The sequence below is a fragment of the Pseudomonas sp. GW456-L12 genome (assembly GCF_059424045.1).
Map to the genome: position 1 here is coordinate 57087 of NZ_JBWKZA010000012.1, position 57102 is coordinate 114188.

The 57102-nt window shown below is 63.9% G+C and carries 49 protein-coding genes (2 of these 49 running past the window's edge); 28 read left to right on the forward strand and 21 right to left on the reverse strand.

Going from position 1 to position 57102, the window contains the following annotated elements; all coding sequences use genetic code 11:
- Positions 1-203 carry the beginning of a glycine betaine monooxygenase oxygenase subunit gene (gene gbca / locus AC07Y9_RS16870; RefSeq protein WP_102679144.1) on the reverse strand. The gene continues 1093 nt to the left of window position 1, outside the view, so only the first 203 of its 1296 coding nucleotides appear in the window; the start codon lies at positions 201-203; its stop codon lies off the left edge, out of view.
- 330 nt (positions 204-533) lie between these two features.
- Here gbca and gbcB point away from each other — a divergent pair, with 330 nt between their 5' ends.
- Entirely contained in the window at positions 534-1634 is a 1101-nt protein-coding gene (gene gbcB, locus AC07Y9_RS16875) for a glycine betaine monooxygenase reductase subunit (protein ID WP_007926368.1), read from the forward strand.
- A 176-nt stretch (positions 1635-1810) separates the two neighbouring features.
- Here gbcB and AC07Y9_RS16880 read toward each other — a convergent pair whose 3' ends face one another.
- The 4 genes from AC07Y9_RS16880 to AC07Y9_RS16895 form a co-directional block, all read right to left on the reverse strand.
- Positions 1811-2635 (reverse strand): SDR family oxidoreductase, encoded by an 825-nt coding sequence (locus AC07Y9_RS16880; RefSeq protein WP_007926369.1) that lies wholly within the window; start codon positions 2633-2635, stop codon positions 1811-1813.
- Positions 2636-2772: 137 nt separating this feature from the next.
- Entirely contained in the window at positions 2773-3597 is an 825-nt protein-coding gene (locus AC07Y9_RS16885) for a nitrilase-related carbon-nitrogen hydrolase (RefSeq protein ID WP_102679145.1), read from the reverse strand.
- A complete protein-coding gene (locus AC07Y9_RS16890; protein WP_102679146.1) occupies positions 3594-5039 on the reverse strand; it encodes a purine-cytosine permease family protein in 1446 nt (481 codons plus the stop codon). The genes AC07Y9_RS16885 and AC07Y9_RS16890 overlap by 4 nt, the downstream gene beginning before the upstream one ends.
- Before the next feature lie 167 nt (positions 5040-5206).
- Positions 5207-6247 (reverse strand): threonine aldolase family protein, encoded by a 1041-nt coding sequence (locus tag AC07Y9_RS16895; RefSeq protein WP_007926372.1) that lies wholly within the window; start codon positions 6245-6247, stop codon positions 5207-5209.
- Between the two features lie 224 nt (positions 6248-6471).
- On the opposite strand from AC07Y9_RS16895, the gene AC07Y9_RS16900 reads away from it, so the two are divergent.
- The 9 genes from AC07Y9_RS16900 (at position 6472) to AC07Y9_RS16940 (ending at position 17687) form a co-directional block, all read left to right on the forward strand.
- Complete coding sequence (locus AC07Y9_RS16900; protein ID WP_102679147.1) at positions 6472-7215, forward strand: TraX family protein; 744 nt, start codon at positions 6472-6474, stop codon at positions 7213-7215.
- A 446-nt stretch (positions 7216-7661) separates the two neighbouring features.
- Positions 7662-8915, forward strand: a complete 1254-nt coding sequence (gene glyA, locus AC07Y9_RS16905; protein WP_007926375.1) for a serine hydroxymethyltransferase — start codon at positions 7662-7664, stop codon at positions 8913-8915.
- 23 nt (positions 8916-8938) lie between these two features.
- Positions 8939-10189, forward strand: coding sequence for a sarcosine oxidase subunit beta family protein (locus tag AC07Y9_RS16910; protein ID WP_007926378.1), 1251 nt, complete (start codon positions 8939-8941; stop codon positions 10187-10189).
- Positions 10190-10203: 14 nt separating this feature from the next.
- Positions 10204-10533: a sarcosine oxidase subunit delta gene (locus AC07Y9_RS16915; RefSeq protein ID WP_007926380.1), complete on the forward strand. Its 330-nt coding sequence runs from the start codon at positions 10204-10206 to the stop codon at positions 10531-10533.
- Positions 10530-13547 carry a sarcosine oxidase subunit alpha gene (locus tag AC07Y9_RS16920; RefSeq protein WP_102679148.1) on the forward strand — a complete coding sequence of 1006 codons (3018 nt, stop codon included), beginning with the start codon at positions 10530-10532 and terminating at the stop codon, positions 13545-13547. Before AC07Y9_RS16915 ends, AC07Y9_RS16920 begins: the two co-directional genes overlap by 4 nt.
- A 176-nt stretch (positions 13548-13723) precedes the next feature.
- Positions 13724-14356 (forward strand): sarcosine oxidase subunit gamma, encoded by a 633-nt coding sequence (locus tag AC07Y9_RS16925; RefSeq protein WP_087089457.1) that lies wholly within the window; start codon positions 13724-13726, stop codon positions 14354-14356.
- Positions 14357-14512: 156 nt separating this feature from the next.
- Positions 14513-15370: a formyltetrahydrofolate deformylase gene (purU, locus tag AC07Y9_RS16930; RefSeq protein ID WP_007926386.1), complete on the forward strand. Its 858-nt coding sequence runs from the start codon at positions 14513-14515 to the stop codon at positions 15368-15370.
- A 222-nt stretch (positions 15371-15592) separates the two neighbouring features.
- Positions 15593-16792 carry a formaldehyde dehydrogenase, glutathione-independent gene (gene fdhA / locus AC07Y9_RS16935; RefSeq protein WP_053262918.1) on the forward strand — a complete coding sequence of 400 codons (1200 nt, stop codon included), beginning with the start codon at positions 15593-15595 and terminating at the stop codon, positions 16790-16792.
- A 322-nt stretch (positions 16793-17114) separates the two neighbouring features.
- On the forward strand, positions 17115-17687 hold the full coding sequence (locus tag AC07Y9_RS16940; RefSeq protein ID WP_053262917.1) for a DUF2780 domain-containing protein: 573 nt from the start codon (positions 17115-17117) through the stop codon (positions 17685-17687).
- Here AC07Y9_RS16940 and yihG read toward each other — a convergent pair whose 3' ends face one another.
- Positions 17688-18575 (reverse strand): 1-acylglycerol-3-phosphate O-acyltransferase, YihG family, encoded by an 888-nt coding sequence (gene yihG / locus AC07Y9_RS16945; RefSeq protein ID WP_102679149.1) that lies wholly within the window; start codon positions 18573-18575, stop codon positions 17688-17690.
- A gap of 212 nt (positions 18576-18787) precedes the next feature.
- Here yihG and rloA2 point away from each other — a divergent pair, with 212 nt between their 5' ends.
- The 4 genes from rloA2 (at position 18788) to creD (ending at position 23110) form a co-directional block, all read left to right on the forward strand.
- The gene (gene rloA2, locus AC07Y9_RS16950) at positions 18788-19288 is read left to right on the forward strand and encodes a retropepsin-like aspartic peptidase RloA2 (protein WP_038575213.1); all 501 of its coding nucleotides are present in this window, start codon (positions 18788-18790) and stop codon (positions 19286-19288) included.
- Positions 19289-19357: 69 nt separating this feature from the next.
- Positions 19358-20038: a two-component system response regulator CreB gene (creB, locus tag AC07Y9_RS16955; protein WP_102679150.1), complete on the forward strand. Its 681-nt coding sequence runs from the start codon at positions 19358-19360 to the stop codon at positions 20036-20038.
- The gene (gene creC, locus AC07Y9_RS16960) at positions 20038-21459 is read left to right on the forward strand and encodes a two-component system sensor histidine kinase CreC (RefSeq protein WP_102679151.1); all 1422 of its coding nucleotides are present in this window, start codon (positions 20038-20040) and stop codon (positions 21457-21459) included. The genes creB and creC overlap by 1 nt, the downstream gene beginning before the upstream one ends.
- A gap of 274 nt (positions 21460-21733) precedes the next feature.
- Positions 21734-23110: a cell envelope integrity protein CreD gene (gene creD, locus AC07Y9_RS16965; RefSeq protein WP_053262913.1), complete on the forward strand. Its 1377-nt coding sequence runs from the start codon at positions 21734-21736 to the stop codon at positions 23108-23110.
- 206 nt (positions 23111-23316) lie between these two features.
- On the opposite strand, the gene AC07Y9_RS16970 is transcribed toward creD, so the two are convergent.
- On the reverse strand, positions 23317-23946 hold the full coding sequence (locus tag AC07Y9_RS16970; RefSeq protein WP_102679153.1) for a glutathione S-transferase: 630 nt from the start codon (positions 23944-23946) through the stop codon (positions 23317-23319).
- Positions 23947-24057: 111 nt separating this feature from the next.
- Here AC07Y9_RS16970 and AC07Y9_RS16975 point away from each other — a divergent pair, with 111 nt between their 5' ends.
- Positions 24058-24480, forward strand: a complete 423-nt coding sequence (locus tag AC07Y9_RS16975; RefSeq protein ID WP_053262912.1) for a hypothetical protein — start codon at positions 24058-24060, stop codon at positions 24478-24480.
- On the opposite strand, the gene AC07Y9_RS16980 is transcribed toward AC07Y9_RS16975, so the two are convergent.
- The 7 genes from AC07Y9_RS16980 to AC07Y9_RS17010 all read right to left on the reverse strand — a co-directional run bounded on the left by AC07Y9_RS16980 (position 24458) and on the right by AC07Y9_RS17010 (position 32902).
- The gene (locus tag AC07Y9_RS16980) at positions 24458-24646 is read right to left on the reverse strand and encodes a hypothetical protein (protein WP_009045929.1); all 189 of its coding nucleotides are present in this window, start codon (positions 24644-24646) and stop codon (positions 24458-24460) included. The two genes, AC07Y9_RS16975 and AC07Y9_RS16980, sit on opposite strands and share 23 nt — an antisense overlap.
- A complete protein-coding gene (locus AC07Y9_RS16985; RefSeq protein WP_102679154.1) occupies positions 24643-25776 on the reverse strand; it encodes a PepSY-associated TM helix domain-containing protein in 1134 nt (377 codons plus the stop codon). Before AC07Y9_RS16985 ends, AC07Y9_RS16980 begins: the two co-directional genes overlap by 4 nt.
- A gap of 63 nt (positions 25777-25839) precedes the next feature.
- On the reverse strand, positions 25840-28269 hold the full coding sequence (locus AC07Y9_RS16990; RefSeq protein WP_102679155.1) for a TonB-dependent siderophore receptor: 2430 nt from the start codon (positions 28267-28269) through the stop codon (positions 25840-25842).
- A 221-nt stretch (positions 28270-28490) separates the two neighbouring features.
- The gene (locus AC07Y9_RS16995) at positions 28491-29477 is read right to left on the reverse strand and encodes a FecR domain-containing protein (RefSeq protein WP_102679156.1); all 987 of its coding nucleotides are present in this window, start codon (positions 29475-29477) and stop codon (positions 28491-28493) included.
- Positions 29474-29992 carry an RNA polymerase sigma factor gene (locus tag AC07Y9_RS17000; protein WP_102679157.1) on the reverse strand — a complete coding sequence of 173 codons (519 nt, stop codon included), beginning with the start codon at positions 29990-29992 and terminating at the stop codon, positions 29474-29476. Before AC07Y9_RS17000 ends, AC07Y9_RS16995 begins: the two co-directional genes overlap by 4 nt.
- Before the next feature lie 265 nt (positions 29993-30257).
- Positions 30258-30965, reverse strand: coding sequence for a 3'-5' exonuclease (locus AC07Y9_RS17005; protein WP_087089438.1), 708 nt, complete (start codon positions 30963-30965; stop codon positions 30258-30260).
- Positions 30962-32902: a putative nucleotidyltransferase substrate binding domain-containing protein gene (locus tag AC07Y9_RS17010; protein WP_037005035.1), complete on the reverse strand. Its 1941-nt coding sequence runs from the start codon at positions 32900-32902 to the stop codon at positions 30962-30964. Before AC07Y9_RS17010 ends, AC07Y9_RS17005 begins: the two co-directional genes overlap by 4 nt.
- Before the next feature lie 253 nt (positions 32903-33155).
- On the opposite strand from AC07Y9_RS17010, the gene AC07Y9_RS17015 reads away from it, so the two are divergent.
- Entirely contained in the window at positions 33156-33602 is a 447-nt protein-coding gene (locus AC07Y9_RS17015) for a response regulator (RefSeq protein ID WP_102679158.1), read from the forward strand.
- Between the two features lie 111 nt (positions 33603-33713).
- Here AC07Y9_RS17015 and AC07Y9_RS17020 read toward each other — a convergent pair whose 3' ends face one another.
- Positions 33714-35891: a malate synthase G gene (locus AC07Y9_RS17020; protein WP_102679159.1), complete on the reverse strand. Its 2178-nt coding sequence runs from the start codon at positions 35889-35891 to the stop codon at positions 33714-33716.
- Positions 35892-36441: 550 nt separating this feature from the next.
- Between AC07Y9_RS17020 and AC07Y9_RS17025 the strand changes: the two genes are divergently transcribed.
- The gene (locus AC07Y9_RS17025; protein ID WP_007926052.1) at positions 36442-36960 is read left to right on the forward strand and encodes a glycine cleavage system transcriptional repressor; all 519 of its coding nucleotides are present in this window, start codon (positions 36442-36444) and stop codon (positions 36958-36960) included.
- 225 nt (positions 36961-37185) lie between these two features.
- On the opposite strand, the gene rarD is transcribed toward AC07Y9_RS17025, so the two are convergent.
- The 5 genes from rarD to AC07Y9_RS17050 form a co-directional block, all read right to left on the reverse strand.
- Complete coding sequence (gene rarD / locus AC07Y9_RS17030) at positions 37186-38073, reverse strand: EamA family transporter RarD (RefSeq protein WP_087089433.1); 888 nt, start codon at positions 38071-38073, stop codon at positions 37186-37188.
- 221 nt (positions 38074-38294) lie between these two features.
- On the reverse strand, positions 38295-39269 hold the full coding sequence (locus tag AC07Y9_RS17035) for a serine/threonine protein kinase (protein ID WP_007926057.1): 975 nt from the start codon (positions 39267-39269) through the stop codon (positions 38295-38297).
- Between the two features lie 148 nt (positions 39270-39417).
- The gene (locus AC07Y9_RS17040) at positions 39418-41319 is read right to left on the reverse strand and encodes a PhoX family protein (RefSeq protein WP_085533098.1); all 1902 of its coding nucleotides are present in this window, start codon (positions 41317-41319) and stop codon (positions 39418-39420) included.
- 91 nt (positions 41320-41410) lie between these two features.
- The gene (locus tag AC07Y9_RS17045) at positions 41411-42175 is read right to left on the reverse strand and encodes a TOBE domain-containing protein (protein ID WP_053262902.1); all 765 of its coding nucleotides are present in this window, start codon (positions 42173-42175) and stop codon (positions 41411-41413) included.
- A 64-nt stretch (positions 42176-42239) separates the two neighbouring features.
- Positions 42240-42980 carry a ComFC family protein gene (locus tag AC07Y9_RS17050; protein WP_101339299.1) on the reverse strand — a complete coding sequence of 247 codons (741 nt, stop codon included), beginning with the start codon at positions 42978-42980 and terminating at the stop codon, positions 42240-42242.
- 91 nt (positions 42981-43071) lie between these two features.
- Here AC07Y9_RS17050 and bioB point away from each other — a divergent pair, with 91 nt between their 5' ends.
- The 10 genes from bioB (at position 43072) to AC07Y9_RS17100 (ending at position 55561) form a co-directional block, all read left to right on the forward strand.
- Positions 43072-44127 carry a biotin synthase BioB gene (gene bioB, locus AC07Y9_RS17055; RefSeq protein ID WP_007926062.1) on the forward strand — a complete coding sequence of 352 codons (1056 nt, stop codon included), beginning with the start codon at positions 43072-43074 and terminating at the stop codon, positions 44125-44127.
- Positions 44128-44286: 159 nt separating this feature from the next.
- The gene (bioF, locus tag AC07Y9_RS17060) at positions 44287-45465 is read left to right on the forward strand and encodes an 8-amino-7-oxononanoate synthase (RefSeq protein ID WP_102679161.1); all 1179 of its coding nucleotides are present in this window, start codon (positions 44287-44289) and stop codon (positions 45463-45465) included.
- Positions 45458-46189, forward strand: a complete 732-nt coding sequence (locus AC07Y9_RS17065) for an alpha/beta fold hydrolase (protein WP_009051196.1) — start codon at positions 45458-45460, stop codon at positions 46187-46189. Before bioF ends, AC07Y9_RS17065 begins: the two co-directional genes overlap by 8 nt.
- The gene (bioC, locus tag AC07Y9_RS17070; RefSeq protein ID WP_087089422.1) at positions 46182-46994 is read left to right on the forward strand and encodes a malonyl-ACP O-methyltransferase BioC; all 813 of its coding nucleotides are present in this window, start codon (positions 46182-46184) and stop codon (positions 46992-46994) included. Before AC07Y9_RS17065 ends, bioC begins: the two co-directional genes overlap by 8 nt.
- Entirely contained in the window at positions 46991-47671 is a 681-nt protein-coding gene (gene bioD / locus AC07Y9_RS17075) for a dethiobiotin synthase (RefSeq protein WP_062824413.1), read from the forward strand. Before bioC ends, bioD begins: the two co-directional genes overlap by 4 nt.
- A gap of 107 nt (positions 47672-47778) precedes the next feature.
- The gene (locus tag AC07Y9_RS17080) at positions 47779-48075 is read left to right on the forward strand and encodes a hypothetical protein (RefSeq protein WP_007926068.1); all 297 of its coding nucleotides are present in this window, start codon (positions 47779-47781) and stop codon (positions 48073-48075) included.
- Between the two features lie 302 nt (positions 48076-48377).
- Positions 48378-50183, forward strand: a complete 1806-nt coding sequence (locus tag AC07Y9_RS17085; protein ID WP_007926069.1) for a phenylacyl-CoA dehydrogenase — start codon at positions 48378-48380, stop codon at positions 50181-50183.
- Positions 50184-50401: 218 nt separating this feature from the next.
- Positions 50402-51694, forward strand: a complete 1293-nt coding sequence (locus AC07Y9_RS17090; RefSeq protein ID WP_009045908.1) for a GGDEF domain-containing protein — start codon at positions 50402-50404, stop codon at positions 51692-51694.
- A 90-nt stretch (positions 51695-51784) separates the two neighbouring features.
- Entirely contained in the window at positions 51785-53581 is a 1797-nt protein-coding gene (locus AC07Y9_RS17095; protein WP_102679162.1) for an acyl-CoA dehydrogenase C-terminal domain-containing protein, read from the forward strand.
- 201 nt (positions 53582-53782) lie between these two features.
- A complete protein-coding gene (locus tag AC07Y9_RS17100) occupies positions 53783-55561 on the forward strand; it encodes an acyl-CoA dehydrogenase C-terminal domain-containing protein (RefSeq protein ID WP_102679163.1) in 1779 nt (592 codons plus the stop codon).
- A 237-nt stretch (positions 55562-55798) separates the two neighbouring features.
- On the opposite strand, the gene AC07Y9_RS17105 is transcribed toward AC07Y9_RS17100, so the two are convergent.
- Positions 55799-56728: a LysR family transcriptional regulator gene (locus tag AC07Y9_RS17105; protein WP_007926075.1), complete on the reverse strand. Its 930-nt coding sequence runs from the start codon at positions 56726-56728 to the stop codon at positions 55799-55801.
- Positions 56729-56830: 102 nt separating this feature from the next.
- Between AC07Y9_RS17105 and AC07Y9_RS17110 the strand changes: the two genes are divergently transcribed.
- A protein-coding gene (locus tag AC07Y9_RS17110) for an MOSC domain-containing protein (RefSeq protein ID WP_102679164.1) crosses the window boundary here: on the forward strand, positions 56831-57102 show its start. The gene runs 427 nt beyond the window's last position; the window shows 272 of its 699 coding nt (coding positions 1-272); its start codon is at positions 56831-56833; its stop codon lies off the right edge, out of view.

Sequence of the window (57102 nt, forward strand, 5' to 3'; positions counted from 1 at the left end):
TTGGTCGGAATCTCGCAGGTCATGCCGGCGATCAGCCATTCCTTCTGGAAGATCTCCTGCATATCGATATCGAACAGGCGCTCGTCGCAGTAGAACGGCTGCGGCAGGGAAAAGGTCCGCTCGCGTTCTTGGAGCATTTGCGCGGTGGCCTTGCGTGCGGGTTCCATCGGATCGCCCAGGCTCAGGGTTGCGGTGACGTCCATCGTTTTGGTCCTCATGGCCATCTGTGTGGCCGGCGAAAGTGGCAGTGTGGCCGGTGTAACGGGCTTGCTCCGCACAAGCCCGTCACACCGGCCACGGTTACGACGCAAGGCTGAAAAATCAGCGGTTCTCAGTTGAGGCGAGTGTGGGGCCGGCGCGGCCCGGAACCTTATCCATGGGCGACATGGCCCAATCTGTTCCCGACGCGCAAGCCCCGGTGGTTGGGGGCTGGTCGCGATAAGTATGTGAATGTCGCAGATAGGTAAATGGGCGTTTATGGGCCTGCGCACAATCGCCACCATAAAGGCCGGCAGTCGGCCGTGGAGATCAGCATGTCCAACAACTTCCTGAACCCGGTAACCACCCAGACCTGGGCCAATGGCCGACACATCGTCCGTTGCGTCAAAGTCATCCAGGAAACCTGGGACGTGCGCACCTTCTGTTTCATGGCCGACCAGCCGATCATGTTCTTCTTCAAGCCGGGGCAGTTCGTCACCCTGGAGCTGGAGATCGAAGGTCAGCCGATCATGCGTTCCTACACCATTTCCAGCTCGCCCTCGGTGCCATACAGCTTCTCGGTGACCATCAAGCGCGTCCCGGGCGGCAAGGTCTCCAACTGGCTGCACGACACCCTGCACGAAGGCCAGGAGCTGGCGGTGCACGGGCCGGTGGGGCTGTTCAACGCCATCGACTTCCCAAGCCCGAAAGTCCTGTACCTCAGCGGCGGCGTCGGCATCACCCCGGTGATGTCCATGGCGCGCTGGTTCTACGACACCAACGGCAATGTCGATATGGTGTTCATCCACAGCGCCCGTTCGCCGAAGGACATCATCTATCACCGCGAGCTGGAGCACATGGCGTCGCGGATCGACAACTTCAGCCTGCACCTGATCTGCGAGAAACACGGCCTGGGCGAGCCCTGGGCCGGTTATCGCGGCTACCTGAACCACAAGATGCTGGAGCTGATGGCGCCGGACTTCCTCGAACGCGAGGTGTTCTGCTGCGGCCCGACGCCGTACATGAACGCGGTCAAGCGCCTGCTCGAAGCCAGCGGCTTCGACATGTCGCGCTACCACGAGGAATCCTTCGGCGCGACGCCGGCGGAAGCCCGTGCCGACGCCGTGGAACAGGCCGAGCAGGCCGCCGAGGCGCCGGAAATTGACGTCGCCGACCTGCACCAGGTGGAGTTCACCGCTTCCGGCAAGAGCATCCGCGTGGCGCCGGGCGAGACCGTCCACGCCGCCGCGGCCAAGCTCGGCCTGATGATCCCCAAGGCCTGCGGCATGGGCATCTGCGGCACCTGCAAGGTGCTCAAGCTGGGCGGTGAAGTGGAGATGGACCACAACGGTGGGATCACCGAGGAAGACGAAGCCGAAGGCTACATCCTGTCCTGCTGCAGCGTGCCGAAGGGGGATGTGCGGGTCGAGTATTGAGCGTCGGACCGGTAACCCGTAGCCGCTGCCGAAGAATGAGGCTGCGATCGGTTGCGTAGCAACCGTGAACCCGGAACTCTCGGTGCTTCTGACCTATCGAGGGGCTGGGTTTGCGACTGCTTTGCAGTCGATCGCAGCCTCGTACCTCGGCAGCGGCTACAGATTGATCCGCTCGCTCAATCGATAAACAGATCCGTCATCAGCGTTTCGCTGCTGTCGGGATCGAAGCGGTAATGGGCGAAGTCGCTCACCCCCTGTTCGCGCAGTATTTCTTCGTCGATCAGCAAGCGCCCGGTGATGCGGCGCTGGCTGCTGGAAAGGATCGCGTGGGCCGCATCGGCCATGATTGCCGGCGTGCGCGCATGCTTGAACGACTCGCGCGAACCCAGCTGGAACTCGATGGCGGCCGTGGCGATCATGGTCTGCGGCCACAGCGAGTTGACGCTGATGCCGTAGTTCTTGAATTCCTCGCTCATGCCCAGGGTCAGCATGCTCATGCCGTACTTGGTCACGGTGTAGGGGCTGTACTGGGCGAACCATTTGCTCGCCAGGTTCAGTGGCGGCGACAGGTTGAGGATGTGCCCACCGCTGGTTTTCAGGTAGGGCAGGGCCGCCTGGCTGCACAGCAGCACGGCGCGGGTGTTGATCTGGTGCATCAGGTCGAAGCGCTTGAGCTCGATGTGCTGCACCCCGGTCAGCTTGATCGCCCCGGCATTGTTGACCAGCGCATCGATGCCGCCGAACTGCTCGGCGGCCTTGGCCAGGGCCTGGCGCACCGTCTCTTCGTCACGCACGTCCACCTGCAACGCCAGGGCCTTGCCGCCCGCCGCCTCGACTTCGCGGGCCACGCTGAAGATGGTGCCGGGCAGCTTGGGATGGGGGTCGGCGCTTTTCGCCGCGATCACGATATTGGCCCCGTCCCGCGCCGCCCGCAGGGCGATTTCACGGCCGATGCCACGACTGGCGCCGGTGATGAACAGGGTCTTGCCTTGTAAGGACATGGATGCGCTCCTGATTATTGTCGTTATCCGAGCGGGTACAGCGGCTCGCCAGACAATCTAGTTCATGTCTGGCGGCGCGTGCGGATCAGGGGCGAAAAGGCGAAGGGCCGCGAGCGTTGCCCGCGGTCGGGGAGGGCTCAGTACAGCGCCGGGCGGCGGTCCAGATGCACGTGGTTGTGGGCGCTTATGTGCTTGTGCTGGGCGTCCGCCAGGGGCAGCTCCGCCAATAGCAGTTGCTGCTGGGGATGACGGGCGCTGCCGGCCAACGGATAACCGTCGGCGTCGACAATCAGTGAGCCACCGACCCAGGCCACGCCACGCTCGTCGCCGCAGCGGTCGCAGGCGGCGATGAACATGCGGTTGACCGCGGCGTTGGCCTGGACCCGGACCATTTCCGCCGGGCGTTCGCCCGCCGGACGCGGCCCGTCCGGCCAGTTGACCGGGGCGCAGAGCAGGGCGGCGCCGGCCAGCGCGGGCAGGCGCACCCATTCCGGGAACTCCAGGTCGTAGCAGATCAGCATCGCGATCGCGCCAAAGCGGGTCTCCACCACCGGCGGCGGTTGGTCGCCGACAGTGAACACAAGCTTTTCCCGGTCCCACAGATGGGCCTTGCGATACACCGTCACCCGCCCCTCGGGCTCGACCAGCGCGGCGCTGTTGGCCACTTGCCCGGCATTCAGGCGCTCGCAGAAACCGCCGACGATCACCACCTGCAGCTCTGCGGCCAGGGCCTTCCACAGGGTCAGCGTCGGCCCGTCGAGGGCCTCGGACAGTGCCAGCGCCTCCTGCCGATCGGTGAACACGTAACCGCTTTGCACCAGTTCCGGCAGCACCACTACCTGGGCGCCCTGGGCAGCGGCCTGGCGAATGGCCCGCTGGCCCAGCTCGCGGTTGTAGTCGAGCGCGCCCACCCGTGGGGCGATCTGCTGGCAGGCGACTTTCAGGGTATGCGGTCCAGTCATTGGCCGGCTCCTTCCAGTTGGCGTTCGCTGGCCTGGATCGCCAGGCGCTCGGCGTCCAGGTCCAGGCCACGGGTCAGCGCCCAGTAGGCCACGCCGGCCACGGCCAGGCCGATGACAAAGGCAATGTCCGCGCCCTCCAGCGACCGGGCCACCGGGCCCTGGTAGAAGCTCAGGGACATGAACGGAATCATCGCGACCAGGCCGAGGAAATAGGCGATGAGCCCGGGCATGGCCCAGCGGCCATAGATGCCGGCCGGGTTGAAGATGTCGCTGATGGCGTAGTGACCTTTGCGCACCACGTAGAAGTCCGCCAGGTTGACCGCGGTCCAGGGCACCAGGAAATATAGCATCAGCAGCACGAAGGTGTTGAAGCTCGCCAGGTAGCTGTCGGGAATGTTCATGGCGATCAGGAAGATCACCACCGCCACCAGGGCGATGCCCACCACCCGGCTCTTGAGGTTCGGCTGGATCTGCAGGAAGCCGTCGATGGCGCTGATGCCGGTGAGCATCGCGCCGTAGCAGTTGACCGCCATGATGCCGACCAGGGCGGGCACGGCGATCAGCACGGTAAAGGTGCCGAAGCCCGGGATCATCTGGTTGCCGACTTCGCGGACGCTGCCGATGGCGTCCGGCGACGGCAGGGCGGAGGCGAGGAAGGCGCCCAGGGACATCAGCCACAGCGCCGAGCCCGCGGCGCCCAGGTAGGTCCAGAAAATCACCTGGCGCGACGAGGTCTTGTGCGGCAGGTAGCGCGAATAGTCCGAGACATACACCGAGTAGCTGATCTGGTAGCCGGCGGCCGCCGACAGCTGGATCAGGAACGCCGACCAGGAGAAGTGCGCATCGGCCACGGCGGCGTCGGCCTGCAGGGTCATCAGCGCGCTGATGGTCAGCACGGTGAACACGCTGATCATGATGTAGGTCAGCCAGCGCTGCACGGCGTGCAGCAGGTCATGCCCGACCACGGCGATGATCACCGCGAGGATGATCATCAGGCTGTACCAGGGCGCCCGCGCGCCGGGCACCACGGTGTTGATGGCGTCGGTGGCGAGGATCACGTTGAACACGTTGAAGCCGATGTAGACGAAGACCACCGCGGTAAAGGGCACGATGGCCCCGCGCAGGCCGAATTGCGCCCGCGACTGGATCATCTGCGGCAGGCCCATGCGCGGGCCCTGGTTGGCGTGGAAGGCCATGCAGAAGGTGCCCAGGCACACGCCGATGACGATGGCCAGGATCGAATAGTGCAGGCTCAGGCCGAGGGCGGCGCCGGTGAAGCCGGTGACCATGGTGGTCAGGACGAAGTTGCCGGTGAACCAGAACGGACCCTGGTGCCAGACCTTGCCGTGGCGCTCGTGGCGCGGCACGTAGTCGATGGAGCGGGTTTCGATCTTGAGGCTGGGGGACGGGGCTTTTTCCGTTGCCGCGGGCAGGCTGGTCATGGGGCAGTGCCTTGTTTTTATAAATTGACCCCGGAGTCTCGGATATACGCCTGTGATGTTGAATCAGTGGAGGGAAATAATCAGTTCAGGAATTTGTGAACTGATGTCACGCAGCGCCGGCCCACCGCTCCCGATCTCGACAGGAGGCGGCAGGCCGACGAGGGCATTCAGCCGGCCATGACCTGGCGAATGTCCGCGGCCAGTTCGCGGACCCGCGCTTCTTCGGTGTCCCACGAGCACATGAAGCGCGCGCCGCCTTTACCGATGAAGGTGTAGAAGCGCCAGCCCTTGGCGGTCAGCGCGGCGATGGCCGGTTCCGAGAGTTGCAGGAACACGCCGTTGGCCTGCACCGGGAACATCAGTTCCACCCCTGGAATGTCCGCCACCAGCTCGGCCAGCAATTGCGCGCAATGGTTGGCGTGGCGGGCGTATTTGAGCCAGGCGTCGTTTTCCAGCAGGCCGACCCAGGGCGCCGACAGGAAGCGCATCTTCGAGGCCAGCTGGCCGGCCTGCTTGCAGCGGTAGTCGAAGTCTTCGGCCAGCTTGTGGTTGAAGAACAGAATCGCCTCGCCCACCGCCATGCCGTTTTTCGTGCCGCCGAAGCACAGCACGTCGACCCCGGCTTTCCAGGTCAGGTCGGCGGGCGAGCAGCCAAGGAAGGCGCAGGCGTTGGAGAAGCGCGCGCCGTCCATGTGCAGGTTCAGCCCCAGCTCCTTGCAGGTGGCGCTGATGGCGCGGATTTCTTCCGGGGTATAGACGCTGCCGACCTCGGTGGCCTGGGTCAGGGTCACCACCCGTGGCTTGGGGTAGTGGATGTCCTGGCGCTTGAGGGCGATGTCGCGGATCGAGTCCGGGGTCAGCTTGCCGTTCTCGGTGCCGGCGATCAGCAGCTTGGAGCCGTTGGAGAAGAATTCCGGCGCGCCGCATTCGTCGGTTTCGACGTGGGCGGTTTCCGAGCAGATGACGCTGTGGTAACTCTGGCACAGCGACGACAGGGCCAGGGAGTTGGCGGCGGTGCCGTTGAAGGCGAAGAACACCTCGCAGTCGGTCTCGAACAGCTTGCGGAAATAATCGGCGGCGCGCGCGGTCCACTGGTCGTCGCCATAGGCGCGTTCGTGGCCGCGGTTGGCCTGGTCCATGGCCGCCCAGGCCTCGGGGCAAATGCCGGAATAGTTGTCGCTGGCGAATTGTTGGCTCTTGTCGGTCATGGCCGTCTTCCGTGCTAAGGGTCCGAGAGGGGAGTCCTTCGATAAAGGGCTCCGGATAAGGCGCTCCTGGGTAAGGAGCCCTTGGGTAAAGCGTCCGCAACGAGGTCTGGGCCGGCAGGACAGCGCAGGCCCCGCAGAGATCGGTGGAGCGCCACTTTACCCAAGATTGAGGGGGGAGCACACGCTCTGTTTATGGGTGAAAAATGCACAGGCCATGAGGATATATGCCAGACCCGCTGCTGACCCCGCTGGCCGCCCGGCGCGATGGCGCCCTGGACCTGCTCAAGTGGCTCGCGCTGCTTTGCATGGTGCTCGATCACCTGCGCTACGTCGGCTGGAGCCTCGATCTGCTGTATGTGCCCGGGCGCCTGGCGTTTCCCTGGTTCTGCCTGGCGCTGGCGGCCAATGTGGCGCGGGCCGGCGCGGTGGGTCGCGAGGGCGCGGGGCAATGGCGTTACCTGGGCTGGCTGCTGTTGTTCAGCCTGCTCAGCGAGGTGCCGTACCGGCTGTACATTCCCGACCCCGACACCCTGAATGTGCTGCCGACCCTGGCCCTGGGCCTGTTGGTGGCCCGCGCCTGGCAGCGTCGCGGCGGGCTGGCGCTGTGGCTGGGGATCGGAGCGGCCTTGCTCGGCGGGCTGTTCGACCGGTACCTGATGTTCGGCCTGTTCGGCGTCTTGCTGCCGCTGGCGATGTTGCTGGTGCTGCAGCGCCGCTGGTACTGGGCGCTGCTGCCGGGGTTGCTGTGCCTGGCGGCCAACCAGTGGCAAAGCCTGCTGCCGGCGGCGCGCCTGGGTAATCAGGTGGCCGCCTGGGCGCTGTTCGCCTGCGTGCTGGCGCCGTGGCTGGGGCTGGCGATCCTGCGCCGGATGCGCGGTTTTTCGCCGCCACCGATGCGGCGCTGGGCCTATCTGCTGTATCCCGGGCATTTCCTCCTGCTGCTGATGCTGCGCAACCTGCTGGCCTGACGGTGAGTGTTGTCGCTGCGAACGCCCTGTAGCCGCTGCCGAGCTGGCGAGGCTGCGCTCGGCCGCGAAGCGGTCGTAAAACCAGGCAACCTGTTCTTCCAGGCATATCGCGTGCTGAGGTTTTGCGAGGACTGCGTCCTCGAGCGCAGCCTCGCCAGCTCGGCAGCGGCTACAGAGGCGACACGCCAACCCGAAACCTGTCGCGCCACTGGTCGGTGGCGGGGGCTGGCGGTCGCAGGCAAGCCACCGACATAGAGCCTTCGGCGCGTGGCGCCCGCAAGCATTTGTCTCTCTGCGCCAGGCCATGTCGTAAACGCACCTTTGCGTGGCGTCCATAGGCATTTGGCCGGTCAGCGCCGGTCATACCATCGCATCCAAAGGGCACTACCGCAGGGTACGTGCCTCACCGAGACGAAAGGCGCACCGCCGCCGCTGGGAGAGACGCGATGTTCAGCAAGCAAGACCAAATCCAGGGTTATGACGATGCACTGCTGGCGGCCATGAATGCCGAGGAGCAACGTCAGGAAGATCACATCGAGCTGATCGCGTCGGAGAACTACACCAGCAAGCGCGTAATGCAAGCGCAAGGCAGCGGCCTGACCAACAAGTACGCCGAAGGTTATCCGGGCAAGCGCTACTACGGCGGCTGCGAGCACGTGGACAAGGTCGAGGCCCTGGCCATCGAACGCGCCAAGCAACTGTTCGGCGCCGACTACGCCAACGTCCAGCCGCACTCCGGTTCCTCGGCCAACAGCGCCGTGTACCTGGCCCTGCTGCAAGCCGGCGACACCATCCTGGGCATGAGCCTGGCCCACGGCGGCCATCTGACCCACGGCGCCAAGGTGTCGTCCTCGGGCAAGCTGTACAACGCCGTGCAGTACGGCATCGACACCAACACCGGGCTGATCGACTACGACGAAGTCGAGCGCCTGGCCGTCGAGTGCAAGCCGAAGATGATCGTCGCCGGCTTCTCGGCCTACTCCAAGACCCTCGACTTCCCACGCTTCCGCCAGATCGCCGATAAGGTCGGCGCGCTGCTGTTCGTCGACATGGCCCACGTCGCCGGCCTGGTCGCCGCTGGCCTGTACCCGAACCCGCTGCCTTACGCCGACGTGGTCACCACCACCACCCACAAGACCCTGCGCGGTCCGCGTGGCGGCCTGATCCTGGCCAAGGCCAACGAAGAGATCGAGAAGAAGCTCAACGCCGCGGTCTTCCCGGGCGCCCAGGGCGGCCCGCTGATGCACGTGATCGCCGGCAAGGCGGTGTGCTTCAAGGAAGCGCTGGAGCCTGGCTTCAAGGCCTACCAGCAGCAAGTGATCGACAACGCCCAGGCCATGGCCGGCGTCTTTATCAAACGCGGCTACGATGTAGTGTCCGGCGGCACCGACAACCACCTGTTCCTGGTCAGCCTGATCCGTCAGGGCCTCACCGGCAAGGAGGCGGACGCCGCCCTGGGGCGCGCCCACATCACCGTGAACAAGAACGCCGTGCCGAACGATCCACAGTCGCCGTTCGTGACCTCCGGCCTGCGTATCGGCACCCCGGCGGTGACCACCCGCGGCTTCAAGGTTACCCAGTGCGTGGAGCTGGCCGGCTGGATCTGCGACATCCTCGACCACCTCGGCGATGCCGATGTCGAGGCCAATGTCGCTCGTCAGGTATCGGCCCTGTGCGCGGACTTCCCGGTTTATCGCTGAGTGCGGTTTTGGAGTAAATGACTATGCAACGCTACTCGGGCTTCGGCCTCTTCAAGCACTCCCTCAGCCACCATGAAAACTGGCAGCGCATGTGGCGCACGCCGACCCCGAAAAAGGTCTACGACGTGGTCATCGTCGGCGGTGGCGGGCATGGCCTGGCGACCGCCTACTACCTGGCCAAGGAGCACGGCATCACCAACGTCGCCGTGGTCGAGAAAGGCTGGCTGGGCGGCGGTAACACCGCGCGCAACACTACCATCGTGCGTTCCAACTACCTGTGGGACGAGTCGGCGCACCTGTACGAACACGCGATGAAACTGTGGGAAGGCCTGTCCCAGGACCTCAACTACAACGTGATGTTCTCCCAGCGCGGCGTCTACAACCTGTGCCACACCCTGCAGGACATCCGTGATTCCGAGCGTCGGGTCAGCGCCAACCGCCTCAACGGCGTGGACGGCGAGCTGCTCAACGCCAAGCAGGTGGCGGACGAGATTCCGTACCTGGACTGCTCGAAAAACACCCGCTACCCGGTGCTGGGCGCCACCGTCCAGCGCCGTGGCGGCGTGGCCCGTCACGACGCCGTGGCCTGGGGCTTCGCCCGCGCCGCCGACGCCCTGGGCGTGGACCTGATCCAGCAGACCGAAGTGATCGGCTTCCGCAAGGAAAACGGTGTGTGCATCGGCGTGGAAACCAACAAGGGCTTCATCGGCGCCAAGCGCGTCGGCGTGGTCACCGCCGGTAACTCCGGGCACATGGCCAAGCTCGCCGGCTTTCGCCTGCCGATCGAATCGCACCCGCTGCAAGCACTGGTGTCCGAGCCGATCAAGCCGATCATCGACAGCGTGATCATGTCCAACGCGGTGCACGGTTACATCAGCCAGTCCGACAAGGGCGACCTGGTGATCGGCGCCGGTATCGACGGCTGGGTCGGCTACGGCCAGCGCGGTTCGTACCCGGTGATCGAGCACACCATCCAGGCCATCGTCGAGATGTTCCCGATCCTTTCGCGGGTGCGCATGAACCGCCAGTGGGGCGGCATCGTCGACACCACCCCGGACGCGTGCCCGATCATCTCCAAGACCCCGGTGCCGAACATGTTCTTCAACTGCGGTTGGGGTACCGGTGGCTTCAAGGCAACACCTGGCTCGGGCAACGTATTCGCCGCGAGCCTGGCCAAGGGTGAAATGCACCCGCTGGCCGCACCTTTCTCCATCGACCGTTTCCACAACGGTGCGCTGATCGACGAACACGGCGCTGCTGCCGTCGCCCACTAACAGGAGAAATCCCTATGTTGCACATCTTCTGTCCTCACTGCGGCGAACTGCGCTCCGAAGAGGAATTCCATTCGTCCGGCCAGGCGCATATCCCGCGTCCACTGGACCCGAACAACTGCACCGACGAGGAGTGGGGCGACTACATGTTCTTCCGCGACAACCCTCGCGGCCTGCACCACGAGCTGTGGATCCATGCCGCCGGCTGCCGTCAGTACTTCAACGCCACCCGCGACACCGTGACCTACGAGATTCTCGAAACCTACAAGATCGGTACCAAGCCGCAATTCACCGACAAGACCGATAGCCCGAAAGCGGCCACGCAGGCTCTGGGAGAGAAGGTATGAGCCAGTCCAATCGCCTGTCCAACGGCGGACGCATCGACCGCAACAAAGTCCTCAGCTTCACCTTCAACGGCCAGACCTACAAAGGCTTCGAAGGCGACACCCTGGCCGCCGCCCTGCTGGCCAACGGCGTGGACATCATCGGTCGCAGCTTCAAGTATTCCCGGCCGCGCGGGATCTTCGCCGCCGGTGCCGAAGAGCCGAACGCGGTGCTGCAGATCGGCGCCACCGAAGCCACCCAGATCCCCAACGTGCGCGCCACCCAACAGGCGCTGTACCAGGGCCTGGTCGCCACCAGCACCAACGGCTGGCCAAGCGTCAACAACGACATGATGGGGATTCTCGGCAAGGTCGGTGGCAAGCTGATGCCGCCGGGCTTCTACTACAAAACCTTCATGTACCCGCAATCGTTCTGGATGACCTACGAGAAGTACATCCGCAAGGCCGCGGGCCTGGGTCGCTCGCCGACCGAGAACGATCCGGACACCTACGACTACATGAACCAGCACTGCGACGTACTGATCGTCGGTGCCGGCCCCGCCGGCCTGGCCGCGGCCCTGGCGGCTGCGCGCAGCGGTGCGCGGGTGATCCTCGCCGACGAGCAGGAAGAATTCGGCGGCAGCCTGCTGGACAGCCGCGAAAGCCTGGACGGCAAGCCGGCGGCCGAGTGGATCGCCACCGTGGTCGCCGAGCTGAAGTCGCTGCCAGACGTGACCCTGCTGCCACGGGCTACCGTGAACGGCTACCACGACCATAACTTCCTGACCATTCACGAGCGCCTGACCGACCACCTCGGCGACCGCGCACCAATCGGCCAGGTGCGCCAGCGCATCCACCGGGTGCGCGCCAAGCGCGTGGTACTGGCCACCGGCGCCTGCGAGCGTCCGCTGGTCTACGGCAACAACGACGTGCCGGGCAACATGCTGGCCGGCGCGGTCTCGGTCTACGTGCGCCGCTACGGCGTGGCACCGGGCAAGAAGCTGGTGCTGAGCACCAACAACGACCACGCCTACCGTGTGGCCCTGGACTGGCTCGACGCCAGCCTGCAAGTGGTGGCCATCGCCGATGCCCGTCACAACCCACGCGGTGCGCTGGTGGAAGAAGCCCGCGCCAAGGGCATTCGCATCCTCACTTCCAGTGCGGTGATCGAAGCCCGTGGCAGCAAGCATGTGACCGGCGCCCGCGTCGCGGCGATCGACGTCAAGGCTCACAAGGTCACCAGCCCAGGCGAGTGGCTGGACTGCGACCTGATTGCCAGCTCCGGCGGCTACAGCCCGGTGGTGCACCTGGCTTCGCACTTGGGCGGCAAGCCGATCTGGCGTGAAGACATCCTCGGTTTCGTACCGGGCGAAGCACCGCAGAAACGCGTGTGCGTCGGCGGCATCAATGGCGTCTACAGCCTCGGCGATTCCCTGGCCGACGGTTTCGAAGGGGGCGTGCGCGCCGCCAGCGAAGCGGGTTTCAAGGCCGTGGAAGCGGTACTGCCCAAGGCCCTGAGTCGTCTGGAAGAACCGACCCTGGCGCTGTTCCAGGTGCCCCATGAAAAAGGCACCGCGCGGGCACCCAAGCAATTCGTCGACCTGCAGAACGACGTCACCGCCGCCGCCATCGAACTGGCGACCCGCGAGGGCTTCGAGTCGGTCGAGCACGTCAAGCGCTACACCGCGCTGGGCTTCGGTACCGACCAGGGCAAGCTCGGCAACGTCAACGGCCTGGCCATCGCGGCCCGTTCGCTGAACGTGAGCATCCCGCAGATGGGCACCACCATGTTCCGTCCGAACTACACGCCGGTGACTTTCGGCGCCGTGGCCGGTCGTCACTGCGGGCACATCTTCGAGCCGGTGCGTTTCACCGCGCTGCATGCGTGGCACGTGAAGAACGGCGCCGAGTTCGAGGACGTCGGCCAGTGGAAGCGCCCCTGGTACTTCCCGAAGAATGGCGAAGACCTGCATGCCGCGGTCAAGCGCGAGTGCAAGGCGGTGCGCGACAGCGTCGGCCTGCTCGACGCCTCGACCCTGGGCAAGATCGATATCCAGGGCCCGGACGCCCGTGAGTTCCTCAACCGCATCTACACCAACGCCTGGACCAAGCTCGACGTGGGCAAGGCGCGCTACGGCCTGATGTGCAAGGAAGACGGCATGGTCTTCGACGACGGCGTGACTGCCTGCGTCGGCGAAAACCACTTCATCATGACCACCACCACGGGCGGCGCCGCGCGCGTCCTGCAATGGCTGGAGATCTATCAGCAGACCGAATGGCCGGACCTCAAGGTGTACTTCACCTCGGTCACCGACCACTGGGCCACCATGACCCTGTCCGGGCCGAACAGCCGCAAGCTGCTCAGCGAAGTCACCGACATCGACCTGGACAAGGACGGCTTCCCGTTCATGACCTGGAAAGAAGGCCTGGTGGGCGGCGTGCCGGCGCGGGTGTTCCGCATTTCCTTCACCGGCGAGCTGTCGTACGAAGTCAACGTCCAGGCCGACTACGCCATGGGCGTGCTGGAGCAGATCGTCGAGGCCGGCAAGAAGTACAACCTGACCCCGTACGGCACTGAAACCATGCACGTCCTGCGGGCCGAGAAGGGCTTCATCATCGTCGGCCAGGACACTGACGGCTCGATGACCCCGGATGACTTGAACATGGGCTGGTGTGTCGGTCGCACCAAACCGTTCTCGTGGATCGGCTGGCGTGGCATGAACCGCGAAGACTGCGTGCGCGACCAGCGCAAGCAGCTGGTAGGCCTGAAACCGATCGACCCGAACCAGTGGCTGCCGGAAGGCGCGCAGCTTGTGCTGAATGCGAAGCAGGCGATCCCGATGAGCATGGTCGGTCACGTGACCTCCAGCTATGCCCATAACTCCCTGGGTTATTCGTTTGCCATGGGCGTGGTCAAGGGCGGCCTGAAGCGGATGGGCGAACGGGTGTTCGCGCCATTGGCCGACGGCACGGTGATCGAGGCGGAAATCGTTTCTTCGGTGTTCTTCGATCCGAAAGGCGATCGCCAGAACGTTTAACAAAGGTCCTGTAGGAGCGAGCTTGCTCGCGAAAAGATCAGCGACGACAACCGTTGTTGCGGGATCGACCGCCGCTTTGCGGCTATCGCGAGCAAGCTCGCTCCTACAGGGCAGCGATCGAACAGGCTCTACCTATTTGCGGTTCGCCGCGAAACAGAATTCAAGACAGGTGCTCTATGACCGCAGTCAACGTTTACCAACAGCGCCCGACCACTGGCGCCAAAGCCGAGTCGTCGCTGCACCATGCCGACCTCGCCAGCCTGGTGGGCAAGGGCCGCAAGAACGCAGGCGTGACCCTGCGCGAGAAGAAACTCCTCGGCCACCTGACCCTCCGTGGCGATGCTCATGACCCGGCCTTCGCTGCCGGCGTGCACAAGGCCCTGGGCCTGGAGCTGCCAGTGGCCCTGACCGTGGTCGCCAAGGGCGAAACCAGCCTGCAGTGGATGGGGCCGGACGAGTGGTTGCTGGTGGTGCCGAGCGGCGAAGAATTCGCCGCCGAGAAAAAACTGCGCGAAGCGCTGGGCGACCTGCATATCCAGATCGTCAACGTCAGTGGCGGCCAGCAGATTCTCGAACTGTCCGGACCGAACGTGCGCCAAGTGCTGATGAAGTCCACCAGCTACGACGTGCACCCCAACAACTTCCCGGTGGGCAAGGCCGTCGGCACCGTGTTCGCCAAGTCGCAACTGGTGATCCGCCGCATGGGCGAAGACACCTGGGAACTGGTGATCCGCCGCAGCTTCTCCGATTACTGGTGGTTGTGGCTGCAGGATGCCGCCGCCGAATACGGCCTCAGCGTCCAGGCCTGAGACGCCGTAATTCCCTGTAGGAGCGAGCTTGCTCGCGAAGGACGTCAACGATAACGCGTGCTTGCTGAAAGCACGCGGTGCTTCTGGACTCTTCGCGAGCAAGCTCGCTCCTACAGGACTCGGCTTTGCCTACCGATGTTTTAGGAGTTCCGCACCATGAGCCGCGCACCCGATACCTGGATTCTCACCGCCGACTGCCCCAGCGTGCTCGGCACGGTGGACGCGGTGACCCGCTTTCTGTTCGAGCAGGGCTGCTACGTCACCGAGCACCATTCTTTCGATGACCGGCTTTCGGCGCGTTTTTTCATTCGCGTGGAATTCCGCCAGCCCGAGAATTTCAACGAGCAGGGCCTGCGCGACGGTCTGGCCGAGCGCGCCCGGGCTTTCGACATGAACGTCGAACTGACCCCGCCGCAGCATCGGCCGAAAGTGGTGATCATGGTCTCCAAGGCCGATCACTGCCTCAACGACCTGCTCTACCGCCAGCGCATCGGCCAACTGGCGATGGACGTGGTGGCGGTGGTGTCCAACCACCCGGACCTCAAGCCTCTGGCCGACTGGCACCAGATCCCGTACTACCACTTCCCCCTGGACCCCAACGACAAGCCGTCCCAGGAGCGCCAGGTGTGGCAGGTGATCGAGGACTCCGGCGCCGAACTGGTGATCCTTGCGCGCTACATGCAAGTGCTGTCGCCGGAGCTGTGCCGCAAGCTCGATGGCAAGGCGATCAACATCCACCACTCCCTGCTGCCCGGTTTCAAGGGCGCCAAGCCTTATCACCAGGCCTACAACAAGGGCGTGAAACTGGTGGGCGCCACCGCGCACTACATCAACAACGACCTGGACGAGGGCCCGATCATCGCCCAGGGCGTGGAAGTGGTGGACCACAGTCATTACCCCGAGGACCTGATCGCCAAGGGGCGCGATATCGAAGGCCTGACCCTGGCGCGGGCCGTGGGTTATCACATCGAACGGCGGGTGTTCCTCAACGCCAATCGAACAGTGGTTCTATGACCTGTAGCCGTTGCCGCAGGCTGCGATCGACCCCGTAGGGGGGCGCCGCTCTTGAGGGCCCTGGAAGGCCCTTCGACCAACGTGGCCCGGACTTATCGCAGCCTGCGGCCGCGGCTACAGCGAAGCGATTTTGAAGAACGAAACAGCATCTGTACCCGAGCACTCTACGCGCTGCCTTTTTCCGGCAACGCGGTTTCATAAAAACAACAGCGAGGTGAAAGCATGTCTGGTAATCGTGGTGTCGTGTATCTCGGCAATGGCAAGGTCGAAGTACAGAAAATCGACTATCCCAAAATGCAGGACCCGCGTGGCAGGAAGATTGAGCACGGCGTCATCCTGCGCGTGGTATCCACCAATATCTGCGGTTCGGACCAGCACATGGTGCGCGGCCGTACCACTGCCCAGGTCGGCCTGGTCCTGGGTCACGAAATCACCGGCGAGGTGGTGGAGAAGGGCAGCGACGTCGAGAACCTGAAGCTCGGCGACCTGGTCTCGGTGCCGTTCAACGTGGCTTGCGGGCGCTGCCGTTCCTGCAAGGAGCAACACACCGGGGTCTGCCTGACCGTCAACCCGGCCCGCGCCGGCGGTGCCTACGGCTACGTCGACATGGGCGACTGGACCGGTGGCCAGGCCGAATACGTGCTGGTGCCGTACGCCGACTTCAACCTGCTGAAGCTGCCGGACCGCGACAAGGCCATGGAGAAGATCCGCGACCTGACCTGCCTGTCCGACATCCTGCCGACCGGCTATCACGGCGCGGTGACGGCCGGCGTTGGCCCGGGCAGCAGCGTCTACATCGCCGGTGCCGGCCCGGTAGGCCTGGCCGCGGCTGCGTCCGCCCGTCTGCTGGGCGCGGCGGTGGTGATCGTTGGCGACGTCAACCCGGTGCGCCTGGCCCACGCCAAGGCCCAGGGTTTTGAAATCGCCGACCTGTCCAAGGACACTCCATTGCACGAACAGATCGCCGCGCTGCTCGGCGAGCCGGAAGTGGATTGCGCGGTCGACGCGGTGGGCTTCGAGGCTCGCGGCCATGGCCATGCCGGTGCCCAGCACGAAGCGCCGGCCACGGTGCTCAACTCGTTGATGGGCGTGGTGCGGGTTGCCGGCAAGATCGGTATTCCCGGCCTCTACGTCACCGAAGACCCGGGCGCTGTGGATGCGGCGGCCAAGATGGGCAGCCTGAGCATCCGCTTCGGCCTCGGCTGGGCCAAGTCCCACAGCTTCCACACCGGCCAGACCCCGGTGATGAAGTACAACCGCCAACTGATGCAAGCCATCATGTGGGACCGCATCAACATCGCCGAAGTGGTCGGCGTGCAGGTCATCAGCCTGGACGACGCTCCGCGTGGCTACGGCGAATTCGATGCCGGCGTGCCGAAGAAATTCGTCATCGACCCGCACAAGCTGTTCAGCGCGGCTTAAGGTGTTGGCGCAATAAAAAGGGCGACCCTCGGGTCGCCCTTTTTATTGCCTGGCTCGAGCAAAACCCGACCATGCACCCTGTAGCCGCTGCCGCAGGCTGCGATCGACCGCGAAGCGGGCGTCGCTCTTGGTATCGCAGCCTGCGGCAGCGGCTACAGATATCGGCGTTGGAATAACGGTTGCCCGTCTGCGAGGTTCCGGGTATATCCGGGCCGGCTAAATATGGATGGGCCGATGCGGAACATTGCTCCGGTTTTCCCGGTCAAATCCGCAGTTTTCCCGCCGTTGTCACGGTGTCTTTCTGGTTCAAGAGGTTGTCTCGATGAAAATTTCCCGCAGTGTTGCACTGGCTACGTTGCTGACCCTGGGAGCCAGCCCGGTCTTTGCCGCAGGCTTCAGCCTGAGCGATGCCGCCAATGCGGTGTCCAGCATGCAGGGTGGCGACAAGGCCGCCGCTGCCGCTCCAACCTCGCAGACCGCCAATCTGCTCAGTGCCCTTTCGCAACTGGATGTCACGCCGGAGCAGGCCATCGGCGGTACCGGCGCGATGCTGGGCCTGGCGAAGAACCAGCTGAGCAGCACCGACTACTCGCAACTGAGCAAAAGCGTTCCGGGGCTGGACAAGCTCTCGGGCGGCAACGCGCTGGGCAGCCTGGGTGCCTTGAGTGGCCTGCTGGGGCAGAGCGGTGGCAGCAAGACCGCCGGTCTGGAGAGCGCGCTGGGTAACGTGCAGAACACCAATGACCTGAACAGCGCGTTCAGCGCCCTGGGCATGGACAGCGGCATGATCGGCCAGTTCGCCCCAGTGCTCCTGCAATACCTGGGTCAGCAGGGCGTGGGCGGTTCGCTGCTCAACAGCCTGGGCGGGATCTGGGGCGTCGGCAGCGGTAGCTGATCAACGGCGCTCGGCGCGCAAGGCGTCGATGCGCTGGTCCTTTTCGGTCCAGAGCTGGTTGACCCAGTTCTGGACGGTCTGGCGAAACGCCGGATCGTTTTCGTAATCCCCCTGCCACAACGCCGGGTCCAGCTCACGGGTCTGGATATCGACGATCACCCGCGGCACGTTGCCGCTGATCAGGTCCCAGAAACCGGGAATCTTCTGCTGCGGATAGACCACCGTCACATCGAGGATGGCGTCGAGCTGTTCGCCCATGGCCGCCAGCACGAAGGCCACGCCGCCGGCCTTCGGCTTGAGCAACTGCTTGAAAGGGGATTGCTGTTGCTCACGCTTGGCCGGCGTGAAGCGGGTGCCTTCCAGGTAGTTGACCACGGTGACCGGCTGGCGCTTGAACAGTTCGCAGGCAGCCTTGGTGATTTCCAGGTCCTTGCCTTGCAGTTCCGGATTTTTAGCCAGGAAGGCCTTGCTGTAGCGCTTCATGAAGGGGTAGTCCAGGGCCCACCAGGCGAGGCCGAGGAAGGGCACCCAGATCAGCTCTTTCTTCAGGAAGAACTTGAAGAAGGGGGTACGGCGGTTGAGGGTCTGGATCAGCGCCGGGATGTCGACCCAGGACTGGTGGTTGCTGATCACCAGGTAAGAAGTGTCCCCCCGCAGCTCGTCACCGCCGCGGATATCCCACTGGGTGGGAATGCACAGGGCGAAGATCAGTTTGTCGATTTCGGCCCAGGTTTCGGCAATCCACATCACCGCCTTCGACGCATGGTCGCGCAGGCGCCCTGGCAGGACCAGCTTGAGCAGAGCGAACACCATCAGCGGCCCGAACAGGACCAGGGTGTTGAGCAACAGCAGCAGGGTGACGAAACAGCCGGTGAGCAGGCGGCGCATAAGGAACTCTTGAAAGCCTTTGGGCGCGCCATGATAAGCACCTTCGCCGGGCAGGCCAAATCCTGATGTGCTGACGAATGTTTCACGTATACCGGGATATGCTGGCGGTCAATTTCGCCGATCGTGGCGGCTGCGGGTTTTCTCGCGGGCCGAACCAATTGCCCGGCCACGGTCTAAAATCCTGCTGCCCACTTTCCAAGGAACCTGCTCACGTGAAATCCGTCCTTGCACTCCTGTCCCTGCTAGCGCTGCCGGTCATGGCCGCCGAGCCGACCCTCTACGGGCGCTACGAATACATTCAACTGCCGGAAATCGGCGAAACCCTCAAGGCCAAGATGGACACCGGCGCCCTGACCGCCTCGCTGTCGGCCAAGGACATCGAGACCTTCACCCGCGATGGCGAGGAGTGGGTGCGTTTCCGCCTGGCGACCAAGGACGCCGACGGCAAGGTCTACGAACACAAGGTGGCGCGGATCAGCAAGATCAAGAGCCGCGCCGATGAAGACGAAGACAAGGAAGAGGCCCAGGTGGCCAAGCGTCCGGTGGTCGACCTGGAAATGTGCCTGGGTAACGTCAAGCGCACTGTCGAGGTCAACCTGACCGACCGCAGCAGCTTCAACTACCCGCTGCTGATCGGCGCCAAGGCCCTGCGCGAGTTCGGCGCCGCCGTGAACCCGGCCCGGCGTTACACCGCGGACAAGCCCGACTGCTGATCAGACTTGATTGACGGCGCATGAGGCATCCGGCACCGTTCTGGCACTTACCTCCCGTGCTTGGATGCCATGCCTCATATCCTGATTGTCGAAGACGAAGCGGCGATTGCCGATACGCTGATTTTTGCCCTGCAGGGTGAAGGTTTCAGCACCACCTGGCTGAATCTCGGGCAGGCGGCGCTGGACTATCAGCGCCTTACACCGGCGGACCTGCTGATTCTCGATATCGGCCTGCCGGACATCAGCGGCTTCGAAACCTGCAAGCAGTTGCGGCGCTTCAGCGAGGTGCCGGTGATGTTCCTCAGTGCCCGGGACGGGGAAATCGACCGGGTGGTGGGCCTGGAAATCGGTGCCGACGATTATGTGGTCAAGCCCTTCAGCCCGCGCGAGGTCGCCGCAAGGGTCAAGGCCATCCTCAAGCGCATGGCGCCGCGGGCGGTGGTCGAGGCGCCGGCCTCACCGTTCCAGGTCGATACCGACAAGTTCCAGATCAGCTATCGCGGCCAGTTACTGAGCCTGACCCGCCACGAGTTCCGCCTGCTGCATTGCCTGCTGGAGCAACCCGAGCGCGTGTTCAGCCGCGAGCAGTTGCTCGACGCCCTGGGGGTGGCGGCGGATGCCGGCTACGAGCGCAGCATCGACAGCCATATCAAGAGCCTGCGGGCCAAGCTGCGCCTGGTGGCGGCCGATGCCGAGCCGATCCAGACCCATCGCGGCCTGGGCTACAGCTACAGCCCGGGGCACAGCTGATGCCGTTGGGAATCCGGATTTTCCTGGTCTACGTCCTGTTCGTCGGCCTGACCGGCTATTTCGTCCTCAGCACGGTGATGGAAGAAATCCGCCCGGGCGTGCGCCAGTCCACCGAGGAAACCCTGGTGGACACCGCCAACCTGCTGGCGGAAATCCTGCGCGACGACTTCAAGGCCGGCACCCTCAGCGAGAACCGTTGGCCGCAGTTGCTCAAGGCTTATGGCGAGCGGCAGCCGGCGGCGACCATCTGGGGTCTGCCGAAGAACCAGGTCAACCACCGCATCTACGTCACCGACGCCCAGGGCAAGGTGGTGCTGGACTCCAGCGGCCTGGCGGTCGGCCAGGATTATTCGCGCTGGAACGACGTGTACCTGACCCTGCGCGGCCAATACGGCGCGCGCTCCTCGCGCAGCGTGGCCGATGACCCGAACTCCTCGGTGATGCATGTCGGCGCGCCGATTCGCGACAACGGCCGGATCATCGGCGTGGTCACCGTGGCCAAGCCCAACAGTTCCCTGCAACCCTATGTCGACCGCACCGAGCGCCGCCTGCTGTGGTACGGCGCCGGCCTGATCGGCCTGGGCCTGCTGTTCGGCGCCTTGCTGTCCTGGTGGCTGAGCGCTGCCCTGCGCCGCCTGACCGGTTATGCCCAGGCGGTCAGCGAAGGCCGTCGCGCCGAGCTGCCGCACTACCGCGGCGGCGAGCTGGAACAGCTGGCCACGGCGGTGGAGGACATGCGCACCCAGCTGGAGGGCAAGGCCTATGTCGAGCGTTATGTGCACACCCTGACCCACGAATTGAAAAGCCCGCTGGCGGCGATTCGCGGGGCGGCGGAACTGTTGCAGAGCGAGATGCCCGGCGAACAGCGCGCACGTTTCGTCAGCAACATCGACAGCGAAAGCGCGCGCATGCAGCACTTGATCGAGCGTTTGCTGAACCTGGCGCTGGTCGAGCAGCGTCATGGCCTGGAAGAGCGGGAGGCGGTGCCGCTGGCGGACCTGGCGAACCAGGTGCTGGACAGCCAGAAGGCACGGATCGAGGGCAAGGGCCTGCAGGTCGAGCAGCGTATCGACCCGGGGCTGAAGCTGTCGGGAGAAGCGTTCCTGTTGCGCCAGGCCCTGGGCAATCTGCTGGAAAACGCCCTGGACTTCACCCCCGCCGGTGGCGTGCTGCGCTTGAGCGCCAGCCGGGTGGGCGACCAACTGCGGTTGTGCCTGTTCAACCAGGCCGAGCCGATCCCGGACTACGCCCTGGCGCGCCTGACCGAACGTTTCTACTCCCTGCCACGGCCTGACAGCGGACGCAAAAGCACCGGCCTGGGGCTGAACTTCGTCGAAGAGGTGGTGCAGCTGCATGGCGGCCAGATGCGGATCGGCAATGTGGAAGGCGGCGTTGAAGTGACCTTGCAGTTCCCGGCCTGATTCCCTGCGTGTACCGTTTTGCGGCTGCTTCGCAGACCGATCGCAGCCTTCGGCAGCGGCTACACAGACTCCGTGCATCCTGTAGCCGTTGGCGCAGCCTGCGATCGGTCGCGAAGCAGCCGCCAGATCTGCCAGCCACCCCATCTCTATGGGGCCACCGATAGACGCTCCTGCAAAGGGCGAGGGGCAATCTCCACACAGTCTCCACACAGCCCCCATAAAACCCCCACATGGGCTGCCCAGACTCTCCCTCATTCGAACAGGGAGAGAACCCATGAATCGCAATCTGACCATAAAGCTGGGGGCTATCGCCCTTTTGATCCTGGGGCTGCTGGTCCCGCTGTTGATGATCGACGGGCTGATCCAGGAGCGCCAGGAACTGCGCGACGGTGTGCTGACCGATATCGCCCGCAGCTCCAGCTACAGCCAGCAACTGAGCGGCCCGCTGCTGGTGGTGCCTTATCGCAAGGTGGTGCGCACCTGGAAAACCAACGAGAAGACCAACAAGCGTTACCAGGAGCTGGGAGAAGAGCGCGGGCAGCTGTATTTCCTGCCGGAGCACTTCGAACTCGATGGCCAGGTACGGACCGAATTGCGTGCCCGGGGCATCTACCAGGCCCGGCTGTTCCATGCCAACAACCGCATCAGCGGCCAGTTTGCGCTGCCCGAGCAATTGGGGATCAAGGAAGACTTCGTCGACTACAAATTCGAGCAGCCGTTTCTCGCCGTGGGCATCAGCGACATTCGCGGTATCGAACAAGCGCTGGCCCTCGAACTGAACGGACAGAACCTGCCGTTCGCTCCCGGCAGCCGGATTGACTGGCTCGGGGAGGGCGTACACGTCAACCTGCCGCTGCTGGACGGCAAGCGCAGCACCGACCTGGACTTCGCCTTCGATCTGCAACTGCAAGGCACCGGTCAGTTGCAGGTGCTGCCGGTGGGCAAGACCAGCAAGGTGCGCCTGCGTGCCGACTGGCCTCATCCGAGCTTTATCGGCAACTACCTGCCGGCCCAGCGTGAGATTTCCGACCTGGGCTTCGCCGCCAACTGGCAGACCTCGTTCTTCTCCACCAACCTGGAAAGCGCGTTGATCAATTGCCTGGCCAGCGGGCAGTGCAAGGAGTTCAAGAACCGCTCCTTCGGCGTGAGTTTCATCGACCCGGTGGACCAGTACCTCAAGAGCGACCGGGCGATCAAATACGCGCTGCTGTTCATCGCCCTGACCTTTGCCGGCTTCTTCCTCTTCGAGGTGCTCAAGAGCCTGGCGGTGCACCCGGTGCAATACGCCCTGGTGGGCGTGGCCCTGGCGTTCTTCTATCTGTTGCTGCTGTCGCTGTCGGAGCACATCGGCTTCGCCCTGGCCTACCTGCTGTCGGCCGGGGCCTGTGTGGCGCTGATCGGCTTCTACGTCAGCCATGTGTTGCGCAGCCTGGGCCACGGCCTGAGTTTCGCCGCCGGCCTGGCCGCTTTGTATGGCCTGTTGTACGGCTTGCTCAGCGCCGAGGATTACGCGCTGCTGATGGGCTCGCTGCTGCTGTTCGGCCTGCTGGGTGTGTTCATGGTGCTGACCCGCAAACTCGACTGGTACGGCGTAGGCCAGGCCAAACCGGCCCAGCCGCTGACGTTCGAGGCGCAGGTGGCCCATGAGTAGGTCGTTGGGGTTGCGCGAGGACCAGCAGGCAGCGGAAGCCTTGCTGGCATGGATAGTCGGGTTGCTGCCTGAAGCACCGTGGGGCGGCCATCGCGAGCAAGCTCGCGCCTACAGGTACTGCGCTGTTCCATGTAGGAGCGAGCTTGCTCGCGATAGGGCCGGACCGGCCGCCACCATGCTTCAGGTGATGACCGCGTCCGGGGCCTTCAAACCGGCGGCTGGGTCGCCAGCATCGAAGGGCGTCGACTGACCTCGGCGTACCAGGCCGCCAGTTGGGGCTGGGCGTCGCGCCACCGCAGGTCGGGGTGGCGGAAATCGAGGTAACCCAGGGCACAGGCGACGCCGATGGAAGCGACGTCGAAGTGGCTGGCCAGTTCGGCGATCGCATCGGCCTCGAGCACGGCCAGGGCGCGGCGGATCTTGTCGCGCTGGCCGTCGAGCCACTGCTCCCAGTGTTTCTCGGGGGCGCGCAGGGCCAGTTCGTAACGGATCAGCACCGAGGCATCGAGGATCCCGTCGGCCAGCGCCGCCAGGGTCAGGCGCCGCCAGCGGGCCGAGCCTTCACGGGGGATCAGCGGGTTGCCGACATGCTGCTGGTCGAGGTAGTCGAGGATCACCCGGCTGTCGTACAGCACGTTGCCGTCGGCCAGGCGCAGGGCGGGAATCTTGCCCAGCGGGTTGTCGTGGTTGAGGGCGGTGTCCGGGTTCACCGGGGTCAACTGGCTGGCTTGCAGGGCCACGCGGTCCAGCTGGCCGGTCTCGTGCAGCAGCACCATGACTTTGCGCACATAAGGTGATGCCGGGTTGTGGAACAGCGTCATGCTGGGGGTGGACATGAATATTCCTCGAAGGTGGAAGTGGAGCGCAGGCTCGCCGCCCCGGGGATCTTAACGCAGCCTCTGGCCCCGGCCACAGGGGCGGCATGCAGGACAGACAAGGAGTGATAAATGCGCAGGTGTTATTTTCGGCACGGGTTGTACAGCCTGGTCCTGACGCTGTCGGGCGCGCTGGCGGTGTACCTGGCCTTGCAGTATGAGTTTCGCCGCCACGGCGAGGGTGAGCCGGAACTGATCATGGCGTTCGCCTACATGGCCTGGTACTGGGCGCTGCCGGCGCTGGCCTTGCCGGCTTTGGGCTGTGCCCTGCTGAGCCTGCGGGGCCCCGGCCCGGTGACCCGGCCCTGGCGCTGGGGCCTGGCGGCGAGCTATGTACCGCTGCTGGGGCTGGCGCTGTTCTGCGTACTGGTGGCCGCCGAGGCGCAGCAGGAAAACCGCGTATTCATCCCGGTGCTGCCGATCGGCCTGGGGCTGGCGCTGTACCTGTGGCGCGGTTTCCCCGCCGCCGGGGTCAGGCCGGTGGCGGGCGGTTGAACAGACCCCGCAGGGCGATCAGGGCCGGGGCGCCCAGGCCGAGCCAGCTCAGGGCGTCCCAGATGCCGTCGCCGAGCAGCGCGGAGAACAGCCCCGCGGCACAGAGCACGGCAATGAACAGCGGCGCGCCGAAGACCTTCCAGAAATTCGATTGCCGTGGCCTCATGGCGCCACCGCGGCGGGTTCGCCCAATGCCGGCCGGGCCGCGCGGCGCCGCACCAGCCACAGGTAAACCCCGCTACCCAGGACAATGATGGTCAGCACATCCAGGGTCGCCCAGAGGATCTTCATCGGCATGCCGCCGTAGTCGCCGAAGTGCAGCGGTTGCGACATGCCCATGGCGTCCATGTACCAGGGACGTTCGGCCACCGCGGTGACCTCCAGGGTGCTGGCGTCGATCAGCACCGGGGTCAGCAGGTGCGAGGTCAGGTGGGTGCTGCCTTTCATGAACACCGCGTAGTGATGCTCGCTGGAAAAACGTGTGCCGGGGAAGGCGATGAAGTCCGGCTGCATGCCCGGCGCCACCTCCTTGGCGATCTCCAGCAGGCGGCTGGCCGGGGCCAGTCGGGTCAGTGGCGGGGCCTCGCGGTAAGGCTCGATCATTGCGCTGAGGCTGTCGTTGCGCCAGGCCGCGATCAGCAGGTCGGCGCAGGCGCTGATCACCCCGGTGACGCCGACCACCAGGGCCCAGGTCAGGGTCACCACGCCGATCAGGTTATGCAGGTCCAGCCAGCGCAGGCGGGTGGACTTGTCCTGGCGCACCGTGGCGAATTCCAGCCGGCGCATGAACGGCAGGTACAGCACCACGCCGGAGACGATCGCCAGCACGAACAGCAGCCCCATGAACGCCAGCAGCAGCTTGCCCGGCAGGCCGGCGAACAGGTCCACGTGCAGGCGCAGCATGAACATCATCAGCCCGCCATTGGCCGAGGGCGTTTCCACGGCTTCGCCGGTGCGCGCGTCGAGCATGAAGGTGTGGGACGAGTTGGGCTCGGTGCCGGCGGTCCTGGCCATGATGGTGAGCACGCCGTTGGGGTCTTCCTCGTCCCAGCCGAAGTACTGCATGACCTCGCCCGGCCGATGGGCCTCGGCGGCGCGCACCAGCTGCTGCAGGTCCAGCTGCGGGGTGTCGGCAGGCATTTCCCGCAGCTGCGGCGCGTCGCCCAGCAGGTGATCGATCTCGTGGTGAAAGATCAGCGGCAGGCCGGTCAGGGCCAGCATCAGCAGGAATACCGTGCAGATCAGGCTGGTCCAGGTGTGGATAAAGGACCAGCGGCGGATGGTTTTGCTTTTCATTTCTTAGCCTTCAGACACAGCAAAGCCGTCCTTGCAGGACGGCCTGGTTGTTAACTCAGCCGATTACCACTGATAGGTGGCACTGGCGACCACGCTACGCTGATCGCCGAAATAGCAGTAGGAACCATCGCAGGTGGACAGGTAGTCCTTGTCGAACAGGTTGGTGGCGTTGAGTTTCAGCGACGCGCCTTTGAGGCTGCTGTCCAGGCGGCCCAGGTCGTAATGCACGGCGGCATCGAACACCGTGTAGGCATTGGCCTTGCCCAGCCAGGTATTGGCCTGGTCGCCGTAGGTGTTGCCGGTATAGCGGGCACCGGCGCCAATGCCGAAACCGTCGAGCACGCCGCTGTGCCAGGTGTAGTCGGTCCACAGGGAGGCTTGCTGGTTGGGCATCAGTTGCAGGCGGTTGCCTTTGTAGATGCCTTTTTGCACCTCGGACTTGGCCAGGGTGTAGGCGGCGATGACCTTGAGGTTGTCGGTCACGTCGGACACGGCTTCCAGTTCCAGGCCTTTGACCTTCACTTCGCCGGTCTGGTTGGTGACCGACTCGCCACCGGCACCGATGCTGGTTACCAGAACGTTTTTCTGGGTCAGGTCGTAGACCGCCGCACTCAGCAGGGTGTTGGAGCCCGGCGGCTGGTACTTGATGCCCAGCTCCCATTGCTTGCCCTCGGTGGGTTTATACGACTCGGTCGGGGAGACGCTGGCGTTGCTGGCGGGCTGGAAGGATTCGGCGTAGGACAGGTACGGCACCAGGCCCGAGTCGAACACATAGCTCAGTGCCGCGTTGCCACTGAAGTTCTTGCTGCGGTCGGTATTGGTCACGTCGTTCTTGTTGAAGTACGTGGTGCCCTGGTGCACCCAGTCTTCACGACCGCCCAGGGTCAGGCGCCATTTGTCCAGGGCCATCTGGTCCTGCACGTAGAGGCCGGTCTGCACGGTTTTCTGGTTGTAGTCGTAGTAAGCGCTGGAGCGTGCCGGGCGCACGATCGGCTGGCCATAAACCGGATTGAAGATGTTGGTGGTCCCGCCGTCGCCGTAAATCGACAGGTAGGAAGTGTCGGTCCGTTGGTGATCCAGGCCGATCAGCACGGTGTGGGTGATGTCGCCGGTGGCGAAGTCGGCCTGGAAGTTGTTGTCGACCGCGAACTGGCTGATGTCCTCGTCCACGTTGGTCGAGGTACGGCTGATATTGCCTGCCGCGTCAGCCGGGGAGTAGGCGTAGGAACCCACGGTCAGTTGCTGGAAGGACAGCTCCGATTTGGTGTAGCGCAGGTTCTGGCGGAACTGCCAGACATCGTTGAAACGGTGCTCGAAGGCATAGCCCAGGGCGTAGTAGGTACGGTCGTAGAACTCGTAGTCCGGGTCGCCGAGGTTCTTGTGATGGGAGACGTCGCCCAGTGGCGACTTGATCTTGGTGCCCTGGATCGGCATGAACTGGCTGGTTGCCCCGGTGTCGTCGCGGGTGAACTGCGAGAGCAGGGTCAGCCTGGTATCGGTGTCGATGTTCCAGGTCAGGCTGGGGGCGATGTTGTAGCGCTTGTTGTCGATGTGATCGACCTGTGTACCGGCGTCCCGCACCACGCCGCTGAGGCCGTAGAGGAACTGTCCTTCATCGTCGATCTTGCCGGTGCTGGCGAAGTTGATCTGGCGGTAGTTGTCGCTGCCGTACTGCAGCTGAATGGCATTGCTCGATTCCGCGCTGGGGCGCCGGCTGACCATGTCCAGCAGGCCGCCCGGCGGGGTCTGGCCGTAGACGGAGGAAGCCGGGCCGCGCAGCAGGGCAAGGCGGTCGAGGTTCCAGGTCTCCGCTTTCGGGTTGGCATACACACCGCGGGGCAGCGGCAGGCCGTCGAGGAATTGGGTGGGCTCGAAGCCGCGCACGCGCATCCAGTCATAACGGGTGTCGCTGCCGTAGCTGGCGGAAACGATGCCGGGCATGTAACGCACGGCATCGTCCAGATTCTGCACGTTGCGGTCTTCCATCTGCTGGCGGGTCGCGACGGAAATCGAACGCGGTGCTTCGACCAGCGAGGTGTCGGTCTTGGTGCCGGCGGCGGTGCGCGTAGCGAGGTAACCGTCCACCGGCCCCCAGGCACTCTCATAAGCCTGCTGGCCGGTGATGCTGGTTTCCGGCAGGGCCACCACACCGTCGGGAATCGCCACCAGGCTGTAGGTGCCGGCACTGCTTTGTTCCAGTTGCAGGCCGGTGCCGCGCAGGGCCTCGCGCAGGGCGCCGGCGGCGTCGAACTGGCCCTTGACCGGGGCCGAAGTCTTGCCGGCGGCCAGGCTCGGGTTGAGGCTCAGGGCCAGGCCCGCCTGGCTGGCGATCTGGTTCAGGGTGCTGGCCAGGGGCGCGGCCGGCAGGTTGTAGGCGCGCACGCTGGACGCCTGTTCGGCGGCGATCAGCGGGGTGCTGGCCAGCGGGGCGCAAAGGGCAATCGCCACGGCCAACAGGCTGGGGCGCAACAGGGTGTCTAGCGAGCGGGACATACGGCGGCTCCTGGATGGAAACATTTCTCAATTGCCTATGTGCCGGACGAGATTCCAAAAGTGATAGGGCGGACTGAAAATAATTTCGATTTGCGAAAACAAGAGGGATATTTCAGGCTGGGGCAGGCGGCGTCAGTTGGAATTTTCGCGAGCAAGCTTGCGCCTACAGGGCACCGCCGTTCCTGTAGGCGCGAGTTTGCTTGCGATAAAAATCGTGCCGCCTAGGGCTTGGCCTTGCTCTCGGCCCGCGCCACCAACGTCACCCACCAGGGCGTATGCCGCTCGATGGCCACGGGCAGCGTCGGCAGCAGCGCGCTCAGGGCCAGGTCGGTGTCGTGCAGCGGGAAGCTGCCGGTGATGCGCAGGTCGGCCACCTCGTCGGCCACCCCCAGATGGCCGCGGCGGTAGCGCCCCAGTTCGCTGACCAGATCCGCCAGGCGCGCGTTGTCCACCACCAGCATGCCGCGGGTCCAGGCGTCGGCGCCGGAGTTCAGGGCCAGCAGCGGGCCGAGGCCGTCGCGGCGTATCAGCACCTGCTGGCCTTCCTTGAGGATCTGCTCGTCCTGGCTGGATTCCGGCCGCGCGGCCACGGCCGATTGCAGCACGCTCAGGCGCGTGCCCTGTTCCTCGCGCTTGACCAGGAAGCGCGTGCCCAGCGCACGCATATGGCCTTCGCGGGTTTCGACGATAAAGGGGCGGGCGTCGTTGTGGCCGGTCTCGACCAGGATCTCGCCTTCCTGCAACACGATGCGTCGCTGTTTTTCGTCGAAACGCACATCCACGGCGCTGTGGGTATTGAGGTTGATCACGGTGCCGTCGGCCAGGCGCAGGGTGCGCTGCTCGCCGGTGGCGGTGCGCTGGTCGGCGAGCCAGTAATCCAGCTGGCCGTAACGGTCGCCGGCGAACAAGGCCAGGCCCAGCAGCAGGGCGACGCTGGCCAGCCCGCTGCCGAGCTTGCGCACGCGCCGCCGGATGCCGTCCCGCGATTGCAGCAGGGCGCTGCGGGCCGGGCCGCTGGCGACGCTGAAACGCTGGTCGAGCATGCCCAGCTGGCGCCAGGCGCGGGCGTGTTCTTCATCGGCGGCGTGCCATTTGGCGAATTCTTCGCGGGCCATCGGGTTGCCTTCGCCGGAATCCAGCGACAACTGCCAGGCAATCGCCGCGTCCAGCACCCGGGCAGACACCGGCTTGGCGTTGAGCGAACTCATGCCGGCTCACCGTACAGGGCGACGTAGCACTGGCGAATGCCCTGGGCCAGGTACTGCCTGACCCGCGGCACGGACACCCCGAGGCGTTCGGCGATTTCGGCGTGGCCGAGGCCGTCGAGGCGGTTATAGAGGAAGGCGGCGCGGGCCTTGCTCGACAGCTTGCCCAGCAGGCGGTCGATGGCCTTGAGGTCTTCAAGGATCGATTGCTGTTCTTCCGGGGAGGGGTGTTCCTCTTCCGGGATCAGCATCAGTTCGGTGAGGTAGGCCTGCTCCAGCGCGGCGCGGCGGAAGTAGTCGAACAGCAGGCCCTTGGCGATGGCCACCAGGAACGCCCGCGGCTCGCTCGGGGCTTTCAGTTCGTCGCGGCCCAGCAGGCGGACGAAGGTGTCCTGGCTCAGGTCCTCGGCCCGTTGCGGGCAGGCCACGTTGCGCCGCAGCCAGGCCAGCAGCCAGCCGCGATGGTCGCGATACAACGCACCAACGAGGTCACTGTGGGGGCTTTGGGCTGATGGCACCTGGGTATCCCAATCGAGAAGTTGAAACTAACGAGAATTATTCGCGATTGTGGCAGGGCGCAAAGAGCCGCGCAATGGGCGCCGGTCGGCGGGGTGGATAGCCAATGTTTCGGGCCGATACCTGTAGCCGCTGCCGAGCAACGCGAGGCTGCGACCGGCAACGCAGTTGCCGCAAAGCCTCGGCTTGCAGTGTGTCTGGCAGAGAGCGTCGGCGACCGCCATGCGCTCGATCGCAGCCTCGCAGGGCTCGGCAGCGGCTGCAGGGTCAGAAGGAGTGGCTCTGCTGCCGGCGTTTCCATTGGCTGAGCCGCTGTTGCAGGTTCAGCGGGCTGTGGATCTGCTGCTGGCGGGCGCGGCTGAACAGGATCAGCGCCAGCTCGGCGGTGGCCAGGGCATCGGCGGCGGCATGGTGGCGTTCGCCGGCGTGCAGCTTGAAGTAGCCCATCCAGTCATCCAGCCCGGCTTCGCGGATATGCGCCTGGGGGCAGAGCAGCGGGGCCATTTCGGCGACGTCGAGGAACGGATGCTGCAGGCGATAACCCAGGCTGTCCTTCAGCGCCCGGCCGAGCATGTGCTGGTCGAATGGCGCATGGAAGGCCAGCAGCGGGCTGTCGCCGACGAACGCCATGAAATCCAGCAAGGCTTCCACCGGGTCGCTGCCGGCGGCGATCGCGCTAGGGCCAAGGCCGTGAATCAGCACGCTGGGGCTGAGCTTGTGATCGGTACGCTGCAAGGTGCGCTCGAACTGCTGGCTGAAGTCGATGGCGCCGTCTTCTATCACCACCGCGCCAATGGACAGCACCTGGTCGCGGTTGAGGTTGAGCCCGCTGGTTTCCAGGTCCAGCACCACCCAGCGCTGTTCGCGCAGGCTGCATTCGCCCAGCGCCGGGGCGACGGGCAGGCGCTCGCGGCGTTGTTGCTGCTCGGCGCTGAGTGCCGTGCTGGCCGGGCGCAACCAGGCGAACAGGCTCATAGCTGATACCTCAGCGCCAGGCTGCTTTGCAGGCGCTGGGCCTGGCGCAGCGACTCGCGCAGGATCCGCCGGTCCAGGTGATTGAGGCTGTCCGGGTCGACGCGGTTGGAGTAGGGCAGGTTCTGCCGGGTCTGCAATTGGTGCTGTTGCATACGGGTCTGCTGGATGAAGTGATAAGCCTCTTCATACGCGGCGCCGTCGAGGGTTTCGATGACTTCCCTGGCCACCAGCTGGCGCAGGCGCTCCAGGGTGTTGTTGGCATCGATGCCATTGGCCAGGGCCAGCAGGCGCGCACCGTCGACGAAGGGGGTGAGGCCCTGGACCTTGAGGTCGAGGGTGGCTTTTTCGCCATTTTTCCTGGCCAGGACGAACTCGCGAAAACGCCCCACCGGCGGGCGCTGGCGCAGCGCGTTCTCGGCCATCATGCGCTGGAACAGGCGGTTGTCGCCGACCTGGTCGAGGATGCCGCGGCGCAGTTGCGCGCAGCCCTGCTCGTCGCCCCAGACCACCCGCAGGTCGAAATAGATGCTCGAACCCAGCAGGTTCTCCGGCGTGGCCTCGCGAATGAAGGCGGCGAAGCGCCGTGCCCACTCGGCGCGGGACAGGCACAGCTCGGGGTTGCCGGCCATGATGTTGCCCTTGCACAGGGTGAAGCCGCACAGCGCCAGGCTCTGGTTGATCTGCTGCGCCAGGGGCAGCAGCTTGCCGCGAATCTCTGCCGCATGGGCTGCGTCGCGCGCTTCGAACAGGATGCCGTTGTCCTGGTCGGTGTGCAGGGTCTGCTCGCGCCGGCCTTCGCTGCCGAAACACAGCCAGCTGAACGGCACGCCCGGGTCGCCCTTGTCGGCCAGGGTCAGTTCGATGACCCGGCACACGGTGTGGTCGTTGAGCAGGGTGATGATGTGGGTGATCTGGGTCGAGGACGCGCCGTGGGCCAGCATGCGCTCCACCAGCTGGCCGATCTCGCCGCGAATCGCCACCAGGTTGTCGATCCGTGGCGCGTTGCGGATGGTCCGCGCCAGGTGCACCAGGTCGACCCGTTGCAGGGAAAACAGGTCGCGCTCGGAAACCACGCCGCACAGGCGCTGCTCTTTGACCAGGCAGACGTGGGCGATGTGCCGTTCGGTCATGGCGATGGCGGCGTCGAAGGCGCTGTGGTCCGGCGACAGGGCGAACGGCGCTTGGGTCATGTGCCGTTCGATGCCCTGGTTGAAGTCGCTGGTGCCGTCGGCCACCACCTGGCGCAGGTCGCGCAGGGTAAAGATGCCGAGCGGCGCCTTGTGTTCATCCACCACCACTATGCTGCCGACCTGCTGTTCGTGCATCAGGCTCACGGCTTCGCGCAGAGGGGTGGACGGGCTGCAGGTCACTGGGTGGCGCATCGCCAGTTCGCCCAGCCGGGTGTTGAGGGAGTATTGGGTGCCGAGGGTTTCCACGGCTTTTTGCTGGACCTGCTGGTTGACCTGGTCCAGCAGGCTGCTGACGCCGCGCAGGGCGAAATCGCGAAACACCGCGCAAAGGGCGAACAGCTTGATGAAGGCCGGCTTGTTCAGTTGCAGGCAGAAGGTGTCCTCGGCCGCCAGGTGTTCGGTGCGGGTGGCGCGCTCGCCCAGCAGCGCGGCGAGGGGGAAACACTCGCCGGCGGTGATCTCGAAGGTGGTTTCGGTGCCGCCCTTGAGGGCGTGCTGGCGCTCGCCGACCACCCGGCCCTGCTTGACGATATAGAAGTGTTCGACCGGTCCGTCGGCGGGTTTGATGATGCTTTCGCCGGGGCCGTAGAAACGCAGTTGGCATTGCTCGACCAGGTACGCCAGGTGAGCGTTTTCCATCTGATTGAAGGGGGGGAACCGCTGGAGAAACTGCATCGTGCCGTGGATGTTCTGCAACACCGCGGTTTTCCCTGCCTGGGTGAAGGCATCCGCTTTACTCATAACCATTACCGCAGTCTTTTTGGATTTGTCGTGGTCGGGTCTTGGGTCATGGTCGGTCCCACGCTGCCAGGTGCCCATTGGACGTAAGTCTAGGTAGCGGCTCTGCACCTGTTAATTCGCTTCAAGCAGGTGTCAAAACTGTGAAAAAAGTACTTATCCGGCCTCTTGGAAAAAAACCCGACGAAGTGCACATTGGAGGCCTGCTTAGCGATGTCTGACCACTGTGCTAGGGGATCGATTTGAATATGTAGAGAAAGCCATGTCCGACCACGATATTTTGAGTGATGCCGAGCGCGAGGCGTTGAACGCCGTGATGCTCGAGCCCGATCTGCCGCCCCAGCGCGTGTTGATCGCCGATGATGACAAGGATGCCCGTGAGTTGCTGTCGGAGATTCTCGGACTGGATGGCATTCGCTGCATGACCGCAGCCAGTGGCAAGGCAGCACTGGAACTGTTGAACTCGAACAAATCGATCGGACTGCTGATCACCGACCTGCGCATGGCCCCCTGCAACGGCCTGGATCTGATACGCCAGGTGCGCGAATCGGAGCGGGCGGCCCTTCCGATCATTATCATTTCCGGCGATGCCGATGTGCGCGACGCCATCGCGGCCATGCACCTGAGCGTGGTGGACTTCCTGCTCAAGCCGATCGACACCGGCACGCTGCTGGCGCTGGTCAAGCATGAGCTGGGAGTGGTGCGCTAGGAGCAGGGTGTCCCCCTAGGAGCGAGCTTGCTCGCGATAAGATTCCCCGGCAGAAACACAAAAGCCCTGGTCTCGCGACCAGGGCTTTTTCTTTACCGCGTCAACGCAGGATCACAGGCCGTTGCGGGCCTTGAACTCGCGACGACGACGGTGCAGCACCGGCTCGGTGTAGCCGTTGGGCTGCTTGGTGCCTTCGATCACCAGTTCGACCGCCGCCTGGAAGGCGATGTTGCTGTCGAAGTTCGGTGCCAGAGGACGGTACAGGGTGTCGCCGGCGTTCTGCCGGTCCACCACGGGCGCCATGCGCTTGAGGCTTTCCATGACCTGGGCTTGGGTGACGACGCCATGGCGCAGCCAGTTGGCGATGTGCTGGCTGGAAATACGCAGGGTGGCGCGGTCTTCCATCAGGCCGACATCGTTGATGTCCGGCACCTTGGAACAGCCGACGCCCTGGTCGATCCAGCGCACCACATAACCGAGAATGCCCTGGGCGTTGTTGTCCAGTTCGTTCTTGATCTCTTCGGCCGACCAGTTGGTGTTGCTGGCCAGCGGGATGGTCAGGATGTCGTCCACCGAGGCGCGGGCGCGCTTGGCCAACTCGGCCTGGCGGGCGAACACGTCGACCTTGTGATAGTGCAGGGCGTGCAGGGCCGCGGCGGTGGGCGAGGGTACCCAGGCAGTGTTGGCGCCGGCCAGCGGGTGGGCGATTTTCTGTTCGAGCATGGCGGCCATCAGGTCCGGCATGGCCCACATGCCTTTACCGATCTGCGCGCGGCCTTGCAGGCCGGTGCTCAGGCCGATATCGACGTTCCAGTTCTCGTAGGCGCCGATCCACTTGGCGGCCTTCATCTCGGCCTTGCGCACCACGGCGCCGGCTTCCATGGAGGTGTGGATTTCGTCGCCGGTACGGTCGAGGAAGCCGGTGTTGATGAACACTACGCGCTCGCTGGCGGCCTTGATGCAGGCCTTGAGGTTGACCGTGGTGCGGCGCTCCTCGTCCATGATCCCGACTTTCAGGGTGTTGCGCGGCAGTTCCAGCACGTCTTCGATGCGCCCGAACAACTCGTTGGTGAAAGCGGCTTCTTCCGGGCCGTGCATCTTCGGCTTCACGATGTACACCGAGCCGGTGCGGCTGTTGGTGCGCGAGGTGTTGCCGTTGAGGTTGTGGATCGCCGCGAGGCTGGTGACCAGGCCATCGAGGATGCCTTCCGGCACTTCGTTGCCTTGGCTGTCGAGGATCGCGTCGATGGTCATCAGGTGACCCACGTTACGCACGAACAGTAGCGAACGGCCGTGCAGCTTCACACTGCCGCCGTTGGGCGCGGTGTATTCGCGGTCGGCGTTCATGGTGCGGGTGAAGGTCTTGCCGCCCTTGGCCACTTCTTCGGCCAGGTCGCCCTTCATCAGGCCGAGCCAGTTGCGGTAGATCACCACCTTGTCGTCGGCGTCGACGGCGGCGACCGAGTCTTCGCAGTCCATGATGGTGGTCAGGGCGGCTTCCATCAGCACGTCTTTTACGCCGGCGGCGTCGGTCTGGCCGACCGGGCTGCTGGCGTCGATCTGGATCTCGAAATGCAGGCCGTTGTGTTTCAGCAGGACCGCGGTCGGGGCCGCGGCATCGCCGTGGTAGCCGATCAGTTGGGCGTCGTCGCGCAGGCCGCTGTTGCTGCCACCCTTGAGGGCGACCACTAGCTTGCCGTCGACGATCTTGTAGCCGGTGGAGTCGACATGGGAGCCGGCGGCCAATGGCGCGGCCTCGTCGAGGAAGGCGCGGGCGAAGGCGATGACTTTGTCGCCGCGCACCTTGTTGTAGCCTTTGCCTTTTTCCGCGCCGTCGGCTTCGCTGATGGCGTCGGTGCCATAGAGCGCGTCGTACAGCGAGCCCCAGCGGGCGTTGGAGGCGTTGAGGGCGAAGCGGGCATTCATCACCGGGACCACCAACTGCGGACCGGCCATGCGGGCGATCTCGTCATCGACGTTTTGCGTCGTGGCCTGGAAGTCCGCCGCTTCTGGCAGCAGGTAACCGATGTCTTGCAGGAAGGCTTTGTAGGCCACGGCGTCGTGGGCCTGGCCGGCACGGGCTTGGTGCCAGGCATCGATACGCGCCTGGAAATCGTCGCGTTTGGCGAGTAGGGCTTTGTTCTTCGGTGCCAGGTCGTGGATGACCTTGTCGGCGCCGGCCCAGAACGTGTCGGCGGTGAGGCCGGTACCGGGAATGGCTTCGTTGTTCACGAAGTCGAACAGGACTTTGGCGACCTGCAGGCCACCGACTTGAACGTGTTCAGTCATTGCTTGCCTCACTCTGCTCAGCTATTTCGCTTTTCAGCTCTTCAAATTGACAATGAAGCCTCTGGCCATTTAAACCACAAACCCCTCTACCAGTACATGCCATCGCGGGCGGCTGGGATGGTTCCAATCAACGGCTCGGAGCCTTGCTGACAGGGCTTTCAGGGTTGCGACTGCGCCTTGGCAGACATCGATCCAACGTTATGTAGTGCGCGCTGCGGCATACTACATGATGAATTGCGGTTGTGAAAATTAGACTAAATACGTCGTTCCGCGACTCAAGTTCACGGCACGGTCACGCTGGGGAACAGGATGTTCTCAAAAAACTTGCAGATTGTTCCATAGAATTCTAAAAACATGTACACGATTTGTCTCAAGCCCCTTTTTTCCTTGTAGGCGCGAAGCTTGCTCGCGATGGCATCCTGACAGTCCCAACGATGCCGGCCGGGTGATTCTTGTCGCAAGCAGGCGTCGCTCCTGCCGGGCCGCGGCGACCCTGTGGCTTGCCTATACTTGACCTTCTACAACAAAAGTCCTGACAGAGGGTTGCGCCATGGACCACCTCGTACTCACCGTATTCGCCCCGGACAAGCCCGGACAGGTCGAGCGCATCGCCCAATGCATCGCCGCGCACGGCGGCAACTGGCTGGAGAGCCGCATGTCGCGGATGGCCGGGCAGTTCGCCGGCATCCTGCGGGTCGGCGTGCCGGCCGAAGCCTATGACGAGCTGGTGGACGCGCTGCAAGGCTTGGCGGCCCAGGGCATTCGGGTGCTGATCGCCGAAAGCGGTATCGAACAGTCCTGCACCTGGAAGCCGATCGCCATGGAACTGGTGGGCAACGACCGGCCGGGCATTGTGCGCGACATCACCCGCCTGTTGAGCGAGCAGGGGGTGAACCTGGAGCGGCTGGTGACCGAAGTGCGCCCGGCCCCCATGAGCAGCGAGCCGCTGTTCCACGCCGAAGCGATCCTGGCGGTGCCGCTGACTTTGTCCCTCGACGTTTTGCAGTCGCGCCTGGAAACCCTGGCGGATGATTTGATGGTGGAGTTGGTGCTGCGCAGCGAGGTGTGAACCTGAAAGGGCGGGTTATCCAGTTTTAGCGTGCATGCGCCTGTGGATAACCTGTAGAGACCTGGCGCCAGCCCAAGCCGGCCAAGGCTTTGCTGAATCTGATCAAAAAACCAGCAGTTTCAAGGGCTTGTGCACAAACGGCGGGGATCACGCTGTGGATAACCTTGGGAAGGATAGATGCAGGCCACGCCAACCGTGGCCTGCAGAGCTTTGTACGTTTATTGATCAGCTGCGTTTGCGCAGGCTCAACCAGGCATCCACGCTGTACACCGCCAGGCCGGCCCAGATAAACATGAACGCCACCAGGGTGCTCGACGACAGGTGTTCGCCGAACAGCAGTACCGCCTGCAGCAGCACCAGGGTCGGCGCCAGGTACTGCAAGAAGCCCAGGGTGGTGTAGGGCAGGTGACGGGCGGCGGCGTTGAAGCACACCAGCGGCACCAGGGTGACGGGACCGGCCGCCACCAGCCACCAGGCCTCGGAGCTGGTCCAGAAGGCCGCCTGGGCACTGGAGGCGGTGGGGTTGAGCAAGAGCCAGGCGAGGGCGATCGGTACCAGCATCCAGGTTTCCACCACCAGCCCCGGTAGCGCCTTGACCGGTGCCTGCTTGCGGATCAGCCCGTAGAAACCGAAGGTCAGCGCCAGCACCAGGGAAACCCAGGGCAGGCTGCCGACCTGCCACACCTGCTGCGCCACGCCCACCGCCGCCAGGCCCACCGCGAGCCACTGCAGGCGCCGCAGCCGCTCACCGAGGATCAGCATGCCCAGCAGCACGTTCACCAGCGGGTTGATGTAGTAGCCCAGGCTGGCTTCGAGCATGCGCCCGTTGTTCACCGACCAGACATAGGTCAGCCAGTTGGCCGCGATCAGGGTGCCGCTCAGGGCCAGGATCGCCAGGCGCCTGGGGTTGTCCCGCAGCTCGCGCCACCAGCCGGGATGCTTCCAGACCATCAGCAGCAGCGCGCCGAACAGCGCGGACCAGAGCACCCGGTGGATGATGATTTCCACGGCGGGCACGTTGGCGATGGCTTTGAAGTAGATCGGGAACAGGCCCCAGATGATGTAGGCACTCAGGCCCAGGATGTACCCGCGGCGCGGGTTGGCGGCTTGCATGCAGAATCCTTGCTTAGGCAGCTAACAAAGAGGGGGATTGTAAGGAGGTTTGTCAGGCCGTGTCTTTGTCGGCGTCATCCTGGTTGCCGGCTTTTGTGATCAATCCGGCTTCTGCAGGAGCGAGGCTTGCCCGCGATCAATACACCACGGTGCATCAGAACTACCGCGGCGAGGCTATCGCGGGCCAGCCTCGCTTCTACAGGTCGGATCAGGGCTTGGGGTCAGAACAGCTTCAGCGGTTCTTCGTTGAGCGCCGAGAGTTGCTCGCGCAACGCCAGCACCTGATCGCCCCAATAACGCTCGCTGCCGAACCAGGGGAAGCTGCGTGGGAAGGCCGGGTCGTCCCAGCGCCGGGCCAGCCAGGCGCTGTAGTGCATCAGGCGCAGGGCGCGCAGCGGTTCGATCAATGCCAGTTCGCGCGGGTCGAAGTCGTGGAACTCGCTGTAGCCATCCATCAGTTCCGACAGCTGCCCCAGGCATTCCTGGCGATCGCCGGCGAGCATCATCCACAGGTCCTGCACCGCCGGGCCCATGCGGCAGTCGTCGAGGTCGACGATATGGAACACCTCGTCGCGGCACATCATGTTGCCGGGGTGGCAGTCGCCGTGCATGCGGATGTTCTGGTGCGGCGTGGCCTGGTAGACCTCTTCCACCCGCTTGAGCAGGTCGCGGGCCACTGACTCGTAGGCCGGCAGCAGGCTCTTGGGCACGAAGTCGCCTTCCAGCAGGGTGGTCAGCGAATCGTGGCCGAAGTTCTTCACCCCCAGCGCTTCGCGATGCTCGAACGGGCGTGTGGCGCCGACCGCATGCAGGCGGCCGAGCAATTGCCCCAGGCGATACAGTTGGTCGAGGTTGCCGGGTTCCGGCGCCCGGCCGCCACGGCGTGGGAACAGGGTAAAGCGGAAGCCTTCATGCTCGAACAGGCTTTCGCCTTGGTGAATCAGCGGCGCCACCACCGGCACTTCGCACTCGGCGAGTTCGAAGGTGAAGCGGTGCTCTTCGAGGATCGCCTCGTTGGTCCAGCGCTGCGGGCGGTAGAACTTGGCGATCAGCGGCTCGCTGTCTTCGATGCCGACCTGGTAGACACGGTTTTCGTAACTGTTGAGTGCCAGGACACGGGCGTCGCTGAGAAAACCGATGCTTTCGACGGCATCGAGGACTAGATCAGGGGTAAGGGTTTCGAACGGGTGAGACATGCTGACTCCTGCGCGCAGCAGGCTGCTGCGTCCGGCCAAGCATGGTAGCGCACGAAGGATGACAGGTGGTGACTGTGAGGGCGCTATCGCGGGCAAGCTCGCCCCTACACGGATCTGTAGGAGCGAGGCTTGCCCGCGAAGCGGTCTATCAGGCGCCGACGATACCGCCGTCTTCCCGGGTGATCACCATCACCGAGGAACGCGGCTTGCCGTTGGGCAGGTGCTCGGGGAAGGTTGAACCGCCGTTCTCGCCCGGGTGCTGGATGCCCACGAACAGGCTCCGCTGATCCGGCGAGAAGGTGATGCCAGTGACTTCGCAGCCCACCGGCCCGACCATGAAGCGACGGATTTCACCGGTGTCCGGGTCGGCGCAGAGCATCTGGTTGTTGCCCATGCCGGCGAAGTCGCCGGTGTTGCTGGAGTCGCCGTCGGTGAGGATCCACAACCGGCCGGCCTTGTCGAAACCCAGGCCGTCGGGGCTGTTGAACATGTTCTGCGGCGTGATGTTCGACGAACCGCCTTTGGGCTGGCCGGCATGCACGGCCGGGTTGCCGGCGACCACGAACAGGTCCCAGGTGAAGTCCATCGAGCCGTGGTCGCCACGGGCGGTCTGCCAGCGCAGGATCTGCCCGTAGACGTTTTTCTCCCGCGGGTTCGGGCCGCCCACTGGCTGGCCGTCTTCGCCACGTTTGGAGTTGTTGGTCAGGGTGCAGTAGACCTGGCCGTCCTTCGGGCTGACCACGATCCATTCCGGGCGGTCCATGCGGGTGGCCTTGACCACGCTGGCCGCGAGGCGAGCGTGGATCAGCACTTCGGCCTGGTCGGCGAAACCGCTGCTGGCGTCGATGCCGTTCTTGCCATGGCTCAGCTCGACCCATTTGCCCTTGCCTTTCGGGTGGTCCGGGTTGCCGTCGCCATTGTCGAAGATCGCCACGTACAGGGTACCGTGGTCCAGCAGGTCGCGGTTGGCCTTGGGGTTGCGGTGGTTGATGCGGTCGCGGCTGACGAACTTGTAGATGAACTCGCCACGCTCGTCGTCGCCCATGTAGACCACGGCGCGTCCGTCGCGGGTTTCGGCCAGGGCGGCGTTTTCATGTTTGAAGCGGCCCAGGGCGGTGCGCTTGATCGGCTTGGACTGCGGGTCGAATGGGTCGATCTCCACGACCCAGCCGTGACGGTTGAGTTCGTTGGGGTTTTTCGCCAGGTCGAAGCGCGGGTCGAACTGATGCCAGTTGATGTCGCGGCTGCTCGCCGAGGCGCCATAGCGTTTCTGCGCGGCATCGAAGGTCTGCTGGGCGTTGCTGCTGCCGAAGCAGTCGGTGAAGTTCTCTTCACAAGTCAGGTAGGTGCCCCATGGCGTCTTGCCGTTGGCGCAGTTCTGGAAGGTGCCGAGGACTTTGCGGCCGCTCTTGTCGGCGCTGGTTTTCATCAGCGCGTGGCCGGCGGCCGGGCCGCTCAGGCGAATCGGCGCGTTGCCGTGGATGCGTCGGTTGTAGCGCGAGCCCTGGACGAACTGCCATTGGCCGCTGCGGCGCTGCACTTCGATCACCGACACGCCTTCGCTGGCCAGGGCCTTGCGCACGTCTTCCGCCGACTGCGGCATGCCGCCGTGGGGATAGAGGTAGCGGTAGTTGGTGTATTCGTTGTTGATCGCCATCAGTGCGCGATTCTTGTCGTCCGGGAAGGCGAACAGGCTCATGCCGTCGTTGTTGTCACCGAACTGGACCTCCTGGGCCGCGGCGGTGCCATTGCCACTCGGGTCGAACGCCGGGCCGTTCTTCTGCAGGGGCTGGCCCCAGCTGATCAGCACCGAAGACTTGTAGCCCGGCGGCAGGGTGATGGTGTCGCTGGTGGCGGCGGCAATGCCTTCAAAGCCCAGCAGCTTGCTGGAACCGGCGCTGACGCTGGCGGCCAGCACGCTGCGGCTCAGCAGGTTGCCACCGAGGAACATGGCCGCGCCGCACAGGGCACCGGCGCTGATGAAACCACGGCGGCTGAGGCCGACCATCTTTTCGAGGTCGGTAGGTTGGTCTTCTTCTAATAGGCTCATCACAGGCTTCCTGCAGGGTTTTGCAGCCACCTTAATCAGCGTCGATGACGAACATGTTGCAGCGCCGCAAGCATTGCGCGGCGATAGAAACCTAGAGCGGCGTGCCGAGCAGCACGTTGGACGGCGAGAACTGCACCCGTACCGGCTGGCCGGCGCTCAAGCCAAGGTGTCGCAGGTGCAGCGGTTCGGCCAGGGCGCACAGCGTCTGGCCGCTGGGCAGGGCGATTCTGATTTCGCTGGGGCCGTCTTCGGCGTCGAGGATCGCTTCCAGGGTGCCCTGCAGACAATTGTGTCCGGGTGTTGCGGGTTGATCGATGGCCAGCAATTCCAGCCAGCCGGCCTTGATCAACGCTACGACGCCTGTGCCGGGCTCCAGTTCCAGGTGCAGGGTGCTGTCATGGGTGATCTGCGCCTGGATCGCCAGGTCTTCTGCGAGCGCCAGTCGTATCAGATCGTTGCGCCCCTGCGCTTCGATCGCCAGCACCGTGCCATGCAGCTGGTTGCGGGCGCTGGTGCGGAGCATCAGGCGCCCCAGCAGATCGAGGTCGGCGGCGTCTTCGGCAGCTTCCAGCACCTGGGCTTGCAAGGCCTGCAAGCGCTGGTAGAGGCGCAGCACCCGTTCGCCTTCGACGGAGAGCCTGGCGCCACCGCCGCCTTTGCCGCCGACACTGCGTTCGACCAGGGGCTTTTGCGCCAGGTTGTTCAACTCGTCGATGGCGTCCCAGGCCGCCTTGTAACTCAGGCCGGCGCTTTTCGCGGCACGGGTGATCGAACCCTGTTCGGCGATGTGCTGCAGCAGGGCAATGCGCTGCGGGCGACGGGCGATGTGCTGGGTCAACAAGGTGGGCAAGGGCATGGCTGGACGCTTTGAACGCTGGGAATGGAAAGGGAGTTTGCGGCTTGAGGGGCGAGAGTCAAGTTCAGTCGGGCTCACCGGGTTTTGGCGTGCGTGCCAGGCAATAGACGTCTACCCGTCGCGCCCCGGCCTTGAGCAGCAGCCGCGCCAGGGCGTGGGCGGTCGCGCCGGTGGTGAGCACATCGTCCACCAGCGCCAGGTGCCGGCCATGGACCACCGCCTCGGGCAGCAGGGCGAAGGCGTGGTGCAGGTTGCGGTGCCGCGCCCTGGCATCCAGGCCCTGCTGCGATGGCGTGTCCTGGGTGCGCTGCAACGAGGTTTCGTCACAGGGGATTTGCAGGATCTCGCCCAGCCAGCGCGCGAGCATCGCCGCCTGGTTATAGCCGCGTTGGCGCAGGCGCTTGCGGGCCAGGGGCACCGGCAGCAGGGCGTCGGGTTGCGCCAGGTCCTCGGCAAAGCGATGTTGCAGCGATTGCGCGAGAAGTTCGGCCAAAAGACGGCCAAAGGGCCATTTGCCGTTGTGCTTGAAACGGCTGACCAGGCTGTCGACCGGAAAGCCATAACGCCAGGGCGCCACCACCTGGGCGAAGGCGGGCGGTCGCTTGAGGCACTGGCCGCAGGTCAGGCCGGCCGCGGGCAGGGGCAGGGCGCACACCTGGCAATGATCGCCGAGCCACGGCAGTTCGGTTTCGCAGGCGGTGCAAATGGCTTGGGGCGTGTCGGTCGGCTCGTCGCAGAGCAAACAGGTTTGTTTGTTTTTTAACCAGATGTAAACCGGTCCTTGGTAATGTGGTTGACACTGCATGGCGCTTCCTTAAATATGCCCAACATCCGTGTCGCGGCTGTGGGTATTGCCTTCCCGCAGCCGCTTGCCAAGCATAATCAAGGAATCGCCCATGAGCGCCAGCACCACCGCCAATCTGCGTCATGACTGGACTTTGGCTGAAGTCAAAGCCCTCTTCGTCCAGCCATTCAATGACTTGCTGTTCCAGGCGCAGACGGTGCACCGCGCGCATTTCGACGCCAACCGCGTCCAGGTTTCCACCCTGTTGTCGATCAAGACCGGCGCCTGCCCGGAAGATTGCAAATATTGTCCGCAGTCCGGTCACTACAACACCGGCCTGGAAAAAGAAAAGCTGATGGAAGTGCAGAAGGTCCTCGAAGAGGCCGCGCGCGCCAAGGCCATAGGTTCGACCCGTTTCTGCATGGGCGCGGCCTGGAAACACCCGTCGGCCAAAGACATGCCGTACGTGCTGGAAATGGTCAAGGGCGTGAAGGCCATGGGCCTGGAAACCTGCATGACCCTCGGTCGCCTGGACCAGGACCAGACCGAAGCGCTGGCCAAGGCCGGCCTGGACTACTACAACCACAACCTCGATACCTCGCCGGAGTTCTACGGCAGCATCATCACCACCCGCACCTACAGCGAGCGCCTGCAGACCCTGGCCTACGTGCGCGATGCCGGGATGAAGATCTGCTCCGGCGGCATCCTCGGCATGGGCGAATCCCTCGATGACCGCGCCGGCCTGCTGATCCAACTGGCCAACCTGCCGGAGCACCCGGAGTCGGTGCCGATCAACATGCTGGTAAAAGTGGCCGGCACGCCTCTGGAAAACTCCGAGGACGTCGACCCGTTCGACTTCATCCGCATGCTCGCCGTAGCTCGTATCCTGATGCCGAAATCCCATGTGCGCCTGTCCGCCGGCCGCGAAGCGATGAACGAGCAGATGCAGGCCCTGGCGTTCTTCGCCGGTGCCAACTCGATTTTCTACGGCGAGAAACTGCTGACCACCGCCAACCCGCAGGCCGACAAGGACATGCAACTGTTCGCGCGCCTGGGCATTCAGCCGGAAGCCCGCGAAGAGCACGCCGACGAGGTGCACCAGGCCGCCATCGAGCAGGCGCTGGTGGAGCAGAAGAGCAGCGAGCAGTTCTACAACGCCGCGGTTTAAGCATCTCTGCTGTGTAGCCGCTGCCGCAGGCTGCGATAGTCCGGGCCACGCTGGTCGCAGGACCTCGACGGACTCAAGGTCCTCGCGCCCCTTCGGGTCGATCGCAGCCTGCGGCAGCGGCTACGGCAATCATCGTCCGATCAGATCATCGAGGCCTGCATGTCTTTCGATCTCCGCGCGCGTCTCGCTGCCCGTCGTGCCGAAAACCTCTATCGTCAGCGCCCATTGCTGGAAAGCCCGCAAGGGCCGCAAGTGGTGGTCGACGGCCAGCCGTTGCTGGCGTTCTGCAACAACGATTACCTGGGCCTGGCCAATCACCCGCAAGTGATCGAAGCCTGGCGCGCCGGTGCGTCCCGCTGGGGCGTGGGCGGTGGCGCCTCGCACCTGGTGATCGGCCACAGCACGCCCCACCACCAGTTGGAAGAAGCCCTGGCCGAGTTCACCGGCCGCCCGCGGGCATTGCTGTTCACCACCGGTTACATGGCCAATCTCGGCGCGGTCACCGCGCTGGTGGGGCAGGGCGACACGGTGCTGGAAGACCGCCTCAACCACGCGTCATTGCTGGATGCCGGCCTGCTCTCCGGCGCGCGCTTCAACCGTTACCTGCACAACGATGCCGAGAGCCTGGCCAAGCGCCTGGAGAAAGCCACCGGCAATACCCTGGTGGTCACCGATGGTGTGTTCAGCATGGACGGCGACCTGGCCGACCTGCCGGCGCTGGCTCGCGAAACCCGGGCCAGGGGCGCCTGGCTGATGGTCGACGACGCCCATGGCTTCGGGCCGCTGGGGGCCAACGGAGGAGGGATCGTCGAGCACTTCGGCTTGAGCCAGGAAGAGGTGCCGATCCTGGTAGGCACCCTCGGCAAGGCGTTCGGCACCGCCGGCGCCTTTGTCGCCGGTAGCGAGGAACTGATCGAAAGCCTGATCCAGTTCGCCCGTCCCTACATCTATACCACCAGCCAGCCGCCGGCCCTGGCCTGCGCCACCCTGAAAAGCCTGGAGTTGCTGCGCAGCGAGCACTGGCGGCGTGAGCACCTGAGCACGCTGATCCGCCAGTTCCGCCAGGGCGCCGAGCAGATCGGGCTGACCCTGATGGACAGCTTTACGCCGATCCAGCCGATCCTGATCGGCGACAGCGCGCGGGCGATTCGCCTGTCGCAGATGCTGCGCGAGCGCGGCCTGATGGTCACCGCGATTCGTCCGCCTACCGTGCCCGCGGGGAGCGCCCGCTTGCGGGTGACCCTGTCCGCCGCCCATAGTGAGGCTCAGGTCCAGCTATTGTTGAATGCACTGGCGGATTGTTTTAGCGAACTGGGACCGGAGCCAAGCCATGCGTGATCGACTGATTCTGCTGCCCGGTTGGGGGCTCGGTGTATCGCCGCTCGAACCCTTGGCGGCGGCTCTGCAGGGGCTGGACGAACACCTGCGGGTCGAGATCGAGCCATTGCCGGAGCTGGAGTCCAGCGACCTGAATGAGTGGCTCGACGAACTGGACGCCAGCGTGCCGGACAACGCCTGGCTCGGTGGCTGGTCGCTGGGCGGCATGCTGGCTTCCGAGCTGGCGGCGCGTCGTGGCGAGCGCTGCTGCGGTCTGCTGACGTTGGCCAGCAACCCCAGTTTCGTGGCGCATGCCGAGTGGGCAAGCGCAATGCCGGGGGAGACCTTCGACGGGTTTCTGGCCGGCTGTAACGCCGATCCACGCACCACCCTCAAGCGCTTCAGCCTGTTGTGTGCCCAGGGCGCCGAAGATCCGCGCGGCCTGTCGCGCCTGCTGTCGGGCGGCGCGCCGCATACTTCGGGTGCTGTGTTGATGGCCGGCCTGGAGTTGCTGGCGCAGCTGGATACCCGCCATGCCTTGCAGGCGTTTCGTGGACCGCAGTTGCATCTGTTCGCCGGGCTCGACGGCCTGGTGCCGGCCGAAGCCGCAGGTGAATTGCTGGCGTTGTTGCCCGATGTTGAAGTTGGCCTGATTGAACAGGCCAGCCACGCGTTTCTTCTGGAGGATCCCCACGGTGTGGCGGGGGCGATCCAGGCTTTTTTGCATGAGTCCGGTGATGACTGATCTGTCCCTTCCCAAGCCCCCCGGCAGCTTGCCCGACAAGCGCCAGGTGGCGGCTTCCTTTTCTCGCGCGGCGTCCAGTTACGACAGCGTGGCGCAACTGCAGCGCGACGTCGGTAACGAGTTGCTGGGCCGCCTGCCGCAAGACCGCGAGCCCGGCCGTTGGCTGGACATGGGCTGTGGTACGGGTTATTTCAGCCGTCTGTTGGGCGAGCGTTTCCAGGCCAGCGAAGGGCTGGCGCTGGACATCGCCGAAGGCATGCTCGAGCACGCCCGGCCGTTGGGCGGGGCGCGGTATTTCATTGCCGGCGATGCCGAGCGTTTGCCGTTGCAGGGGCAGAGTTGCGAACTGATTTTCTCCAGCCTGGCGGTGCAGTGGTGCGCGGATTTCCGTTCGGTTCTCAGTGAGGCGCATCGGGTGCTGAAGCCGGGCGGCGTGCTGGCCTTTGCCAGCCTGTGCGTCGGTACGCTGTACGAATTGCGCGACAGTTGGCGTCAGGTCGACGGCATGGTGCATGTCAATCGCTTTCGTGAGTTCAGCACGTATCAACAGCTGTGTGCGGCGAGCGGCTTGCAGGTGCTGAGCCTGGAAACCCGTCCTCATGTGCTGCACTACCCGGATGTGCGCAGTCTGACCCATGAGTTGAAGGCCCTGGGGGCGCACAACCTCAACCCTGGACGGCCCGGCGGGCTGACAGGGCGGGCGCGGATCAAGGGTCTGATCGACGCCTACGAACAGTTCCGTCAAGCGCAGGGATTGCCCGCGACCTACCAGGTGGTCTACGCCGTATTGGAGAAGCCGCTATGAGCCGAGCCTATTTCGTTACCGGAACAGACACTGATGTTGGCAAGACCACCGTCGCCGCTGGCTTGCTGCATGCCGCGCGGCTCTCGGGGCTGAGCACCGCGGCCGGGAAACCGGTGGCTTCGGGCTGCGAGCTGACCCCCAAGGGGCTGCGTAACGCCGATGCCTTGGCTCTGTTGGCTGAATGCTCGTTGCCGCTGACCTACGACGAGGTCAATCCACTGGCCTTTGAACCAGCCATCGCTCCCCATCTGGCGGCCCGCGAGGCTGGCGTGGCGTTGACTGTTCAGGCCTTGCTGGCACCCATGCGCCAGGTGCTGGCCAAGGGTGCCGATTTCACCCTGATCGAAGGGGCCGGCGGCTGGCGTGTGCCGCTGGCCGATCAGGACAACCTGTCCGACCTGGCCATGGCCCTGGATCTGCCGGTGATCCTGGTGGTGGGCGTGCGCCTGGGCTGTATCAACCATGCGCTGCTGACGGCCGAGGCAATTGCCCAGGACGGATTACAGCTGGCCGGTTGGGTGGCCAATATTATCGAGCCGAAGACTTCGCGGCTCGAGGAGAATCTCGCCACGCTGGCGGAGCGCCTGCCCGCACCTTGTCTGGGGCGGGTCCCGAGATTGAAGGCGATCAGCGCCGAAGCGGTGGCCGAGTATCTGCAACTGGACCTGCTTGACTAGATTTTGCCTATGGTAAGGCACTGTGCCATTAGTGTTTTTGACGGGTCTTTTTCTGACGCGTCTGGTTCAATAGCCGCTGTTCATTCCTTGCAGGGTCGAATTCTCCCATGGAAATTTCCGGGAATACCGCTTTCTACGCCGGCCTGAGTACCGTGCAGACCGGGCAGAATCGTGTCGATCAGGCTGCCAGTCAGATCGCCAATACGACCATTGAACGCTCTGTCGCCAGCCAATCCTCTGAGGTACAAGTCGAGCGCCTGCGATCTGTCGATCGCAGCCAGCAATCGGACCTGGCCAGCAACATGGTCGAGATGGCCATGGGCAAGGTTCAGGCGGAGCTAGGTGTGAAAGTCGCCAAGGCCGCCGATGAAGTGCTCGGTACGCTGATCGACACCTACGCTTGACCCTCCTTGGGTAGCCCTGCCCATTTTTGCGGGCAGGGTGACCCGCGCAAGAACTCTCTGCAAAGCCCCATCTTCCGTCTTGCTGGCCTGCCAGCTCCTACACTCTATTCAGCTCCCGAATATTTCACGGCATTCGCTGTGGGCCTTTGCGTGCAAGGCCTGCAGAGGATCGATGACGAACGGTGTTTGCGTGGCGCTTGACAAGGTTTGGGCGTAAACGTATGTTTCAAACAACTGTTTGACCGCCACAATAAATCAACGCGGTCGTTCATTCCCGGTTACATCAGCAGAGGTTTATCGCTATGCCTGACTACAAGGCCCCCTTGCGTGATATTCGCTTCGTTCGTGACGAGCTGCTCGGCTATGAAGCGCACTATCAGAGCCTGCCGGCTTGCCAGGACGCTACTCCAGACATGGTTGACGCCATCCTCGAGGAAGGCGCGAAGTTTTGTGAGCAGGTACTGGCCCCTCTGAACCGTGTGGGTGACCTGGAAGGCTGCACCTGGAGCGAGTCCGGCGTTAAGACCCCGACTGGCTTCAAAGAGGCCTACAAGCAATTTGTCGAAGGCGGCTGGCCAAGCCTGGCTCACGATGTCGAGCATGGTGGTCAAGGCCTGCCGGAGTCCCTGGGCCTGGCTGTCAGCGAAATGGTCGGCGAAGCCAACTGGTCTTGGGGCATGTACCCAGGCCTGTCCCATGGCGCGATGAACACCATCTCCGAACACGGCACGCCTGAGCAGCAAGAGGCTTACCTGACCAAGCTGGTATCCGGTGAGTGGACCGGCACTATGTGCCTGACCGAACCGCACTGCGGCACCGACCTGGGCATGCTGCGCACCAAGGCCGAACCTCAGGCCGACGGTTCCTACAAAGTTACCGGCACCAAGATCTTCATCTCGGCCGGTGAACACGACATGGCCGACAACATCGTCCATATCGTTCTGGCCCGCCTGCCGGATGCACCGGCTGGCACCAAAGGCATCTCGCTGTTCATCGTGCCGAAGTTCCTGCCGAACGCCGATGGCACTGTCGGCCAGCGCAACGCCGTGAGCTGCGGTTCCCTGGAACACAAGATGGGGATCCACGGTAACGCCACCTGCGTGATGAACTTCGACGCGGCCACCGGTTTCCTGATCGGCCCGGCGAACAAAGGCCTGAACTGCATGTTCACCTTCATGAACACCGCTCGCCTGGGCACCGCGCTGCAAGGCCTGGCCCACGCCGAGATCGGTTTCCAGGGCGGCCTGAAATACGCTCGCGATCGTCTGCAAATGCGTTCCCTGACTGGCCCCAAAGCGCCGGACAAGGCCGCCGACCCGATCATCGTGCACCCTGACGTACGCCGCATGCTGTTGACCATGAAGGCTTTCGCCGAAGGCAACCGGGCCATGGTCTACTTCACCGCCAAGCAGGTCGACATCGTCAAGTATGGCGTGGACGAAGAAGAAAAGAAGAAAGCCGACGCACTGCTGGCCTTCATGACTCCGATCGCCAAGGCCTTCATGACCGAAGTCGGTTTCGAATCCGCCAACCACGGAGTGCAGATCTACGGTGGCCACGGTTTCATCGCCGAGTGGGGCATGGAGCAGAACGTTCGCGATAGCCGCATTTCCATGCTGTACGAAGGCACCACCGGCATCCAGGCGCTGGACTTGCTGGGCCGTAAAGTGCTGATGACTCAAGGCGAAGCCCTGAAAGGCTTCACCAAGATCGTCCACAAGTTCTGCCAGAGCAACGAAGGCAACGAGTCGGTCAAAGAGTTCGTCGCACCGCTGGCTGCACTGAACAAGGAATGGGGCGAGCTGACCATGAAGGTCGGTATGGCGGCCATGAAAGATCGTGAAGAAGTCGGTGCCGCGTCCGTGGATTACCTGATGTATTCCGGTTATGCCTGCCTGGCTTACTTCTGGGCCGACATGGCACGCCTGGCTGCCGAGAAGCTGGCTGCCGGCACCACCGAAGAGGCGTTCTACACCGCCAAGCTGCAGACCGCGCGCTTCTACTTCCAGCGTATCCTGCCGCGTACCCGCACTCACGTTGCGGCGATGCTGTCGGGTGCCAACAACCTGATGGACATGAAAGAGGAAGATTTCGGCCTGGCTTACTAAGCCCTACCGGCATCTCTTCAGAGGCCGCTTCTCCTTCGGGAGAAGCGGCTTTTTTGTGCGCGGGATGAATCTGAAAATAATCCGACTAAAACGTTAAGAAGAAGCCGATCCCTGCCGTTACAGAAGTGGCAATGTGACATGCATCACATTTGTGCTGTTTAACCATGCCAGGTGAAGGCATAGTGCCATCTACTGTTTAACCGCGTCGGAGCTTTACCTTGCCGCGTTCTTCTGCTGTACGTTTCAGCCATTTTCTACCGTCATTGTTACTTTTGCTTGCGGGGCTCGCGGCTGCCTACGTCAAGGATCTCAACGTTTTCTTCACCTCGCTGTTCAACGTCTTGCCGACCCTGGTGCTGTTGCTCGGCGGCGCTTATTGCGCGGTGTACCGGCGCCAGCGTGAACTGTTCCTGATGGTCACGGTGTACATCGCCTATTTCCTGCTCGATACCCAGACCGACTATTACCGTGACAACGGCAAGGTCCGCGAGGATGCGGCCGTGGTGTTCCACTTGGTCTGCTTGCTGCTGCCGCTGCTGTTCGGCCTGTTTGCGGCCTGGCAGGAGCGTACCCACCTGTTCCAGGACATGGTGGCGCGCTTTGCCGTATTACTCGCCTTTGGCAGCGTGGCGCTGGGCCTGGAGCAGAGTTATCCCCAGGCGCTGCTGGCCTGGCTGGCGGAAATCCGTTGGCCGGCCCTGCATGGCGCCTGGATGAGCCTGATCCAGTTGTCGTACCCGGTGTTTATCGCCGCCTTCCTGTTGCTGGCGATCCAGTACTGGCGTAATCCACGCCCGCTGCATGCGGCGCAGCTGGTGGGGCTGCTGGGCCTGTTCTGGATGCTGCCCAAGACCTTCATCCTGCCGTTCACCCTGAACATCATGTGCAGCCAGGTGATGCTGATGATCGCCGCGGCCGTTGCCCATGAGGCGTATCAGATGGCTTTCCGCGACGAGCTGACCGGCTTGCCGGGGCGCCGCGCCTTGAACGAGCGCATGCAGCGCCTGGGCCGCAACTATGTGCTGGCGATGAGTGACGTCGATCACTTCAAGAAATTCAACGACACCCACGGCCACGATGTGGGCGACCAGGTGCTGCGCCTGGTGGCCAGCAAACTGTCGAAAGTCAGTGGCGGTGGTCGTGCCTACCGTTATGGCGGCGAGGAGTTTGCGGTGGTGTTCGCCGGCAAGACCCTCGAGGAATGCATGCCGCACCTGGAGGTCATTCGCGAGACCATCGCCAACTACAACATCCAGTTGCGCAATCAGGAGAACCGGCCCCAGGACGACCAGCAGGGTCGTCAGCGCCGGGGTGCGGCCGCGGCGTCCAGCGTATCGGTGACCGTCAGTATCGGCGTCGCCGAGCGGCAGATGGAGCACCGCTCGCCCGAGGAGGTGCTCAAGTCTGCCGACCAGGCGCTGTACAGCGCCAAGGGCGCGGGGCGTAACTGCGTCATGGCCTTCGGTCAGAACCGCCGTGGCGCGGTGCGCATGGACACCGCTGCGGGTTGAGTGATAGCGGCGCATTCAGCGTCTGGACTGTGATTGGCAGGTCGGATGAGCGGCAGTAGGTTGGATTGATCTGCTGCCGGAGAAACGACCATGCCCGAGTACAAAGCTCCCCTGCGCGACATGCGCTTTTTGATCGATCACGTCTTCGACTTTCACACCAGCTATGCCGCCCTGGGGGCCATCGATGCCAGCCCGGACATGGTGGCCGCGATCCTCGAAGAAGGGGCGAAATTCTGTGAAAACGTGCTGGCGCCGTTGAACCGCCCGGGCGATGAAGAGGGCTGCCATTTCGACAATGGCGTGGTTACTACGCCAAAAGGCTTCAAGCAGGCTTTCGCCCAGTATGTAGAAGGCGGCTGGCACGGCCTGGCGGCGGACCCGAACTACGGAGGCCAGGGCCTGCCGCATTCGCTGGGGCTGGTGATCAGCGAAATGGTTGGCTCCAGCAACACTTCCTGGGGCATGTACCCGGGCCTGACCCACGGCGCCATGTCGGCGATTCACGCCCATGGCAGCGAAGAGCAGAAGCTGACCTACCTGAGCAAGCTCACCGCCGGCCAATGGACCGGCACCATGTGCCTGACCGAAGCCCATTGCGGCACCGACCTGGGCATCATCAAGACCCGCGCCGTGCCCCAGGCCGACGGCAGCTATGCGGTCTCCGGCAGCAAGATCTTCATTTCTGCCGGCGAGCACGACATGAGTGAAAACATCATCCACCTGGTGCTGGCCAAGCTGCCGGATGCGCCGGCCGGTACCAAGGGCATTTCGCTGTTTATCGTGCCCAAGTTTTTGCCCAACGCCGATGGCGAGGCGGGTGAGCGCAATGGTGTGAGCTGCGGTTCCATCGAACACAAGATGGGCATCAAGGCTTCGGCCACCTGCGTGCTCAACTTCGATGGCGCCAAGGGATTCCTGATCGGTGAGGCCAACAAGGGCCTGAATTGCATGTTCACCATGATGAACCACGCGCGCCTCGGTACCGGGATGCAGGGGCTGTGCCTGGGCGAGGCAAGCTTCCAGGGCGCAATCAAGTACGCCAACGACCGTCTGCAGATGCGCTCCCTTACCGGGCCGAAGGCGCCGGACAAGGCCGCCGACCCGATCATTGTCCACCCCGATGTGCGGCGCATGCTGCTGACCATGAAGGCCTTCAACGAAGGTAATCGCGCCCTGGCCTATTTCACCGCGCAGTTGCTGGATGTGGCGCACCTGGCCGCCGACGAGACCCAGCGCCAGGATGCCGAGAACCTGCTGGCTTTCCTGACACCGATCTGCAAGGCCTTCATGACTGAAACCGGGCTGGAGGTGACCAACCACGGTATGCAGGTGTTTGGCGGGCATGGCTTCATTCGCGAATGGGGCATGGAGCAACTGGTGCGCGACTGCCGCATCGCCCCGATCTATGAAGGCACCAACGGCATCCAGGCCCTGGACCTGCTGGGACGCAAGGTGCTTGGCAGCCAGGGCAAGTTGCTGACGGGTTTCACCAAGATCGTCCACAAATTCTGCGCGGCCAATGCCGAGCATCCACAACTCAAGAGTTATGTGACGCAACTCGACGGGCTCAACCGGCAGTGGGGCGTGCTGACCACCAAGGTCGGGATGGCGGCGATGAAGAACCCCGACGAAGTCGGCGCCGCGGCGCTGGATTACCTGATGTACAGCGGTTACATCATCCTCGCCTACCTGTGGCTGCGCATGGCGCTGGTGGCCCAGGCCCGGCTCGACGCCGGTGAAGAGGATGCCGATTATTGCCAGGCCAAGCTGGCGACCTGCGAGTTCTACTTCAAGCGCTTGCTGCCGCGTACCGCGGCCCATCTGGCGGCGATCGAGGCGGGCAGTGACTGCCTGATGAAGTTGCCGGCGGAGCTGTTTGCGCTCTAGGTTTTCATGTAATCGTCCATTGCGGGCAAGCCTGCTCCTGCAGATATTTGCGGGAGTGAGTTTGCTCGTGATTTTTGGTGACTAAAAATTACATTAAAGTCATGAGTTGACCCTATGTGTCGCAAAAGTTGTTCGGGTACACTCGAGCTTTCGTAACTGGGGCCGTTCGGGTCCACTTGTTTAGATCTTGCGAGGTTTGCCATGGCTGACTACAAAGCGCCCCTGCGCGATATGCGCTTCGTCCTCAATGAAGTTTTCGAGGTCGCCAAACTCTGGGCCGAACTGCCTGCTCTGGCCGACACCGTCGACGCTGAAACCGTCGAAGCGATTCTTGAGGAAGCCGGCAAAGTCACCGGCAAAAGTATCGCCCCGCTGAGCCGCGGCGCTGACGAAGAGGGTTGTCACTGGAGCGACGGCGCGGTGACCACGCCAGCAGGTTTTCCACAGGCCTATCAGACTTACGCCGAAGGCGGCTGGGTTGGCGTCGGCGGCGATCCAGCCTACGGCGGCATGGGCATGCCCAAGGCGGTATCGGCCCAGGTCGAGGAAATGGTCAACTCGGCCAGCCTGTCGTTTGGTCTGTACCCGATGCTGACCGCGGGCGCCTGCCTGTCGATCAATGCCCACGCCAGCGAAGAATTGAAGGCGGCCTACCTGCCGAACATGTATGCAGGCGTCTGGGCCGGCTCCATGTGCCTCACCGAGCCGCATGCCGGTACCGACCTGGGCATCATTCGCACCAAGGCCGAGCCGCAGGCCGACGGCTCCTACAAGGTCAGCGGCACCAAGATCTTCATTACCGGCGGTGAGCACGACCTGACCGAGAACATCATCCACCTGGTGCTGGCCAAGCTACCGGACGCACCGGCGGGGCCGAAGGGCATTTCGTTGTTCCTGGTGCCGAAGTTCCTGGTCAACACCGACGGCAGCCTGGGCGCGCGCAACCCGGCCAACTGTGGTTCGATCGAACACAAGATGGGTATCCAGGCCTCGGCGACCTGCGTGATGAACTTTGACGAAGCCGTCGGTTACATCGTCGGTGAGCCGAACAAGGGCCTGGCGGCAATGTTCACCATGATGAACTACGAGCGTCTGGGCGTCGGTATCCAAGGCCTGGCCTCGGGCGAGCGTTCCTATCAGAACGCCGTGGAATACGCCCGCGATCGCCTGCAAAGCCGTTCGCCGACCGGCCCGCAAGCCAAGGACAAGGTCGCTGACCCGATCATCGTGCACCCCGACGTGCGCCGCATGCTGCTGACCATGAAAGCCGCGAACGAAGGCGGCCGCGCGTTCTCCACCTATGTGGCGATGCAACTGGATACCGCCAAGTTCAGCGAAGATGCGCTGGTGCGTAAGCGCGCGGAAGATCTGGTGGCCCTGCTGACGCCGGTGGCCAAGGCCTTCCTCACCGACCTGGGGTTGGAAACCACGATTCACGGCCAGCAGGTTTTCGGCGGCCACGGCTACATCCGTGAATGGGGCCAGGAGCAGCTGGTGCGCGATGTGCGCATTACGCAGATCTATGAAGGCACCAACGGCATCCAGGCGCTGGACCTGGTCGGGCGCAAGATCGTTGGCAGCGGCGGGGCGTTCTACAAGCTGTTCGCTGACGAGATTCGCCATTTCACCGCGACCGCCAGCGCCGATCTGGCCGAGTTCACCAAGCCGTTGAACGACGCACTGGATAACCTGGACGAACTGACTGCCTGGCTGCTGGATCGGGCCAAGACCAATCCGAACGAAATCGGCGCGGCCTCGGTCGAATACCTGCAAGCATTCGGATACACGGCGTACGCCTACATGTGGGCGTTGATGGCAAAAGCCGCCCTGGGCAAGGAGTCGCAAGACGATTTCTACGCCAGCAAGCTGGGTACCGCGCGCTTCTACTTCGCCCGTCTGTTGCCGCGTATTCACTCGCTGAGCGCATCGGTGAAGGCGGGTAGTGAGTCACTGTTCCTGTTGGATGCGGCGCAGTTCTGAGCATGGCTACGTCATGTAAGCATTCTCTTACATGACGTGCTGCTAATCACCCATATCGGCAGATTGGATCCAGAGCTAATCTACTTCACATGGACGTCGCGCAGGAAGCGCAAAGCAATAACACGGACACGTAGGATTCCGCCAGGATGGTGGAGTGAAAAGGATGTCAGGGAAACAGTCTGCAAAGCCCCGCTTCGGCGGGGTTTTCTTTTGCCCGCGTTTTTTATCTGCGCTGCTTCAACCCAGCCCTTCCAGCGTCACCGGGCCTGTCATCCGCCCATCTGGACCGCTCATCTCTTCTTCCAGCAAGGTTCGCAGCAATTCCAGGGTTGCCTGCTGACGCTGCACATCACGACATACCAGCCCCACTTTCAACGGCACCCTCGGTTCGCTCAGCGGTTTCCATAACAGGTCCGTATGGCTGTGGGTCTGCCGCGAGCGCCCCGGCAGGACCGTCGCCAGGCGGGTGTTGGGCAAGCTGTCGAGAATCCCCGCCATATTGTTCAGTTCCGCCTGTACCTGCGGCCGGCGTCCGAGGTTGGCCAGTTGCGCCTGCCAGATCTGGCGTATCTGGAACTCCTCGCCCAACAACAGCATGGGCAGCTCCGCGGCCTGGCTCATGGAGACCTTCTTGAATTCGCGCAGGGGATGTTCGGCAGGAATCACCAGGGTCAACTCGTCTTCGTAGAGCTGCACGCCATGCAACCCTGGCTGGCGCGGCGGCAGATAACTGATGCCGATATCCAATGAGCCATTGAGCAGGCGCCGTTCGATTTCCAGGCCGGTCAGTTCGTAGATCTGCACCACCAGATGCGGCTGGGCCTTGCGCACCCGCTCAAGCATTTGCGGCACCAGGCTGCTGTGCACGGTTTGCAGTACGCCGATCGCCAGCGTGCGCAGGGCCTGGCCCTTGAAGTTGCCCAGGGCTTCACGAGCCCGTTGCATGCCGTCGAGCAAGGGCAGGGCATGGTTGTACAGGGTATGGGCCGCCAGGGTCGGCAACAGGCGCTTGCTGCTGCGCTCGAACAGGCTGACATCGAGGTTCTGTTCCAGCTGACGGATCTGTTGCGAGAGCGCCGGTTGAGAGATCGACAGGCGTTCGGCGGCTCGTCCCACGTGACCTTCTTCATACACCGCGACGAAATAACGCAGTTGTTTAAAATCCATAAGTTCTGCTTATCGAAAAAGCTGGAAAATCGAAATGGCCCGATAGGCTGCAGAGGCCTAGTCTAACCCCTATTCACAGGGCTTACAGGGCCAGAAGGCGAGATGAATACCGTTTACGTGGATGGTGTTTACATAGGCAAGGCAAAAAACCTCGGACAGGGTTTGATCAGTGATACGGACAAACGTCCGGTTGCAAACCGACTCTGGTTATGGCCGCAGGGCCTGGGCAGCGACGAACACGGCGACCCGCGCTTTCATACCGGCCCGGAGCGGGCGCTGCACCATTACCCCGCCGAACACTACAGCTACTGGCGCAAACGTTATCCACAGGTCGACTGGTGTGCCCCGGCCTTTGGCGAAAACCTGTCTACCCA

Excerpts from the sequence above, each read along its gene's own strand:
- AC07Y9_RS16885 (WP_102679145.1), bottom strand. The coding sequence starts at position 3,597 with ATGACTGGACCGCATACCCTGAAAGTCGCCTGCCAGCAGATCGCCCCA.
- gbcB (WP_007926368.1), top strand. The coding sequence starts at position 534 with ATGTCCAACAACTTCCTGAACCCGGTAACCACCCAGACCTGGGCCAAT.
- bioC (WP_087089422.1), top strand. The coding sequence starts at position 46,182 with ATGACTGATCTGTCCCTTCCCAAGCCCCCCGGCAGCTTGCCCGACAAG.
- fdhA (WP_053262918.1), top strand. The coding sequence starts at position 15,593 with ATGTCTGGTAATCGTGGTGTCGTGTATCTCGGCAATGGCAAGGTCGAA.
- AC07Y9_RS16975 (WP_053262912.1), top strand. The coding sequence starts at position 24,058 with ATGCGCAGGTGTTATTTTCGGCACGGGTTGTACAGCCTGGTCCTGACG.
- bioF (WP_102679161.1), top strand. The coding sequence starts at position 44,287 with ATGTCTTTCGATCTCCGCGCGCGTCTCGCTGCCCGTCGTGCCGAAAAC.
- glyA (WP_007926375.1), top strand. The coding sequence starts at position 7,662 with ATGTTCAGCAAGCAAGACCAAATCCAGGGTTATGACGATGCACTGCTG.
- AC07Y9_RS17100 (WP_102679163.1), top strand. The coding sequence starts at position 53,783 with ATGGCTGACTACAAAGCGCCCCTGCGCGATATGCGCTTCGTCCTCAAT.
- AC07Y9_RS17005 (WP_087089438.1), bottom strand. The coding sequence starts at position 30,965 with ATGAGCCTGTTCGCCTGGTTGCGCCCGGCCAGCACGGCACTCAGCGCC.
- AC07Y9_RS17050 (WP_101339299.1), bottom strand. The coding sequence starts at position 42,980 with ATGCAGTGTCAACCACATTACCAAGGACCGGTTTACATCTGGTTAAAA.
- creB (WP_102679150.1), top strand. The coding sequence starts at position 19,358 with ATGCCTCATATCCTGATTGTCGAAGACGAAGCGGCGATTGCCGATACG.
- AC07Y9_RS16995 (WP_102679156.1), bottom strand. The coding sequence starts at position 29,477 with ATGAGTTCGCTCAACGCCAAGCCGGTGTCTGCCCGGGTGCTGGACGCG.
- AC07Y9_RS17015 (WP_102679158.1), top strand. The coding sequence starts at position 33,156 with ATGTCCGACCACGATATTTTGAGTGATGCCGAGCGCGAGGCGTTGAAC.
- bioD (WP_062824413.1), top strand. The coding sequence starts at position 46,991 with ATGAGCCGAGCCTATTTCGTTACCGGAACAGACACTGATGTTGGCAAG.
- AC07Y9_RS16890 (WP_102679146.1), bottom strand. The coding sequence starts at position 5,039 with ATGACCAGCCTGCCCGCGGCAACGGAAAAAGCCCCGTCCCCCAGCCTC.
- creD (WP_053262913.1), top strand. The coding sequence starts at position 21,734 with ATGAATCGCAATCTGACCATAAAGCTGGGGGCTATCGCCCTTTTGATC.
- AC07Y9_RS17025 (WP_007926052.1), top strand. The coding sequence starts at position 36,442 with ATGGACCACCTCGTACTCACCGTATTCGCCCCGGACAAGCCCGGACAG.
- AC07Y9_RS16940 (WP_053262917.1), top strand. The coding sequence starts at position 17,115 with ATGAAAATTTCCCGCAGTGTTGCACTGGCTACGTTGCTGACCCTGGGA.
- AC07Y9_RS16895 (WP_007926372.1), bottom strand. The coding sequence starts at position 6,247 with ATGACCGACAAGAGCCAACAATTCGCCAGCGACAACTATTCCGGCATT.
- AC07Y9_RS17080 (WP_007926068.1), top strand. The coding sequence starts at position 47,779 with ATGGAAATTTCCGGGAATACCGCTTTCTACGCCGGCCTGAGTACCGTG.
- AC07Y9_RS16985 (WP_102679154.1), bottom strand. The coding sequence starts at position 25,776 with ATGAAAAGCAAAACCATCCGCCGCTGGTCCTTTATCCACACCTGGACC.
- AC07Y9_RS17020 (WP_102679159.1), bottom strand. The coding sequence starts at position 35,891 with ATGACTGAACACGTTCAAGTCGGTGGCCTGCAGGTCGCCAAAGTCCTG.
- AC07Y9_RS16925 (WP_087089457.1), top strand. The coding sequence starts at position 13,724 with ATGACCGCAGTCAACGTTTACCAACAGCGCCCGACCACTGGCGCCAAA.
- AC07Y9_RS16980 (WP_009045929.1), bottom strand. The coding sequence starts at position 24,646 with ATGAGGCCACGGCAATCGAATTTCTGGAAGGTCTTCGGCGCGCCGCTG.
- AC07Y9_RS16880 (WP_007926369.1), bottom strand. The coding sequence starts at position 2,635 with ATGTCCTTACAAGGCAAGACCCTGTTCATCACCGGCGCCAGTCGTGGC.
- AC07Y9_RS16910 (WP_007926378.1), top strand. The coding sequence starts at position 8,939 with ATGCAACGCTACTCGGGCTTCGGCCTCTTCAAGCACTCCCTCAGCCAC.
- AC07Y9_RS16900 (WP_102679147.1), top strand. The coding sequence starts at position 6,472 with ATGCCAGACCCGCTGCTGACCCCGCTGGCCGCCCGGCGCGATGGCGCC.
- AC07Y9_RS16920 (WP_102679148.1), top strand. The coding sequence starts at position 10,530 with ATGAGCCAGTCCAATCGCCTGTCCAACGGCGGACGCATCGACCGCAAC.
- bioB (WP_007926062.1), top strand. The coding sequence starts at position 43,072 with ATGAGCGCCAGCACCACCGCCAATCTGCGTCATGACTGGACTTTGGCT.
- AC07Y9_RS17035 (WP_007926057.1), bottom strand. The coding sequence starts at position 39,269 with ATGTCTCACCCGTTCGAAACCCTTACCCCTGATCTAGTCCTCGATGCC.
- AC07Y9_RS17010 (WP_037005035.1), bottom strand. The coding sequence starts at position 32,902 with ATGGTTATGAGTAAAGCGGATGCCTTCACCCAGGCAGGGAAAACCGCG.
- AC07Y9_RS17065 (WP_009051196.1), top strand. The coding sequence starts at position 45,458 with ATGCGTGATCGACTGATTCTGCTGCCCGGTTGGGGGCTCGGTGTATCG.
- rarD (WP_087089433.1), bottom strand. The coding sequence starts at position 38,073 with ATGCAAGCCGCCAACCCGCGCCGCGGGTACATCCTGGGCCTGAGTGCC.
- yihG (WP_102679149.1), bottom strand. The coding sequence starts at position 18,575 with ATGCGCCGCCTGCTCACCGGCTGTTTCGTCACCCTGCTGCTGTTGCTC.
- AC07Y9_RS17095 (WP_102679162.1), top strand. The coding sequence starts at position 51,785 with ATGCCCGAGTACAAAGCTCCCCTGCGCGACATGCGCTTTTTGATCGAT.
- AC07Y9_RS17085 (WP_007926069.1), top strand. The coding sequence starts at position 48,378 with ATGCCTGACTACAAGGCCCCCTTGCGTGATATTCGCTTCGTTCGTGAC.
- AC07Y9_RS17045 (WP_053262902.1), bottom strand. The coding sequence starts at position 42,175 with ATGCCCTTGCCCACCTTGTTGACCCAGCACATCGCCCGTCGCCCGCAG.
- AC07Y9_RS16970 (WP_102679153.1), bottom strand. The coding sequence starts at position 23,946 with ATGTCCACCCCCAGCATGACGCTGTTCCACAACCCGGCATCACCTTAT.
- purU (WP_007926386.1), top strand. The coding sequence starts at position 14,513 with ATGAGCCGCGCACCCGATACCTGGATTCTCACCGCCGACTGCCCCAGC.
- AC07Y9_RS16915 (WP_007926380.1), top strand. The coding sequence starts at position 10,204 with ATGTTGCACATCTTCTGTCCTCACTGCGGCGAACTGCGCTCCGAAGAG.
- AC07Y9_RS16990 (WP_102679155.1), bottom strand. The coding sequence starts at position 28,269 with ATGTCCCGCTCGCTAGACACCCTGTTGCGCCCCAGCCTGTTGGCCGTG.
- AC07Y9_RS17040 (WP_085533098.1), bottom strand. The coding sequence starts at position 41,319 with ATGAGCCTATTAGAAGAAGACCAACCTACCGACCTCGAAAAGATGGTC.
- AC07Y9_RS17105 (WP_007926075.1), bottom strand. The coding sequence starts at position 56,728 with ATGGATTTTAAACAACTGCGTTATTTCGTCGCGGTGTATGAAGAAGGT.
- creC (WP_102679151.1), top strand. The coding sequence starts at position 20,038 with ATGCCGTTGGGAATCCGGATTTTCCTGGTCTACGTCCTGTTCGTCGGC.